Source organism: Shimia sp. NS0008-38b, assembly GCF_040370365.1.
GTDB lineage: Bacteria > Pseudomonadota > Alphaproteobacteria > Rhodobacterales > Rhodobacteraceae > Shimia.
In genome coordinates, this window is the sequence record NZ_BAABWQ010000003.1 from 910,969 (window position 1) to 953,225 (window position 42,257).

The 42,257-nt window shown below is 53.2% G+C and carries 38 protein-coding genes (1 of these 38 running past the window's edge); 8 read left to right on the plus strand and 30 right to left on the minus strand.

All coding sequences use genetic code 11. The features are described 5' to 3' along the window. Positions 1-1,120, minus strand: partial view of an aldehyde dehydrogenase family protein gene (locus tag ABWV47_RS16525; protein WP_353313782.1) — the 5' portion only. Its footprint begins 332 nt before the window's first position; only the first 1,120 of its 1,452 coding nucleotides appear in the window; it begins with the start codon at positions 1,118-1,120; its stop codon lies off the left edge, out of view. Positions 1,121-1,236: 116 nt separating this feature from the next. On the opposite strand from ABWV47_RS16525, the gene ABWV47_RS16530 reads away from it, so the two are divergent. Further along, entirely contained in the window at positions 1,237-2,106 is an 870-nt protein-coding gene (locus ABWV47_RS16530; RefSeq protein WP_353313784.1) for a LysR family transcriptional regulator, read from the plus strand. 183 nt (positions 2,107-2,289) lie between these two features. On the opposite strand, the gene ABWV47_RS16535 is transcribed toward ABWV47_RS16530, so the two are convergent. Further along, positions 2,290-4,797, minus strand: coding sequence for a CoA transferase (locus tag ABWV47_RS16535; protein ID WP_353313786.1), 2,508 nt, complete (start codon positions 4,795-4,797; stop codon positions 2,290-2,292). A 47-nt stretch (positions 4,798-4,844) separates the two neighbouring features. Then, positions 4,845-6,512, minus strand: a complete 1,668-nt coding sequence (locus ABWV47_RS16540; RefSeq protein ID WP_353313920.1) for a GMC family oxidoreductase — start codon at positions 6,510-6,512, stop codon at positions 4,845-4,847. Positions 6,513-6,750: 238 nt separating this feature from the next. On the opposite strand from ABWV47_RS16540, the gene ABWV47_RS16545 reads away from it, so the two are divergent. Then, the gene (locus tag ABWV47_RS16545; RefSeq protein ID WP_353313788.1) at positions 6,751-7,650 is read left to right on the plus strand and encodes a LysR family transcriptional regulator; all 900 of its coding nucleotides are present in this window, start codon (positions 6,751-6,753) and stop codon (positions 7,648-7,650) included. Positions 7,651-7,791: 141 nt separating this feature from the next. Here the strand turns inward: ABWV47_RS16545 and ABWV47_RS16550 are convergent, their stop codons facing one another. The 4 genes from ABWV47_RS16550 to ABWV47_RS16565 all read right to left on the minus strand — a co-directional run bounded on the left by ABWV47_RS16550 (position 7,792) and on the right by ABWV47_RS16565 (position 11,954). Next, positions 7,792-8,583, minus strand: coding sequence for an IclR family transcriptional regulator (locus tag ABWV47_RS16550; protein WP_353313790.1), 792 nt, complete (start codon positions 8,581-8,583; stop codon positions 7,792-7,794). An 11-nt stretch (positions 8,584-8,594) separates the two neighbouring features. Further along, positions 8,595-9,953, minus strand: a complete 1,359-nt coding sequence (locus ABWV47_RS16555) for a TRAP transporter large permease (protein ID WP_353313792.1) — start codon at positions 9,951-9,953, stop codon at positions 8,595-8,597. After that, the gene (locus ABWV47_RS16560; protein WP_353313794.1) at positions 9,953-10,621 is read right to left on the minus strand and encodes a TRAP transporter small permease; all 669 of its coding nucleotides are present in this window, start codon (positions 10,619-10,621) and stop codon (positions 9,953-9,955) included. The genes ABWV47_RS16555 and ABWV47_RS16560 overlap by 1 nt, the downstream gene beginning before the upstream one ends. Before the next feature lie 100 nt (positions 10,622-10,721). Further along, positions 10,722-11,954 carry a TRAP transporter substrate-binding protein gene (locus ABWV47_RS16565; RefSeq protein WP_353313796.1) on the minus strand — a complete coding sequence of 411 codons (1,233 nt, stop codon included), beginning with the start codon at positions 11,952-11,954 and terminating at the stop codon, positions 10,722-10,724. Positions 11,955-12,073: 119 nt separating this feature from the next. Between ABWV47_RS16565 and ABWV47_RS16570 the strand changes: the two genes are divergently transcribed. Then, positions 12,074-13,687: a GMC family oxidoreductase gene (locus ABWV47_RS16570; RefSeq protein ID WP_353313798.1), complete on the plus strand. Its 1,614-nt coding sequence runs from the start codon at positions 12,074-12,076 to the stop codon at positions 13,685-13,687. Positions 13,688-14,007: 320 nt separating this feature from the next. On the opposite strand, the gene ABWV47_RS16575 is transcribed toward ABWV47_RS16570, so the two are convergent. The 12 genes from ABWV47_RS16575 to ABWV47_RS16630 form a co-directional block, all read right to left on the minus strand. Continuing rightward, positions 14,008-14,733, minus strand: coding sequence for a Crp/Fnr family transcriptional regulator (locus ABWV47_RS16575; protein WP_353313800.1), 726 nt, complete (start codon positions 14,731-14,733; stop codon positions 14,008-14,010). After that, positions 14,730-15,302: a c-type cytochrome gene (locus ABWV47_RS16580; protein WP_353313802.1), complete on the minus strand. Its 573-nt coding sequence runs from the start codon at positions 15,300-15,302 to the stop codon at positions 14,730-14,732. Before ABWV47_RS16580 ends, ABWV47_RS16575 begins: the two co-directional genes overlap by 4 nt. Then, positions 15,292-15,741 (minus strand): copper chaperone PCu(A)C, encoded by a 450-nt coding sequence (locus ABWV47_RS16585; protein ID WP_353313804.1) that lies wholly within the window; start codon positions 15,739-15,741, stop codon positions 15,292-15,294. The genes ABWV47_RS16580 and ABWV47_RS16585 overlap by 11 nt, the downstream gene beginning before the upstream one ends. Next, positions 15,738-16,337, minus strand: a complete 600-nt coding sequence (locus tag ABWV47_RS16590) for an SCO family protein (RefSeq protein ID WP_353313806.1) — start codon at positions 16,335-16,337, stop codon at positions 15,738-15,740. Before ABWV47_RS16590 ends, ABWV47_RS16585 begins: the two co-directional genes overlap by 4 nt. Then, positions 16,334-17,179 (minus strand): ABC transporter ATP-binding protein, encoded by an 846-nt coding sequence (locus ABWV47_RS16595; RefSeq protein ID WP_353313808.1) that lies wholly within the window; start codon positions 17,177-17,179, stop codon positions 16,334-16,336. The genes ABWV47_RS16590 and ABWV47_RS16595 overlap by 4 nt, the downstream gene beginning before the upstream one ends. After that, positions 17,172-17,837, minus strand: a complete 666-nt coding sequence (locus ABWV47_RS16600) for a hypothetical protein (RefSeq protein ID WP_353313810.1) — start codon at positions 17,835-17,837, stop codon at positions 17,172-17,174. The genes ABWV47_RS16595 and ABWV47_RS16600 overlap by 8 nt, the downstream gene beginning before the upstream one ends. Beyond that, entirely contained in the window at positions 17,834-18,721 is an 888-nt protein-coding gene (locus tag ABWV47_RS16605) for an ABC transporter permease (RefSeq protein WP_353313812.1), read from the minus strand. The genes ABWV47_RS16600 and ABWV47_RS16605 overlap by 4 nt, the downstream gene beginning before the upstream one ends. A gap of 74 nt (positions 18,722-18,795) precedes the next feature. Further along, positions 18,796-20,172 carry an ABC transporter substrate-binding protein gene (locus ABWV47_RS16610; protein ID WP_353313814.1) on the minus strand — a complete coding sequence of 459 codons (1,377 nt, stop codon included), beginning with the start codon at positions 20,170-20,172 and terminating at the stop codon, positions 18,796-18,798. A 305-nt stretch (positions 20,173-20,477) separates the two neighbouring features. Further along, a complete protein-coding gene (locus ABWV47_RS16615) occupies positions 20,478-21,431 on the minus strand; it encodes a HEAT repeat domain-containing protein (RefSeq protein ID WP_353313816.1) in 954 nt (317 codons plus the stop codon). Between the two features lie 10 nt (positions 21,432-21,441). Then, positions 21,442-21,684, minus strand: coding sequence for a 4Fe-4S dicluster domain-containing protein (locus tag ABWV47_RS16620; protein WP_353313818.1), 243 nt, complete (start codon positions 21,682-21,684; stop codon positions 21,442-21,444). Between the two features lie 14 nt (positions 21,685-21,698). After that, entirely contained in the window at positions 21,699-23,441 is a 1,743-nt protein-coding gene (locus ABWV47_RS16625) for a fumarate reductase/succinate dehydrogenase flavoprotein subunit (protein WP_353313820.1), read from the minus strand. A gap of 60 nt (positions 23,442-23,501) precedes the next feature. After that, positions 23,502-23,792, minus strand: coding sequence for a gamma-butyrobetaine hydroxylase-like domain-containing protein (locus ABWV47_RS16630; protein ID WP_353313821.1), 291 nt, complete (start codon positions 23,790-23,792; stop codon positions 23,502-23,504). A 123-nt stretch (positions 23,793-23,915) separates the two neighbouring features. On the opposite strand from ABWV47_RS16630, the gene fdxA reads away from it, so the two are divergent. Further along, complete coding sequence (gene fdxA / locus ABWV47_RS16635) at positions 23,916-24,257, plus strand: ferredoxin FdxA (RefSeq protein ID WP_353313822.1); 342 nt, start codon at positions 23,916-23,918, stop codon at positions 24,255-24,257. 11 nt (positions 24,258-24,268) lie between these two features. Further along, positions 24,269-25,057 carry a ferredoxin--NADP reductase gene (locus ABWV47_RS16640; RefSeq protein ID WP_353313824.1) on the plus strand — a complete coding sequence of 263 codons (789 nt, stop codon included), beginning with the start codon at positions 24,269-24,271 and terminating at the stop codon, positions 25,055-25,057. Here ABWV47_RS16640 and ABWV47_RS16645 read toward each other — a convergent pair. Both ABWV47_RS16645 and ABWV47_RS16650 read right to left on the minus strand, forming a co-directional pair. Further along, on the minus strand, positions 25,047-25,742 hold the full coding sequence (locus ABWV47_RS16645; RefSeq protein ID WP_353313826.1) for a DsbA family protein: 696 nt from the start codon (positions 25,740-25,742) through the stop codon (positions 25,047-25,049). The genes ABWV47_RS16640 and ABWV47_RS16645 overlap by 11 nt on opposite strands. A 559-nt stretch (positions 25,743-26,301) precedes the next feature. Next, positions 26,302-27,996: an adenylate/guanylate cyclase domain-containing protein gene (locus ABWV47_RS16650; protein ID WP_353313828.1), complete on the minus strand. Its 1,695-nt coding sequence runs from the start codon at positions 27,994-27,996 to the stop codon at positions 26,302-26,304. 187 nt (positions 27,997-28,183) lie between these two features. Here ABWV47_RS16650 and ABWV47_RS16655 point away from each other — a divergent pair, with 187 nt between their 5' ends. Then, positions 28,184-29,083, plus strand: a complete 900-nt coding sequence (locus tag ABWV47_RS16655; protein WP_353313830.1) for a peptidoglycan-binding protein — start codon at positions 28,184-28,186, stop codon at positions 29,081-29,083. 577 nt (positions 29,084-29,660) lie between these two features. On the opposite strand, the gene ABWV47_RS16660 is transcribed toward ABWV47_RS16655, so the two are convergent. The 7 genes from ABWV47_RS16660 to ABWV47_RS16690 form a co-directional block, all read right to left on the minus strand. Beyond that, complete coding sequence (locus tag ABWV47_RS16660; protein WP_353313832.1) at positions 29,661-31,043, minus strand: FGGY-family carbohydrate kinase; 1,383 nt, start codon at positions 31,041-31,043, stop codon at positions 29,661-29,663. Beyond that, positions 31,040-31,354, minus strand: a complete 315-nt coding sequence (gene rhaM, locus ABWV47_RS16665; RefSeq protein ID WP_353313834.1) for an L-rhamnose mutarotase — start codon at positions 31,352-31,354, stop codon at positions 31,040-31,042. Before rhaM ends, ABWV47_RS16660 begins: the two co-directional genes overlap by 4 nt. Before the next feature lie 4 nt (positions 31,355-31,358). Beyond that, positions 31,359-32,360, minus strand: a complete 1,002-nt coding sequence (locus ABWV47_RS16670) for an ABC transporter permease (protein ID WP_353313836.1) — start codon at positions 32,358-32,360, stop codon at positions 31,359-31,361. Further along, positions 32,357-33,334 (minus strand): ABC transporter permease, encoded by a 978-nt coding sequence (locus tag ABWV47_RS16675; protein WP_353313838.1) that lies wholly within the window; start codon positions 33,332-33,334, stop codon positions 32,357-32,359. Before ABWV47_RS16675 ends, ABWV47_RS16670 begins: the two co-directional genes overlap by 4 nt. Further along, a complete protein-coding gene (locus ABWV47_RS16680; protein WP_353313840.1) occupies positions 33,331-34,875 on the minus strand; it encodes a sugar ABC transporter ATP-binding protein in 1,545 nt (514 codons plus the stop codon). The genes ABWV47_RS16675 and ABWV47_RS16680 overlap by 4 nt, the downstream gene beginning before the upstream one ends. A gap of 96 nt (positions 34,876-34,971) precedes the next feature. Then, positions 34,972-35,961, minus strand: coding sequence for a rhamnose ABC transporter substrate-binding protein (gene rhaS, locus ABWV47_RS16685; protein WP_353313842.1), 990 nt, complete (start codon positions 35,959-35,961; stop codon positions 34,972-34,974). A gap of 55 nt (positions 35,962-36,016) precedes the next feature. Further along, positions 36,017-36,817 carry a DeoR/GlpR family DNA-binding transcription regulator gene (locus tag ABWV47_RS16690; protein ID WP_353313844.1) on the minus strand — a complete coding sequence of 267 codons (801 nt, stop codon included), beginning with the start codon at positions 36,815-36,817 and terminating at the stop codon, positions 36,017-36,019. Positions 36,818-37,005: 188 nt separating this feature from the next. Here ABWV47_RS16690 and ABWV47_RS16695 point away from each other — a divergent pair, with 188 nt between their 5' ends. Together ABWV47_RS16695 and rhaI are read left to right on the plus strand one after the other, a co-directional pair. Next, positions 37,006-39,102: a bifunctional rhamnulose-1-phosphate aldolase/short-chain dehydrogenase gene (locus ABWV47_RS16695; RefSeq protein ID WP_353313846.1), complete on the plus strand. Its 2,097-nt coding sequence runs from the start codon at positions 37,006-37,008 to the stop codon at positions 39,100-39,102. 56 nt (positions 39,103-39,158) lie between these two features. Beyond that, positions 39,159-40,433 (plus strand): L-rhamnose catabolism isomerase, encoded by a 1,275-nt coding sequence (rhaI, locus tag ABWV47_RS16700; RefSeq protein WP_353313848.1) that lies wholly within the window; start codon positions 39,159-39,161, stop codon positions 40,431-40,433. Positions 40,434-41,005: 572 nt separating this feature from the next. On the opposite strand, the gene ABWV47_RS16705 is transcribed toward rhaI, so the two are convergent. Together ABWV47_RS16705 and ABWV47_RS16710 are read right to left on the minus strand one after the other, a co-directional pair. Then, on the minus strand, positions 41,006-41,455 hold the full coding sequence (locus ABWV47_RS16705) for a hypothetical protein (protein ID WP_353313850.1): 450 nt from the start codon (positions 41,453-41,455) through the stop codon (positions 41,006-41,008). Next, positions 41,415-41,744: an HU family DNA-binding protein gene (locus ABWV47_RS16710; protein ID WP_353313852.1), complete on the minus strand. Its 330-nt coding sequence runs from the start codon at positions 41,742-41,744 to the stop codon at positions 41,415-41,417. The genes ABWV47_RS16705 and ABWV47_RS16710 overlap by 41 nt, the downstream gene beginning before the upstream one ends. Positions 41,745-42,257: the final 513 nt, after the last annotated feature.

The window sequence follows — 42,257 nt, forward strand, 5'->3', positions numbered from 1 at the left end:
CATTTGTGGTGTTCAAAAAGACGCCTGGCGACATATAGAACCCATCGTGTTCAAGGTCCAATCGGGCCCCGCCACAGGCCAGCTCTGCGCCTTCGGACTGCCCCAACGCAACGTAGTCCAGGTTTTCCTGAAGCTGTTGGGCGCTCACAACTGGGCCCATTTGAGTGCCGTCGTGAAGCGCGTGACCTACTTTCATGGCCTGTACGCCGGCCACCAGTTTTTCCACAAATGCATCATGCACCGCGCCGTGAACGATCAAACGAGATGAGGCTGTGCATTTTTGACCGGTACCGCCAAAGGCACCACCCAGAGCGACGGACACGGCCAGATCAAGATCGCCGTCATCCAGAACAACAAGCGCATTCTTAGACCCCATTTCCATCTGAACCTTGGTCAGGTTCTGTATTGCCGCGGTAGCAATGCCCTTTCCGACAGGCACAGAGCCGGTGAAAGAAATGGCATTGACAGACGGGTGCTCCACAAGCTGTTGACCGATTGTACCACCGGCCCCCATCACCAAAGAAAAGAGCCCATCAGGAATGTCTTGGCGGGAGATGATTTCAGTCAGTGCGACGGCCGAAGCCGGTGTGATGTTCGCCGGTTTCCAAATCACTGCATTGCCGTAGCATAAGGCTGGAGCAATCTTCCACGACGCTGTGGCCGTTGGGAAGTTCCAAGGTGAGACTATGGCAACCACACCAACGGGCTCGCGTCGCACATCAATTTCGACCCCGGCGCGCACGCTATCCGCATTTTCACCCAACTGGCGCAGACATTCCGCAGCGTAGTAGGTGAAGAATTGCCCTGCGCGAAAAACCTCCCCGCGACCTTCGGCCAGCGGCTTGCCTTCTTCCCTGCTGAGAAGCCAACCAAGCTCTTCCGCACGCGCCATCAATTCAGTGCCGATGCTGTTGAGAACCGCCTGCTTGCGCTCCATGCCATACGACGCCCATGCAACCTGCGCCCTCTGAGCCTTATCGAGCGCTGCATCCAGTTGGCCCCGACTGGCCTGAGCATATAGGCCAATCAAATCACTTGTATCCGAGGGATTTCGATTTTCAATTTCCTGATCGCCGGAGACCCATTCCCCTGCGATGAAATTGCAATTGATATCCGACATGCTTTGTTCCCCACGCGCTGGCCAGATTGGCCTTAGATCGATGAGACATCGTGGACTCTCCCACCAACATCAGTCAAACTCAAACTTCTGAAGTAAATTACAGAAAAACTGAAGCTATGATCAAAATTGATATGCTGCGGTGCTTTAGCACTGTCGCGCAGTTGGGAAACTTATTGGAAGCTTCCGCACGGATGAGCCGCACCCCGTCTGCGCTCTCGATGTCTCTCAAACAACTAGAGGGTCATCTTGATGCACGTCTCTTTGAGACAGAGCGCAAAAATAAGCTGACCCCCTTAGGCCAAGAAGTCTTTCGTTTGGCTCAGGCACAAATACGTCAATTCGATGAGACGGTTGCCTCGATCGAACATGCCGCTAATGCCCCAAGCGGGCTGATAAAAATTGCATCCATACCATCAGCCACAGGGCTCGCACTGCCGCAGGCCATTTCCACATTGATGGAGCGGAACCCCCATCTCAAAGTCGAATTGAGAGACATGGATAGCACGATGGTCGCTGAAGCGTTGCTGCATGGAGAAGCGGACATCGGCATCGCGTCAGGCTGCCAGCCACTCAATGGAGTGGACCGTGTCACACTTTTTGAAGACAAATTTGGCTTGCTTTGCGGCAAGGAGCACCCCTTGGCAAAAGCCTCCAGCCCACCCACACTTGATGCGATCTTTGAATATGCATTTATGAGCAACGATTTGTGCGGCCAACTGGATTTGAACGAAATCAGCAAAGCATCAACGGGTGCATTTCTAACGGTTCACAACACGCACTCTCTCATTGCGATGGCACGGACAAATAATTGGGTGACAATCCTACCACAGAGCGTGGCACGCACTTTGCCAGAAGAGCTCGTTTTTCGCTCAATTGAAGGGGTCACTCAGCGACGCATTGTTTCGTTGCTTACCAGTCAACGTGCGCGCTTTCCGAAATTACTTGAAGCCTTTTCCAACCTGCTGGTCCAATCTGACTGGACGTAATAGCAGCCGTTTTCTATTAGATCGCGTCCCCCAATCGCCAAGTCAAAATTTAGGTTAGGTGGGGTCTGTTGCGATGTGTTTAGGGCTGGTGTCTTCCGAGCGCAGCACGCGTTGGCGCTTCCCAAACCGCCCACCTTTGATCAACCTTCCCCGCTCTGCTGCGATAGCAAGTGACCAAACGGGTTAACTGGGGAGATATTCTTCACTCCAGGACTCGCTGAGATTTCCAGATTTGATCATCGCCTCAATGGCAGTATCCGCGTAGCCCAAATCCTTCAGTATTGCGCGTGTTGAAGCGCCAAACTTCTCGGCGGGCGGCAAGGCAGTGATCTTGCCTCGAACGGATCGCACCGCATAGGGGTCGAGCTGAATAACCTCATGCCCGCTAGGATGGTCTGGATAGTTCGAAAACGAGTAACTGCCATTGTCGGTGCCCGGTTTGCCGTCAGCATCACGTAAATTCATAGCGCGCAAGGAGTCGAGATTCTCGCAAATCACCGCACCAATATCTGCTGCTTGCAACCGCGCAACCCATTCAGATGCGGGTTGGGACAGAAATGTATAAGCTAGGAAAGCGGCACGCTCCTCTTCGTGCAAATCCGGCAATTCCTCAAGTCCCTCTACGTTGCGAAACAGTGGCAGGTCCGCCTCGTATGCACTTAGAAGAATGTGACGCGAAGCAGTGCTATAAAAACGCGTCAGCGCGTCGTATCCGCTGGCCTCCGGACCAGAGGGTTCTTCAAAGAGCCCACGCCCTTTGAAGTCGAAGGCAAAGGGCACCTGTAGTAACCCGCTGTTGGAGGACAACGATGTCCGCCCTCTTCCAATACGACCAAAGCGATATTTCTGGTAAAGAGCCGCAGCCACTCCCAAAGCGCCGCCAAAACCACACATCACGTCAATTGTACCCACATGAGCATGCTCCTCAGGGCGGTCCATGGCCCCCCCGAAGCGCAACATGATGCCCGTTGTTGCCTGTACGAGGTCATCATAGCCGATGTAGTCGGTTCTGGTTCCGCGACGCACACCACTAAAACAATCGAGTTTGCAGAACAGGGCATCAGGATTGAGTTTACGCAAGCTGTCCGCATCAAGCCCCATTTTTTTGATTTGGCTATCAGGTGCATTCCAGACAATCACATCGACAGTTTTGACCAGATCTTCAAACACCTGCCGTCCATGGCGTGAGGTAATGTCTGCTAGGATCGAGCGTTTGCCGCGCATTTGAGACATGCCATAGATGACAGTATTCCAGCTGTCATACATCGGATCAGCTGGCTCAAGTTTGATGACCTCAGCTCCAAATCGTGCCAGATAACTCGCCGAATGCGGTCCCGCGATCACATTGCACAAATCCAGAACGCGCACACCAGACAACCAACCTTCCTGCGCAAGATCCTCGGAGGGTTCTGGGAGATCTGTCCGGATCTTTTTGAGGATTTTTAGTGCTTCTTCAAATTCAACCCAGCGACGCGGGTGGGGCTGTAATGCCTCTTCGCCGCTTTCTTCCATCCAAACCACAGGGCCCGGCTGGGTCATATCGCCGTAAATGGGATCCCAGACATCGATCATTAAGCCAGAGGTTTCCGCGTATTCGTCGTGAATCCACTCCTGCAACCATCGCTGCGGGGCACCAGGAATCATCCCACGGCCGAACATCTTTTTCCACTCATGCGAGGTGCGGGTCATAAAGACCTCTTTCATCCGCGCAGATATCCTATCAGCCCAGTCCTTTGGCATTGGATAGACACCAAGGGAAGCCTCATGTTCCCATTCTGACCAAGGTTTGTATGTGTTTTCCTCAGAGGTCAAACCATCCTCAACCAACTCGTCATAGATGCCGAGCACTTCAAGACAGCGACGTGCGTGGTTCTTGTGGCTGGGGCAAACCACATAGAACATGCGGCCATCCTTGCACATGTAGCTGCGGAAAAACGGATCCATCAATTCTTGGAGATCTTCGTAGCTGACATTCATCGGCAGACCTTCGACGCGGCGGCGTTCGATCTCAGTCTCGCGCTGGGTTAGGTAGCGTTCGGGCATGCCATCGACCTTGATCGAATTGTAGCACAGACCTTCCATCACAGCGGCGGCCAGCGGCACCTCGATCTGATCGCCTAGGCCTGTGACCTGTCTGGATTGCAGCGCCAGAACGGTGGCAGACGCCGCGATTTGCGAGGCATAGGCTGAGGCAAGAGGCAAAGGAGAAAAGGAGGGGTTCAACCCCATCAGCACCCGGTTAAGTCCCATATCGGTAAAGACACCAGAACTGGCGGCGACAATGCTTTCATAGGCTCGCAATTCGCGCCGCTCTGCATCGTTTGAGGCAAAACCAGGGACCGAAATGGTGATCAACTCTGGTCGATCTTCGCGCATGGCAGCAAAATCAAAGCCCAGCTTGGCGAACTTTCCGGGGCGAAAATTCTCAACGAGAATATCCGCTTCGGCACAGAGCGCACGCGCCTTTTCCATCCCGCTTTCGGATTTGAGGTCTATGTTCACGATGACCTTATTACGGTTGAGCGTGGCATTGGCGGGGCTGTCCCACATCGGTCCTTCGGGCGGATCAATATGCACCACAGTGGCGCCCAGATCGCCCAGCAACATAGCAACAGCCGGACCTGCGATATACTGACCAAAATCCACGACCTTTACGCCTGTCAGCGGCAACTTGGAAAACGAATTACGCATGGAACCTCCAGGAAGACTTCTTAGATTTATTGATTTGAGGTGGCGGGTTAGTGATCGGCGAGAATCCAGCTTGAGGCTTTTTCTGCAATCATGATCGTGGGCGAATTGGTGTTGCCGCTGGTGATCTCCGGCATGACCGAGGCATCCACCACCCGAAGGCCCTTAACGCCCTTCATGCGCAGATGCGGGTCAAGAACAGCCGTGTGATCGTCCTCGCGCCCCATTTTGACAGTGCCCACCGGATGAAAGATCGTGCTGGCGATATCGCCCGCCAGTCGCGCCAGTTTTTCGTCGCTTTGGTATTGCACACCGGGCTTATACTCTTCTGGCGCATAGGGCTGCATCGCCGGTTGCCCCATGATTTCGCGCACTTGACGCAGACTATCTGCCGCCACCTTACGGTCGTCAGCGGTGTCCAGATAGTTGGGCGAAATTAACGGCGCATCACGGAAGTTGTCCGATGCAATCCGAACATGACCCCGGCTGGTCGGGTTTAGGTTACAAACGCTGACTGTTATGGCCGGGAAATCATGCAAATCATCGCCAAAGGCCTCAAGGCTGAGCGGTTGCACATGGTACTCCAGATTGGCATGTGTCCGGCTTGGATCAGAGCGGGTAAAGGCGCCCAGCTGGCTTGGCGACATGCTCATCGGGCCAGAGCGTTTAAACAGGTATTCCAGCCCGATCTTGGCTTTGCCAACCATGGAATTGGCCAAGCTGTTCAGGGTGCTGGTGCCTTTGACCTTGAAAACAGCGCGGATCTGCAAATGGTCTTGTAGGTTTTCCCCCACATAGGGTTGATCCATCACGACATCGATGCCGTGCTCTTTCAGCAGGGCCGCCGGACCAATCCCGGACAGCTGCAGGATCTGTGGCGAGTTCAGCGCCCCGGCAGAGAGCACAACTTCGCGTTTTGCGCGCACCTCTACGGGTTGCCCCGCACGGCTGACCCTAGCGCCAACACAGCGCAAAGCTCCATCGCTGTCTTTCTCAAAAGCCAGTTTTTCGACTTGAGCTTCAGTCCAGATGCTCAGGTTCTTGCGCTGCTTGACCGGGCGCAAAAAGGCCTTTGAGGTGTTCCATCGCCAACCAGACCGCTGGTTCACGTCGAAATAGCCAACACCGGCGTTGTCACCGCTGTTGAAATCGTCGGTCTTCTGGATGCCGGTCTCAACTGCCGCATCGGCAAAACTGTCCAGAACATCCCAGTTCAGCCGCTGCTTTTCGATCCGCCATTCGCCGCCATGCCCATGCATATCAGAAAACCGACTGTTGTTGCCGGTGACCGGGTCAGCGCCATCGTCCATCTTGTAATGGTCTTCATGCGCCTTGAAATCCGCCAGAGAGTTTTCCCAGTTCCAGGCCGCCTCACCGGTCACTTTGGCCCAGTTGTCATAGTCGCGCGCCTGACCGCGCATGTAGATCATGCCATTGATTGAGGAACAGCCCCCGAGTGTCTTGCCGCGCGGATAAAGCAGGCTGCGCCCGTTCAGCCCTTTGTCTGGTTGTGTTTTGTACATCCAGTCGGCGCGTGGGTTGCCGATGCAGTATAGATAGCCAACGGGGATATGAATCCATGGGTAGCTGTCTGGCTTTCCAGCTTCCAGCAGGAGCACACGATTTGCTGGGTCTGCGCTTAGCCGATTGGCCATCAGGCACCCGGCCGAGCCTGCCCCGACCACAATATAGTCAAACCCTTTGAAACCATCCGCCATATTCACCACCCATCTTTCAGCCGTTTCACCGTTGATTGCGCGCCGAGAGGGTTGGTGAACTCTTGGCATTCAGGCGCCGTTGGCTGCGCCAAGAAACCAAGCTGTTCAGGTCACGTTGCCTCCCAGAACGCGGTTTCAGCGATCTCTGACGGACAAAGAGCAAGAAACCTAATGACAAATCCCACAATGCAATATTAAAAAAATTTATATGGATCGTTACTCGAACATAAACAGCATCTTGGCTTTTGTGACCGTTGCCCGCGAAGGCAGCGTTTCGCGTGCGGCTGAGGTGCTGAACCTGACCCAGCCAGCGATCAGTCACCAGATCAAGCGGCTGAGCACAGAAACAGGAATCACACTGTTCACGAGAACCGCCAGCGGGCTACAGATCAGCCACGATGGGGCTGCAGTCCTGTCAAAGGCCCAACAGGTCCTCGATGCTATGTCTGATTTTCAGCGCAGCGCTCGTCAGCGCTCGGGACAAGTCAGTGGAAAACTCACTATTGGTACCATTGTAGATCCTGAATTCATTCGTCTAGGACGGATGCTGGCCCGATTGAGGACCGAGCATCCCGGTATCGCAACGGAGCTGGTTCATGGGGTAAGTGGGGACATTCTTGCATGGCTCAAGCGAGGCCGCATCGATGCTGGTTTCTATCTATGTGGTCCAGACGACCTGCAACAGCTCGAAGCTGAAAGCGAAGACAAAATACACGCAATTCGACTTGCAGATTTCCGATACCACGTTGTTGGACCAGCCGGATGGCAAAAGCAGATCGAAGATGCAAGCTGGGCGCAGCTGGCGACTCTTCCCTGGATTGGTACACCTGAGACATCTGTCCACTATCGGTTACTCAGCAAAGTTTATGGAGATCAAAACAATCTTCTGAACGTGGTTGCCTTGGTCGATCAGGAAGCATCAATGTTAGAAATGGTCAGATCAGGAATTGGCCTGAGCCTCTGCCGAGAGTCGATCGCGCTCCATCAGAAACAAACTTTCGGTCTGGCCGTCTGCAATACAGTGTCGGTGCCTGCTTGTCTCTGTTTTGTTGCTTTGGAGCGTCGCAACGAGAATCCAATACTTACTGAGGTCTTTGCCCTTCTAGAGAGTTCATGGTCGCTGTCAGAACGACACTGAGGAATGGATCAAGACTGTTTTAATCTCTAGTGGAAGTGACGCATTTGAAATGCGTTCACCCTAGTAATTGTTGTCTAATCCGATGTTTTGTTTGCGTTGGCTCTAGGAGACTTTCGGCATGCCTCTACTTAAAGGGAATTTTTAAGTAGCAGATTCGCTGCGATACAATACTGCTAGTTTCTCTGCAGCTTCCTGAAGAGGAGCAAGAAAACCAATTATCTCTGTCAATTGATAACGCTGAACAGGTGCGTGTATCGAAAGTGTCGCCACAAGCCTTCCCTGTGGATCAAGTATCGGCACTGCGATTGCCGCCATACCTGTCATAAACTCTTCGTTGTCGGTGGAGTAACCACGTTCGCCAATCACTTTGAGTTCCGCCCGTAGGATATCAGGAGATGTGATGGATTTTTCCGTTTCCGGCTTCAATGCTTGGGCATCAAGAACACCGTTCAGAGTCGCGGAACGCAATGTAGAAAGATACATTTTACCACTAGCGGTGCAATGAAACGGTACTTGCGTCCCTCTAGGTAACTGAATGCGCAAAGGCCATTTGGTTTCGACACGATCAAGGTAAGTCATACCTTCTCGATCCGGAATGGCTAGATTGCAGGTTTCACCAACTTTCTCTGCGACCCCTTTGAGGATCGCGAGTCGGGCTGTGCGCACCCGTTCGGAGGACATTGTATTCACAGCAAGGGACCGGAGGCGATCCCCCGGGCCATATGATCTCCCATCCAGATCACGCTGTAAAAACCCTTCTGTTTCAGCGGTTTGCAGCAGACGGTGAACGGTCGGCTTGGGCAATCCCAATGTCTCGATCAGGTCTGCGGGCTTGACTGCGACTCCTAAACGCGCAACTTCCTCCAAAATCATCAGCAACCGTAAGTTGGTTGGGATCTGTGTTTCTTTCGAAGTCATCGCGTCGTTGGGCATTGCATCACTTGTTATCTGTTTGGCAAGAGCATCAATGCAAGATCTGGTACAAGCGACACCAGAATCCAGACTGAGATCAGGGCTACTAGGTATGGCACTGTATAGGGAAGAAGCCGGAAATAGGGAACACCGGTCACTCCTGATGCGACATATAGATTCAACCCGTAGGGCGGCGTGATAAATCCGATGGACGCGCCCACAAGAAAGATAACCGAGAAATGAATTGGATCTATACCGACTGAGGCAGCGATCGGCGCCAAGATTGGCGCCAAAATGATTGTTACAGGCAAGCTCTCCAACACCATTCCCGAGAAAAACACAATAACCATCGATGTGAACAACACAGCATAATAGCCCCCCATCGAAGTGACAAAATCACCGATGACTTGCTGCGCGCCAAGTAAAGACAGAATTTGCTGCATAACGACCGAAATCGCAATCAGAGGGGCAAGAATGCCTGTGATCTGTGCTGAACGCACAACGATCGACGGGATTTTCGGGATCGTGAATCCCTCTACCACGAACATCTCGACATAGCTTTTGTCGGAAATTGGTTTATCGTCACCCGCCCCCATAATCTTATTGATTGGATAGCTGACTAAACCGGCGATTACGCAAAACCCCACTGTCACACCAGCTGCTTCGGTAGGAGAGAACTTACCAGTATAGATGCCCCACAAGACCAACCCGATGGCGAAAAAGCCCAGCCATGCTCCAAATGCAGTTTTCAAGACGCGGTTCATTTGAAGTGGGATCAGGTGGCCCCAACCATTTATCCGACAGATGATCCAGCAAGCTATCTGCATACCAATCACCATCAAAGCGCCAGGCAAGATTCCCGCGACGAACAGATCTGAGATGGGTAGGTTTAGCAAAAAGCCATACACAATGAAGATGATGGACGGCGGAATAATAATGCCGACGGTGCCACCGGCTGCAGCCGTTGCCGCAGAAAAGCGCTCGTCGTAGCCGCCCTTTACCATTTCTGGATGCAGCATAGACCCGATCGTCGCCGTCGTTGCCGAATTTGACCCCGAGATCGCCGCAAACAATCCGCAGGCGCCCAGCGCGGCCATGGCAAGTCCGCCACGTAGCCAGCCCAGACAGGCGTATGCAAAGTCAGAAAGCCGTCTGGCGATGCCCGATTGGTTAATCAGGTCGCCGGTTAAAATGAACAGCGGCATCGCCAGCAAAGCGAACCCTTTGTTGAACACGTTCAACAGTTCCGCTCCCATGTTATCAAGGGTCAGGCCGAGCACAAACGAACACCCGATCACCCAATAAGCAATGACCAAAAACACCGGAACGCCCAGCATAAAAAACAATGTAACCCCGAGAGAAATCAATGTGACCCATGTTCCGTCAGTCATCACACATCCCCTCCGATGACAGCTTGCTTGATCAGCGGCTGTCTGCTGCGCCAGTTCGAAAAATCGTCTTTCAGGTTCTCAAAAATCCGACCTACCATTAGGAGGAAAGCCAGCGGGGCCGTGATCAGAAACCACCACTGCATGATGTCATCAGTGCCCAAAACAATCTGAAAGTTCGAGGCAGACAAAGCCGTCACACGCGTTGTTGTCACCAGAGCAATCACTGCGAAAGCGAACCACAGCACAGCATCAAGCACCAGGCAGGCCATTTGTCCGTTAGGCGGCATAGCTGTTCTGAATTCGGCAAAGCTCAGGTGTGTGCGCAGTCGCACGTTAAAAGCTGCGCCGAACCAGGCCATGACCATAAACAGCAAGGGCGGAATTGTCGTGGACCATGGTTGTTGGTTGGAAAAAACGAACCGGTCGATCACCCCCCAAAAAATGATGAACGCAATGGCAAGATAACTCCAGACCATGATCGTACGCTCAAGATGTCGATCCAAAAGCGGCACTTTTGAGTAAATCCACATAACCATCAGGCCACCGAAAGCCGCAACAAATGTTCCAACTGCCCATACAGCATCGGATTTTAGTGCATTCCGAATTTCGTAGCTGTCCTGCGACGCAAAGGCGCTCAAAATCGCACCCAAATCGGCCCAAAAACCCATCAATTCCTCCCCCCTTGAAGCCCTCCGGACGAGCCGGCTCGATGGGCAAAATAGTCCAGTTGGCGCGAAATCGCGCCAACCTTTTTCATTTATGGAGTGTTTATGATTTCCACCAACGACGAGGTTCAACATTCTCAGGTTTCATTTCTTTTGGAACCTGACGCGCAATGTCATAGATTTCCTGATAGGTATCGATGCCACCGGCCCAGCCGTTCAGACGGTCACGCCATTTCTCCCAAAGTTGTGGCTGAAATTCCGGCGAACACATCTCTTCGGCCATCTTAATTTGGTCATCAGCGAGGAATGCGTTTCGGACATTGTTTTGCGCAAAAATAGTATCCGGCATCTGCGGGTCAGAATGGCCCACGGTTTTGACCAGCGCCGCTTCATTCGCCGCCTGAACATGAGTTTGCGCCCAATACGAAGACTCCATCACAGCATCCTGCAAATACCCTTCGAGACCATCAAACACAGCAGCGCTCATGGAGGTATGCTCCGTGCCACAGAAGAATTTGAGGTCGACCGACTGACTCACGACGGGCGACATATTGGCATATGCCACAGCCGACGCCCAGGTTTCTGCTCCATCAATCAAGCCTTGTTTCAGACCATCAAGGGTTTCCTCCCAAGCAACAGGAACCGGATTCAGGTTTAGCGCCTGCATTGCAATCCGCCCGAGTTGTGTGCCCGTGACGCGGTTTTTTGTCCCGAACAATTGCTCAAGCTTAGTTACCGTCGGTTTGTCTTCCCAACCTAGACCAAGCTGAATGCCACGCAGCTCACAGTGACTGAAAAGAAATTTCAAACCATGACGTTTTTCGAGCGGCTCCCGGAGAATCCGCTGTGACTCAGGGCTGTAGAGGAAGTGATACTGAGAGGCCCGGCCTGGGAACATGTAGGCATAGTCCAACACATTCAAATAGGGCGCGCCACCAGCAGAGTTTTGGGTCGATGCGGCGTAGATATCAACGATCCCTTGCTGGGTTTTTTCCACGCAAGAAGTCTGTCCACAGATCTGATTGTTGCCAATGAACTCGATACGAATTTCGCCGTCGGTGCGGCTCTCCAAATCACGGGCAAATTCAAGCGCACCAGCGCGTTCAATCAACAGGTTTTGGGCGTTGAAGCCTGCTGCGCCAAACTTCAACGTATGCTTCGCGGGTTTGGCAAAGCGTTTTTCATAGGTCGACTCTGCTGCGCTGGCGAGGTTGGCCAACGACATTGCCCCCCCGAACCCTCCGGCTGCCAAAAGCGTCGAACTCATACCAAAGCGCCCTGCAACACGGAACAGGTCACGCCGCGAAATTTTTTTCAGATTATCACCTACGCTCATTTTCTCTCCTCCCTAGAGTTACTTTATTGAGACTTGTGGTCTCATTATTAGTGACTTATTGAAAGATGACGCAAGGGAATTTTGAAATCCGCCAGAATCGAAGCTCAAGGGAACTCCATATGTCGCAGAAAACAGCCGACTTTCTGATAGTAGGAGCAGGATCAGCTGGATGCGTTCTAGCTAACAGGTTGAGCGCAGATTCATCTAAAAAGGTGATTCTTCTCGAAGCCGGCGGTCGCGACGTGAACCCTTGGATTCATGTTCCGGTGGGCTATTTTAAAACACTCCACAACCCGCATACAGATTGGTGTTACAAGTCTGAACCGGATCCGGGTTTGAGTGGTCGATCCCTCGATTGGCCTCGTGGAAAGACGCTTGGCGGTTCGAGCTCTATCAATGGTTTGCTTTATGTGCGCGGTCAAAAGGAGGACTATGACCGTTGGGCACAACGCGGCAACCGCGGCTGGAGCTACGATGATGTCTTACCCTTGTTCAAACGGTCGGAGTCACACGAAAGCGGAGAGAACGAATACCACGGCAAAGACGGAAACCTTTCTGTTTCACTGATCCGCGCCAAGAGCAACATTTCTGAAGCTTTTATCGATGCGGCAGTCGAAATGGGGGTCCCAAAAACCAACGATTACAATGGGGAAAAACAAGAGGGCGCAGGCTATTTTCACCAAACCGCGCGCAACGGATTTCGGTGTTCAAGCGCCAAGGCTTTCCTGAACCCGGCCAAAAAGCGCCCCAATTTGGAGGTGCTGACACACGCACATACCGAGTGTTTGCTGTTTGAACCTACGGATCCCAAAAGGGTGATCGGTGTGCGTTACTTGCGCAAGGGTCAAGCGCATGAAGTGATGCTCAATCCCGGCGGCGAGGTCATACTGTCAGCGGGTGCGATCGGGTCGCCACAAATTCTGGAACTGTCAGGGATCGGCCGCGGGACGATTTTGCAGAACGCAGGTGTTGAAGTGCGGCACGAATTGCCCGGCGTCGGTGAAAATCTTCAGGATCATTTGCAGATCCGCCTTGTGTACGAAGTCAATGTGGCCACCATGAACGACGCCATCAACAAGTTCATGCCGCGTATGGGTATCGGGCTGAACTATATGATGTACCGCAAAGGGCCCATGAGTCTGGGTGCCAGTCAGGTCTGCATTTTCGCAAAATCCATGGAGGGGCTTGAGACACCAGATATACAGTTCCACTTCCAACCCCTGAGCGCGGACAAACCAGGGATCGAAATGCACCCGTTTTCAGGCATCACCTCCTCAGTCTGCCAATTGCGACCAGAAAGCCGTGGCCACATCCATATTTCGTCACCGAACGCGATAGACTATCCAAAGATCGTGCCCAACTACCTATCGGCAACGGCTGACCAGCTGTGTGCCGTACGTGCTATCAAATTTGCACGGGCTATGACGCGGACTAAAGCACTGAGACCCTATGTCGTGCGTGAACATGTACCCAACAACAATCCTCAGACAGACGAAGAGCTGCTCAAATGCGCGCGCGAAATCAGCCAGACAATCTATCACCCCACAAGCACCTGCCGCATGGGTAAGGACGACATGGCTGTGGTAGATGATCGACTTCGTGTGCATGGGATCTCAGGTCTGCGCGTGGCAGATGCATCGATCATGCCGGACATTGTTTCAGGCAATACCAACGCCCCAACCATCATGATTGGTGAGAAAGCCAGCGATATGATTTTAGAGGACCGGCGGTAAATCCCAGCCTTTACCTCTTAGCTCGCATACTATCGAAAGCGGATTGGTACCAATGACACGCAGGTCGCCTTCAATTACATCCAGTTTCGGGATGCCGGTCCCAACGCCGATGACACTCGCATCACGCAGTTCAAGCCGGAGCTATGGAAACCAGACCGGACGCGCCTGACGCAGTTGATGGATCGTGTGCGGACGAGATGGCGACAAAGAAATCTTCGCGGAATTTTGGACATAATACTATGATCCTAAAACGAAAAATGGATGGGATCGCCGCCGCTCCCTTTTGTGGCGTTGATGCAAGCGGCGAAGGATACAAATTGCTATTCTTCCAACTGTTCTAAGTCGCGAATGATGATCTCGGTTCGGGTGATCTCAACCACGCCCGCGGCTTTAAGCTTGTCCAAAGATTGCGTTACCCATTGGCGAGTGGCGCCGACAATCGCAGCGATTTGCTCGTAAGTCACGGTGCGGTCAACCACAATTGTGTCTCCCTCTGGTCGGCCGGTCGTATTTGCGAGAATGACCAGCAATTGGCTGAGCCGTTCGGAAACAGAGCGCGTCCCCAGCATTTGTATAAGTGCCGAATAGCTTTTGCCTTTTGCGACGAGTCCTTCGATGACACCAACCGCGACGTCGGGCACTTCGCGCACCAGTTTTAGCAAGCTTGTGCCGGACAAGAACAAGAGTTCACATGGCTCCAGAGCGTCGGCGGACCAAACATGTCGCCCGCGAGCAAAGACCTCCGGCCCGCCAACAAAGTGGCCCGAACTCCAATATGCTAAAGTGATTTCGCGACCAGAGGGGCCTGCATAGTAGGTGCGCACGCGGCCACTTTCGATGATCCATACACCGGTATGAGGCGCACCCTGGTGGAAAATCCCTTCCCCTTTCTCGAAACGAGATCGAGAGCCGAGGCTACGGACACGTTTGAGATCTTCCTGCGACAGATCTGTGAGAAATCCAGCCCCTTCGTTGAGCTCAGCGAAATACTCCGAAAGGAAAATTGCGCCGAACTGGCTAGGTTGGTCGTCTGAAGTGATCGTCATGGGCGCCTTTGGGCTGCGAGGTAGTTGGCAATGGCGTGTATTTCGTCATCGGTGTCTGGCATCAAGCTAGCATGCGGAAGACAGCCGTCATGGGTTTCACGGCGCCCGTCGCGGAAGTCTTGCATCTGTTTGATCAGATAGCCAGCGTGTTGTGACGCCAAATGCGGCACCCCTAGATAGGAGACCTCCGCGTCATGGCAAGCGTCACATCCGCGCGCTACGAAATGAGTTTGCCCAACAGCATTGCCATCTCCAGAGGGGGCAGGAGGATCTTGTTGGGAAAACCACGCGACTACAATTGGGATTTCTTCCGGTTTTAGCTCGGAGACGATGCTGGCCATTTGGCCGCCGTCGTTGTGGCGGCTGCCTTCGAGAAATGCCTCTATCTGGTGGCGAATGTAGATAGGATCTTGCCCGCCTAAATGAGGAAAACGGGCGATAGCTGACGTGCCAAACAGGCCGTGGCACAGAGCGCAGCGTTCGTAGGGGGGAAAGGCTTCCGCGTCAAAATCCGCATTGGCCGGTGTTGCCAGCAGCGCAAGTGCCAAGCCTAGTGCCTTAAGATCCATGGTTATGGAGCATATGGGCGTGCGCGCTGGCTTTCATTACTTTGGCCACAACAATTTGCGTGCCGCCATCGGCGAAGGTCAGCGTGATGTGCACGTGATCACCTTCGGCCTGCGGGATTTGTGGGTGCATCAACATGATGTGCAGCCCTCCGGGCGCAAAGGTAACCGCGCTGTCAGCAGAGATTTGCAGCATATGCACGGCAGACATGGTGGCCACGCCATTTTTCTCTTCGCTGATGTGGAGATGCGCCATGCCATAGCCTTCGGCGCTTACGCCGACGAGTTCTTTGGATGCGTCGCTTTGGTTTCTCAGCTCCATGTAGGCAGCGTGGGCCATGCTTGAGGGCGGGGCCAACGGGACGTAGGCATTCTCAACCTTCAGCGGATCGGCAAATGCGGCAACGGGCAAAAAGGCAAGTGCGGTCAGCAAGCGTTTCATTGCGAGAGTTCCTTTCGATAGGTGATCTGCAGGCGCGCTAGAAATTCTGCGGTCGCCCCCGGATCAAATGGCGGCTGAAGTTTAGCGCGTAAGGTGCCATCGGGTGCAATCACTGAGACGGCGGAACTGTGTTGCACTTCGTAGTACCCCGTGGTGTCTGGCGGCATCAGCCGATAAAAGCTGTCGGTGGCGTCCACCAGAGAATTGATCTGATCTCGCGCGCCCGTGAAGCTTTGAAAATCTGGGTGGAAAAACTTTGCATATTCGCTGACGTACTCTGCGTCCCGGTCAGGGTCGACCGAGATAAAGATCACCTGAGGTAGATTGTCGGGGCGCACGCGCATGCCCGTTTCGGACACGGCGGCCTCCAGATTGCCAAGTGTGAACGGACAGACATCGGGACAGGACAAAAAGCCAAACATCAAAATGGTCCACTGATCCATAAGATCGTCTTGAGTGAAGCTTTCCTCCAACTCGTTTGCAAACGCAAAAACCGGCAGATCAATTGGAGCATCCAGCATGACACCCTGAACTTGCGCCTTGGCGGGCGCTGCGAGTGCCACTGCAAAACAGAAAACCACGAGCAACCCTCTCATGCGTTCTGCTCCTGAAAGGCCTTGCGGCTTTCAAGTTTAATGGTGTCCAAGCAGAATTGCCGTGCTTCAACGTATTCCGGTGAACTTGCCATGTCGGTGCTACGTGGGCGCGGAAGCGTGATTTTCACGTCCTCGATGATGCGGCCCGGGGCGGCGCTCATGATCAACACGCGATCGGCAAGAAAAACAGCTTCGTCCACGTCGTGCGTCACAAAGACCACCGTGGTTCCGAACTTTCGCCAGATGTCGAGCAGACTTTCCTGCATCATCAACCGGGTTTGCGCATCAAGTGCACCAAAGGGTTCATCCATGAGCAGCACCGACGGGTAGTTAGCGAGAGCACGTGCAATACCGACGCGCTGCTGCATGCCACCAGAAAGCTCCGCAGGATAGCGGTTCCCAAACTTCTTAAGGCCAACCAACTCCAAAAAGGTGTTGGCGGTAGATCCTGCGGCCGTCCGGCTTTGCCCCGCCATTTTGGGGCCGAAGGCCACGTTTTCGTATACCGTTTTCCAGGGTAGAAGAGAGTACTGTTGGAAGACCATCCCACGATCCGGACTTGGGGCTTTGACTTCAATACCGTCTACCGTCACAACTCCAGTTGTCGGCTTCACATAGCCAGCTATGGCGTTCAAGAGGGTAGATTTACCACAGCCAGAGGGACCGAGGATGCACACGAATTCGCCAGCCTCCATGGTGATCGAAGTGGTATCCACTGCGCGGTGCGACTTCGCCCCTGAGCCAAAGGTGATAGACACGTCATCGACGACGATCTCAGCTTTCTTTTCGCCCCCGCTTCCGACGATCTCGTTCGGCCTTTTGAACTTCAAAACATCAAGCATGGAGAGGTTTTCCTTTTGGTGAGGCAAAAGCACGACTTTTGCGCCAAGCAAGAACAATAATCATTGTGAACAGCAGACCAAAACCGAGGCCTGAGAGCAGCGGCCCCATGGTTTCCAGCGCGAGAGAGGTCGAAACGCCGAGGCCGAGCATGGCCAACCCGACCACCCAAGAAGGTGTGGCGCAGCAGACGACCCAGCTCATGGTGGCGTTCGTGATGGCCACAAGCAGTGTGCCCAAGCCTGTTGTGGCATGCAGCGTGGCTGAGGTGCCTTGCGTGTGGGTATCCTGACGCATCAACACCAAACACCAAGAGGTCATGGCGCCCAGAAGACCGAGAACCAGCAGGCGTGAGGGTACAATGTTTAAGCTCCATTCAGAAATCCCGGTGCCATAGTCGTAGTTCATTTTCCCAATTTCGATCAGCCACTCTTCCCAGATGATACCGAGTGCATCGCGTAGGGAGGGCGTTGATTGGAGTATCCATTGCGCGTTTCCGATCCAGTCATAGAACGTCACGTAGTTCGGAAACGCCTGAAAGCGCACAATCAGGGCAAGCATCATGAACACCTGAAACAGCAGCGCAAAACCCACGCCGTGCAACAGCAGGGCCTTGTAGTGGCCTTTGAGGCTATGATTTAGAGTGCGCAGGATGATCATGTGCGAGCGCGCTCCTGCCACTTCAGCATAGGGCGCGTGATCAGCTTTATCGCCGCTGTTGAGCCGGTGCCTAAGAAACCGATGACCAACATGCCCACAACGATGTCCTGATAGTTGATCAGGCTATATGCATCCCACGTGAAGTAGCCGATGCCGTATTGGCCTGAGATGATTTCACCAGCTAGCAACGAGAACCAGCTGACGCCCATGCCAATCGCAAGCCCGGCGGCGATAGAAGGAAGCGCAGCTGGGATCACCACGTGGCGGAACACATCGATGCGACGTGCGCCCAATGATTGCACCGCCCGGACCAGCACTTCGGGGGTCTGCTCCACGCCATGAAGGGTATTCAACACAATTGGAAACAACGCCCCTAAGAAAGTTATGTAGATGATGGAGCTTTCCTCCGTCGGCCACATCAGAATTGCGAGCGGGATCCAAGCCACCGCTGGTATTGGACGGACAACTTCGATGTATGGCATGATGAAAGCACGCGCGATGCGCGACCGCCCCATAAAGAGCCCAATACAGATCCCGAGCACCGTGGCAATAGAATAGCTGATGAGGATACGGCGCATAGAAACGCCGATGTGTGTCCAGAATATTTCGGTCTGGATATGGCCAACAAAGGCAGTGAAAACACGCAGAGGCGACGGGACGTTTTCAAAATTGATGTAGAAGTCGAGATTGACCTCGGTCACAACGTACCAAAGCAGGACACCGGTGGTCATCGAAAGGGCAATGACGCCCAAACTTTTGAGTTTATCCACGGAGATGTAGTCCCAAAATGTGGTCTCCAGTGCCGTTTGCGCCGATGACTGGGCCGCTGCGGGCTCCGCCAACACATTTGGCGTTTCGGTTTCGGATGGGAGCGCTTGCGCCATGCTGGCCTCTCTGTCCTGTCGTCAGGTCAGGGGCGCCACAATACCAGCGCCCCTCAATTTTAGATGTGAAACGATCAGCTCTCTGAGATGAAATCCGCAACTGCTTCGTCGAAGGATAGAAGAGCACCTTCGTTTGAGGCGGCGTAGGCTTCCGCCTCGCCTTTGCGAAGGAATGTCGCGTATTCGTCACCTGCTTTCACCCAAAACGCCGTTTTACCGAAGAGCTTCAGGCCAGTCTCCACATCATAAACGTACGTCGCATTGACCAGCGCCGCAGTAGCTCGGATCTCGGCCATGGCATTCAGGAACTCTGGTAATGTCTCGTAGGAACTAACACCGTCCCGAGAATGCCAGATCTCCACAGGAAGCCCCTTGTTGGCCTCAATCGGATCTACCATCGCGCTCTTGTCGGCTTCATAGTCCACACCCAGATCAGCATAGGCGGCTTTGATGTAGTCCTCGGTGATCCATGCTTCAAAATCCAGCGGCGGGATGGCTTTCTCTTTCACCAAGACACCGTGGTTGAATTTCAGCGCATCGACCCATTCGGTTTTGATGGAAGGCTCCAACGTCAGATGCCCACCTTCAGAGAAATAGAGATAAAGCACCTCTTTCTCGACACCGGTCCAGCCCTCCATCTCAGACACGGCGCGCATTGGGTCCTCGCGGATCCATTCGCCCGCTTCCCAAACGGCTTTGATGAAAGCCTGCACCACTTCAGGATACTCAGTGGCAAAATCTTCACGCACCACAACACCGTGCAGATAAGGCACTCCAGTTTCCGAGCCATCATAGATTTTGCGACCAGTGCCGCGGAATTCCATAATCTCCGACCATGGGCAGAAATCAGAATGCGCGTCGATCTTGCCCGCTGCAATGTTGGCTGCACCAACTGCCGGACTTTGGTTTTTCAAAACGTAGTCATCCGCCGGTATGCCATTGTCTTGCATGGCCTTCAGCAACATGCCCCAAGCGGCCGAACCAACCGGGGTCGACACGTCTTTGCCTGCAAGATCTTCGATTGAGTAGACGTCGCTGTCCACCGGCACAACAATCGCGTTGCCAGATCCTTTCAGGTTGTACCCAGTTCCAGCCACATACAAAGTACGCAGGCTATCGGTTTCCTGGAACTTCGCACCATTCACAATCAGCGGGTAGTCTCCCATCACGCCAAAATTCAGCTTATTGGCCATCATCTGGTTCGTGATCGGACCGCCAGAACTGTAGTCAGCCCATGCGACGTCGTATTCGGCATCCGCATATTTGCCGTCAGTAGGCAAATACTTTTCCAACAGCCCGAGTTCCTTCACCACGATGCCTGCGGTGTAGGTGTCGGTGCACATGGATTGGTGGCCTACAGCGATTTTGATTTTCTCTGCTGAGGCGATCCCTGCCAGTGGCATTAGCACTGCAGCCAGCAGCACGGATTTATATGAGGTTGGCTTTGTCATTGCACTCTCCCTGTGAGATTGAGCTTTCGCTGCACATAGGATGCGCGCCAGAAGGGCAGACTCAAAATTAGTGAGGGGCATAAAACGCGAAAAATGGAGGTTATACTTACTTTGCCAAATTTTCAGGCGGAGAATTGCTGCGACTGCATCATTTTCTCCCGACAGATTCGCAAAGCCCCACGAATCGCCAAAAAATTATACTGAATAAAATCAAATACTTAAGTCAATTTATGAGGTGCGAAAAGCACCTTTCTGGAGGGTTCCAGAAGGGTGCTGAATTTTTCAATAATGTCGCCGGATTGGAACTATGCGGCGAGCTTTCCAAGCGCCCAGCGCACGTTCTTGCGCACATCGGGGTCGTTGTCGTTTGCGTATTTTTCGAGGAACTGCACCGTTTCCGGCACCGCCAATTCTCCCAGAACCGCCGCACATTCTTTGCGCAGGTTTGGCACCGGCAAATCCATCATTGGACCAATTTTCATTGCTGCTTCTGTGGCGCCAAGCTTACCCAATGAGCGCACCGCCTTCAGGCGGACCTGCCAATAACTGTCGTCCAGCGCGGTCAGCAGGTTGGGCACGCAGGAGGTCTCGCCAGATTTGGCCAGCGTTTCTGCAGCGGATTCACGCACGATCCACTCCGGATCATCCAACGCTTCGATCAGTGTTTTTTCTGCGTGTTCCGACTTGGAAAAACCCAGCGCGGCCACAGCAGCGCGGCGTACCTTTGGCTCTTCATCATTCGCCGCATCCCGGAGAGCTGGCAGAGATAACTCATCCTGAAGCCAACCGACCACACCGACAGCTTCAACCCGAACCGCCGCAGAAGAATGTTTGAGCGCTTCAATGGCAGGGCCAATGGCCTCGGGGCGTCTTAATTCTCTGATCCCTCCCAACAAAGCCGCAAGAACAGTTTCATTTTGTTCTCCGAGATGGGGTAGGATTGAGTCCCCTGAAGCAGGGTCTTTCAATTCAGTCAAGCTGACGGCGGCGGCGGCGACCACGTCAGGCTCTGGGTCGAACAAGGCCGTGACCAACGCCGCTGCGGTGTCTGGACCGTCAAAATCTGTCAGCGCGATGGCGGCTTGTTTGCGCACACCTGCGTCTTTGTCTGAAATCGCTCTGGCAATGTGAGGAATAGCCTCCGGATCCGCACTGTCAGCAAGATCCATGACCGCCATGATACGCCCACCCGGCGATGGGTCATCTAAGCCTTCAGCCAACTCAGAGATGTCGTCAAATTCTTCGAAAAATCCGCTCATTGATCAGGTCTCACTTCAGCAAATAGGGAAGGTTGACCGTAACCGCATCTGTGGGGCAATCGGCCTCACAGGGCATGCAGTACCAGCACTCGTCATATTTCATATAGGCGGTTTTGGTGCCGTCGTCTTTGACGGCGATCCGCAACACGTCGAGCGGACAGACATCCACACAGACGGTACAGCCTTTGTCGGCGATGCACAGATCGTCGTTGACAACAACGGGAACGGTTGTGGCGGTTTGTGCGAGGGGCATATGTGTTTTCCTTCTTACTCTGCCGCAACCGTGGAGCCGACACGCTGCTCGTAGTAGGCGTTCTTTTCGTCTTCGGCGATTTCCACCACGTAGGGCTGCACCTCTTTCTTGGCGTGGGACGGTTTGCCGTTGGCGCCCTTGGTCAAAATGGTGTGGCAGAACCAGTTTTCGTCGTCCCGTTCGTATTCCACTCGGTTGTGATAAAGCCCCCAACGGCTTTCCGTGCGGTAGATCGAAGCGGAGGCTGCCATGTCGGCGCAATCCAAAATGGAAGAGGCCTCAAGTGCGCGCATTAGCTCGTGTGCGTCACGCACATACATGCCTTGCTCCATGTCATCGCGCACTTCTTCAAAACGCTGTTGCGCCAATTCCATTTTGGCCGTGACTTTTGGAGGCTGCAGATAGTCATTCACCAAACGACGGGTTTTATACTCGATCTGGTTGGGTGGAATGCCATCGTCGCGTTTGGTCGGCGCGAGCACGCGGGTACGTTCTGCTTCCACCTCGCCCTCGTCAAAGGAGGCAAAATCCACGTCTGCGATGAAGTCCGCCGCATCCAATCCGGCAAAGGCGCCGTTGGTGAAAGCACCGAGCATATAGTTGTGAGGCACGTTGGCCATATCACCTGCCGCATAGAGCCCTGGAATGGTGGTGCGTGCGTGTTCATCCACAAAGACACCACTCGCAGAGTGACCGGAGCAAAAACCAATTTCAGAGATGTGCATCTCGATCATCTGCTTACGATAATCGGTGCCACGACCTGCGTGAAAATGTCCTCGCGTTGGACGCTCCACAATGTGCAGCACGCGCTCGATCTCAGCCACGGTTTCTTCGGCCAAGTGGTTGAGTTTCAAATATACTGGCCCCTTGCCGCCCTGCAGTTCGTCATAGAACTCCTGCATCATCTGGCCCGACCAATAATCGCATTCAATGAAGCGTTCGCCTTTAGCGTTCGCCGTGTATCCTCCCATTGGCCCAGCGACATAGGCACAGGCCGGACCGTTGTAATCCTTGATCAGCGGATTGATTTGATAGCATTCCAAATTCGCCAGCCCGGCGCCTGCGTGGTACGCCATAGAATACCCTTCACCGGAGTTCGACGGGTTTTCGTATGTGCCATACAAGTAGCCAGATGTCGGCAAGCCCAATCGGCCAGCAGCCCCCAAGCCCATGATCACGGCTTTGGCACGGACGGTCAGGAACTCCGCAGTCCGTGTATTCACACAGATGGCACCGGCAATGCGCCCTTCGCCAGTCAGTAAGCGGGTGGCCATGAAGCGGTTAACGATGTTGATGCGCGCCTTGCGCAGTTGGCGATATAGCGCCTTCTTTACTGTGTCACCGTTGGGCATCGGCAAAACATAGGTGCCGATGTGGTGCACTTTTTTGACGTCATATTCACCGTTCAAGTCTTTCTGAAAACGGATGCCAAACTCGTCGAGTTCTTGAATTATGCCATAACACTCTTCAGCATAGCGGTAGACAGCAGCCTGATCACAGATCCCATCATTCGCGATGGTGATTTCTTTGGTGTACTGCTCTGGTGTAGCGTAGCCGGGAATAACTGAATTGTTCAGCCCGTCCATGCCCATGGAAATGGCGCCAGACCGTTTCACATTTGCTTTGTCCAAAAGCACCACATTGGCTTTCGGGTTTTTGCGTTTGGCTTTCAGCGCGGCCATTGGTCCGGCGGTGCCCCCGCCAATCACCAATATGTCACAGTCGATCTGTGAAATGCCGTCTAAAATCTCATCCATTGCGGGCTCCTTGCTGGCTTTGGCACTAGCGTCTCGCCGCAGCGCGGCGTGATATGTCAATTAATTGTCAAGCTGGTCGGAAAGTTCACGCAGATAGACAAATGGGTAGATTGCATGGTCATGACCGTCTGAAAAATGAACATTCACGCCTGCAGGGCCGAACTGATGTAACGCGGTGATCGACAGGTCAGGCGCAACTTGGACGCAACCAAAGTCGATCTTTTGGCGAATCGTCCAAGCGTCGCGCGCCTGCTCTCGCAAGTATGCAGCAGGCAGGGTTGTGACGTCGCCGTCATGCCATGTGATGTCGAGCGCTTTGCAGTCGTCTGTAGCTGTGAGTTGGTCGATCATTTGGTATCTCCGCAAGTTCTGAAAGAACCATGCGGCACACACGCGAGGACCAAATAGCAATTAGTTTACGGACAGGCCTTCTGCAGCGCGGCAAAACAGCAGAAACGCGAAAGGGAACCCACAATGACCTATGTTGTCACCGACAATTGCATTGCTTGTAAGTACACCGACTGTGTGTCTGTGTGCCCGGTGGATTGTTTTTATGAAGGCGAGAACATGCTCGTCATTGATCCTGATGAATGCATTGACTGTGGCGTTTGTGAGCCGGAGTGCCCGGCAGATGCGATCCGCGCCGACACGGAGCCAAACATGGAGCCGTGGGTGGCTTTCAATGCAAAATATGCGGCGCTTTGGCCAGTCATCACCGAGGCGAAAGAGCCTCTCGCCGAAGCTGACACGCTCGACGGGCTGGCGGGTAAACTGGACACTCACTTCTCTGAAGCTCCGGCGTCTCAGGCTGTATAAGGACACATGCTATGAATGCTCCTGCAAAAATTCTTCCTGACTCGCAAACCATCACCTCCGTACACCATTGGACCGAAAGCCTATTCTCGTTTAGGGTCACCCGCCCACAATCACTGCGTTTCCGGTCTGGCGAGTTTGTTATGATTGGTCTGCCAAATGAGGACGGAAAACCGCTGTTGCGGGCCTATTCTATCGCGTCACCCAGCTGGGACGAAGAGCTTGAGTTCTACTCCATCAAAGTCCCGGACGGCCCTCTGACATCGAGGCTTCAGAAAATTGAGCCGGGCGACGAGATCATTTTGCGGCCCAAGCCTGTTGGGACTTTGGTCTTGGATGCGTTGCTTCCCGGAAAGCGGCTTTGGATGATCGCGACAGGCACCGGTATTGCGCCTTTCGCGTCTTTGCTGCGCGACCCGGAAACTTGGGAATCTTATGATGAGGTCATTGTCGCCCACACTTGCCGCACCAAAGAGGAACTATCATATGGCGCGGCGATTGTTGATGTGTTGCCTAACGATCCGCTCATTGGCGAGTTGGTTAGCGACAAACTGCGTTACTACCCGACAACGACACGTGCACACTCGGCCATTGAGGGCCGTATTAGCGATCACATTCGCGACGGCCGCGTATTTGAGGCGTTGGGCATTCCTGCGTGGCAGCCGGAAGCAGATCGGGTCATGATTTGCGGGAACCTCGCGCTCAACAAAGACATAAGGGCACTGTGCAAAGGCCATGGTCTGTTGGAAGGGGCAAATTCCGACCCAAAACATTTCGTTGTTGAGAAAGCCTTCATTGACTAAGCCAAATCCGCTTTAGATCTTCAATGTCCACAGTACCGAACGTCACGCTGTTCGGCGTTACAAAGGCAGGTGTCCCCGCAATGCCCAGCGCAATCGCAAGATCGCGATTATACGCAATGCGTTGGGAGATCTCTTCGCTTTCCATGACCCGCTCGACTGTGGAAAAGTCAAGTTCCTCGCCCTTCGCGATGGACGCAAATCGTGCGCTATTTAGCGGCCCCCTGAGGTTCCAAAGTTCCTTGTGCACGCGCGCATAAACGCTTTCACCTGCCACAGTTTTTACAGCCAAGACAAACCGCGCCGCGCGCTCCGATCCTGGAGTCAGGATAGGAAGATGGCGCATTTCGATCCGCACCTTTGGATGGGACTCAACCAAGGTTTCCAAATACGGATGCACGGCTTTGCAAGGCGCACATTTGTAGTCAAAGAACTCGATTACCCTGATCGGTGCGTCGCTGTGTCCAATCCCCAAAATGGGTGGCTCATCAAACAATTCTGGGTGGTTCGAGAGTTTAGCGCGCAGCGCTTGCTTCTGCTCTTTCGCTGCCAAGACTTCGAGCGCCTCGATAATGACTTCCGGGTTGTTTAGAATGTACTCGCGGATACGCGAATTCAAATCCCGCTCATGCGCGACGGACACTGAGGCGAGCAGCAATAACGGCAAGAGTGAAAGAAGAACGCGCATCGTTTCGTTTCCAAGGATGAAACATCCTATGCCCCCTAGAAACGAAGCGTCGCACATATTGCTTTGTTCACTCCCCAAACGCGCAACATGCTCAAAGACCTAACAGCATATAGCGCGTTCGCTCAATTCTCCTGCAAGTTTGAAAGATCACGTTGCCTACTTCAGCGCTGTCAATTGCGCATCCAGAATAGACAGTTTCCGATACTTTGACCACCTAAGCGACACCAAGTCGGTGTGTTTAGATAAAGGCTGAAAAACGCCCGTCCCGCACAGCCACCAAATTGCCCAAGAACACATTTCCGATAAAAATCAAAAATTTATGTCACTTTTTCGGAAGCTTTTTATCTTTGCCAACTGCCGGTCTGACGCCGGAGAACAATAAACGTCAGCCACCGCAAAGCACAGGAAACGAACTGCGCAAAGTTGAGCAGGTCACACCATATTTAGCGCGAGAAATTGAACGCATTCTCGTTTTGGCCTTCAAAGCGGAGACGCCCTGAACTCCCCAAAAACTAGTTATACTCATCCCGCTTTCGCCTAGACGTTCATTCCCTGCACCTCATTCCCTCATACCGGCCTTCCGTAGACCTGAAATGTAGTGGTTCTCCTCGCCCTCGATCGCAAAAACATTCCGCGCCAAAATTGAGGCAATACTATCATCTGGATGCAGTAGAAGAGCGGTCTCTAAAGACTCTATTGCCTCTCCCTGACGGCCCAAATGCGCGTGTGCGGCAGCCAGCACTCGGTAGAGAGTGGCATATCCAACATTGAGGTTTAGCCCTTCTTTGGCCAGCCGTACTGCGGCTTCATCGTCGCCAACCTGTAGCGTAGCCATTGCGAGCCCACCTCTGATTGACAGCGCCCAGGGACTTTTTCCTCCCAAAACAAGAGCTTTCTTAAAACAATCAATGGCCGCAGTGTTGTCGCCGATCCAAATATACGACCAGCCACTCAAAGCTAAAGTGACAAAATCAGATGACGATTGACGCAGCGCGTATTCAACTATCGCGCGCAGGTGAGCTGGCTCCCGATGCTGCGAATAAGTTGTTACGCCAAGGGCAAGGCGTAAAAGAGAATGGTTCTCCACCAATGGCGCAGCTGCCGAGCACCAAGCCGGTACAAATTGTGCGTATTTTTGTGCTACTTGCTCATAACCCATCACGGTTGCGGACAAATAAGAGACAAGGGCCAACGCAAACGGATGCGGCAAAGAGGGATCTTTTTGAATCGCCGCGCTCGAATACTCCAAAGCAGACGCAAATGCGTCCGGATCCAGTCGATCTATAGCGATTTGACCGCGCAATTCACATTGGTGCGCTGTCATGTCGTCGATCGACAACTTATCTAGCTGCCGACGTTCGCTATCAAATGTCGCCGTCATAATCTGACTCGTAAGGAGTTCAGCTGTTTCATCCTGCCAGTCAAATGCATTGCCCAAGTCACCATCAATCTTGGTGGACCAGAGTTCCAACCCGTCCGGGTCCGTGTATTTAATTTCAAGCCTGAGACGGTCGCCACTTGCCCGTATTCGCCCCGACAAGACATAGCATCGGCGGCCCGTTTCTCTTGCAGTCACCGAAAGCCAATGCGTCGCGCCAAGATAGGTCATCAAGTCACCGGTAAGCGCATCCGAAAGCTCACTGATTTCATCCCGCGGATCGGACGTTTCAATACAGCAAATAACAATCTGAGGCCGTTGTGATGCACCAGTATCGATCGTTTTTTGTCCTGGGAGCGAGCCTCGCGTCCACACACGAACTGGTCTCGAAATATTCTTTAGATCATGTTCGCCGGCATCATCAAATGAGGGCCGAAGAGTTCCATCTAGACTTCCAAATACAGCATCAGAAATCACAATACTGCCGGGCGCAGCAATTTTCTCCAACCGGGCCGCAATATTTACACCGTCGCCAAAAACATCTTCCTCCTCTTCAACAACGTCGCCAAGATGCAGGCCCAGGCGAAGTTGAATATTTGGAATTTTCTGGCTTAAATCTTGTGCGAGTAGATCCTGAATTTGAAGCGCACATGTGGCAGCATCCGCAGCTGCGCTAAACAGGACAATCCAGCCGTCCCCCATGCTTTTCACGACCCTACCACGCCGAGAAGCCACCGTAGGGCCGAATATTTCCGTTCTCAGCCGTCTAAGAGACGTTAGGGTTCCCTCGGTATCGTCACCAAGCAACTTAGAGTATCCAGCGACATCTGCCGCCAACACCGCAGCGAGACTTCGCCTCATGCGTGAGTTCCCCATACTGTATCATTCTGCTCGCCTAGACAATCTTGGCCAAGGCACGGTCAAATAACAAGTATTTCGTCATCTCGGAAACGATGGGAAGGGGCAAGAATGGAGATCCTTGGCATTAATTTCTGTCGTTGAAAGAGAGCCGGAAAGGGTTAACACTCTGAAATGAAGTCTCTTATGAAAGGTGACCGTAGTCATGCATTTGGATTGGAGCCATGTTCAAATTCAGTTGAAAGACCTGGGGTGTTACTCCGGAAAAGTTGACGGAATCCGAGGACCTCAGACCAAAACCGCGATCCGAACCTTTCAGAAACGCATGGGACTAGAAGACGATGGCGTCGTGGGTGAAAAAACACGGACCGCTTTGAACGCACACTGTTCAATTCTGGATTGTTCGGTTTCAACTGCTGCCGAGCTTGTGAAAGTTTCATATGCCGTCAAGAAGAAGGGGCTCAATGAAATCAATAAGTCCCTGAGAAAACAACATGGTCTTTGGATTGTAAGTCAGTGTCCTGTGCCAGGAGTTGAGGCCTACATGCTCAACAACAGGTGTTTGTTGGTTCCAGGAAGTAATTCATTTTGGGACTATGCGAAGTTTAATCTACGCCTGTTAAATTTCGGAATGCCGCGGCTTACTCTGAGATTGAGTAAGCGCGATCGGCAGGACGACAAGAATACTGTCCGGGCTGATTCTGGGATTGTCTGGCACCAGGGTTTCTTCACGCATGCGCACCATATCAACAAGTGGATTGGTTCGGACCCGGCCAATTGGCCACGACTGATTGTAGGACATTCTCTTGGCGCGGCCTCCGCTCAGATCCTGTCCACGATCTGGTCCACACCTTCAATCGGTTTTGCCGCGCCTCGAATTCGCAAGTCAGCCGTGCCGTCTAAGTATAGGAACCTGTCTTTATCTATTTGTAGAAACGACGACCTCGTGTGCCGTTTCCCTCGTGGCTTTAAACGGATGGGGGAGTCCAGAATTCTCATTCACAAATCTCCGGCAAAGGGACTAAACCACAAAATGTCCGCGTATATTGACGCAATGCAAAACAGAGTCTCCGGTTTGGATATTCCGAGACGATGGGATCCTTAACTGGATGGCACGGGGGATTGGATCTCTTATTCAAACCGTGGCGAAAACTGGTATCTGCTGTGTTACACGAATATTGCCCAATCTCGGGCGAAGCACGCATATTGCGGTTTTAAAACAGGAAGAAGTTGATCGGAGCAACCTGACCAAATCTTCTCCGAGCCAACCATGAGTTCCTCATCCACCCGCTTCTCAACCAGAGTAAACGTGCCCTCGAAACCTTCGAAGCAGACAGGTTGCTGATTTTACTGTGCAGGTCAGAGGTGTGATATTCGCGGATGTCAGAACTTCGGCGACCTTCAACTGTGTAAGATCATAACCGTGAAGCTTGCTGCCGATCTCCATGCTGAGGGGAGCAAGGTCACGATGGTTGTCGGCAATCTCGCATACCGCCCCGATCCCACCTTCCTCCTCGGAAGTCAGTTTCCTGTTGTTGCGGGAGCTTGATGTGCTTGAAGGGTACCACAAGAATACAGCAGCTTGAGAATTGCAGAGCTTCTCTGCAAGATCACGTAGACGTCTGCTTTGCAGAATTCCATCATTCGGTTTCAGTCCAGCCAGAAGTGCCTTGGGTTGTCGATCAGCTTTGTGACACCAAGTTGAGCCATCGCTCTGCGTAACTGGAAAAGCGCCGATTTCTTGGTTTTTGGATTGAAAAGCTGCTCCCAGATTTCGCCGGCTTGTCAATCAACATTGCGGCGCCAATACTGGTTCCAGTCTGTGACAGCGCGGCCTCGACGCGGCCTTCGCGGAGCGAATTGAGCATACCTAAGTAGTCTGAGTTTCTCGCAAATGGGCCTTCGACGATGATCTTTCTTCCACCGCCAGTCAGGTCAAGGCAACAATCAGTCATCAATGCAAGATAAAGAGAGAGCGCGTAGATGCGTTGACCATCCGTCTCAGGCGGGGCAGACCACTGCATCTTCTTTCCGGGGAATGGCCCGCTGCCCGCTACCACAGACGGCAGCAGCATAATCTGTTTTTTGTGCACCTGATCGCGATCCCGATCCGTGGGAATCACGTCTGAACCGTTGCGTATGATTTCGTATTCTCTCCCCCCCATAAACCGGGCGGAAGGCACTGGTTCACCTAGAGCATTTACATTGATCAGGGTGTCTCGTTGGGCATCCAGTTGCGGTGCCCGCTTGCCGCCCAAGGTCATGCAAACCACCCAAGTTCCCGTAGAGACAACGGAGATCGACTGGGAACCCTGATTGAGATACGGCACCAAAGATGCGTTGCTATCATGAATGCCACAAACAACCGGCGTATCAGGCGAGAGGCCGGTAGTTCGACTGACGGTTTTGTCCAAATTTCCCAGGTCATCAGAGGACTTCCGTGATGGGGCAAGTTTATCTGATATCCCCAACTGCGCGACCAGAGACGACGGCTTTCTGTCCCATGGGTTCCAAAGATCGGTGTGGCATCCAAGTGATGTTACATCGCAGGCGAGATTTCCAGTCAGCCTATACCCCCAATATTGCGGGTAAGTGATCACGTGTTTGGTGCGGTCCAAAAGCGTTGGATCGGTGACAAAGAGCCAATGCAACTGCGCCCCGACATTGAGGCCGCCCGGCAATCGAGGCGATCCGGTTTCCGAGAAATCCGGCCGTATCTGATCATAGACATCTGCCAAGCCATCAGGCCCGTCGTGCTCGTAGTCTAACATCGGACACGCCAGCGCACCGTCTTCGTCCAGCAGCACGATGGAGGCGCCGTGCGTTGTTACAGAAATGGCGTCAACACCGTGTTGGGCATGAAACGCGGCGAGGTTTTCAAGAAAGAACGCCCAATGTCCCTCCAAATCAAAATGCGGATAGGGCGGCCCGGCAAAGACTGTGTTGGGGCGCGTTACCACGGCCAATTCGGTCATAGTCGCGCCATCGACCAACGCGAGCTTGGCGTTGGTCTTACCAACATCGATCACAGCAATATGGCGAGGGTTTTCAGGCCGAGTGGTCATGGCATGTGAAACACTTGTTGGAGATCGACTGCAACAGGGCGGTTGTCCGGATAAGTGTTCATAAGATCGGCCATATGAGCCCACCAACGCTTCATGACCGGATGATCTGGCAAGGCGTCCATTGTGTGGTCCTTGCGTCGCCACAACACGCCAAACAGCTGATTTGTTTCTGCGTGAAAGTGAATGGAGTAGTCCTCTACGCCAGCCTCCTTAAGAAGCACAACAAGTTCCGGCCAGATATCATCATGGCGCTGACGGTATTCATCCAATTTACCGGGGTGAAGCGTCATACAGAAAGCATACTTTTCCATCAGCTCAGCCTCCTTTCTTGCGACATATGGCCCAGAGTCTTGGCAGTGCAATGACCCCGATGAGCAGGAGGCCAATGAAGATCGACATCACAATGCCTGGCACATTGAGCAGGCCAAGGCCAAATGTCACCAACCCCATGACAAAGGCGGCAATAACGACCCCAGGAATGGAGCCGGAGCCGCCAAGGATATTGACCCCGCCCAGAACAACCATGGTAACCACCTCAAGCTCCATGCCCGAGGCAATCGAAGGCCGCGTGGATCCCAGTCGCGAGGTTAGACAGATTGCCGCCAGGCCCGACATCAAGCCAGTCAGCAAAAACAAGGTCATCTTGACGCGGTCAACACGCACGCCAGAGAAAAGCGCGCCGGTCGCATTGTTGCCTGTTGCATACACCATTCGGCCAAAATTGGTTTTGTGTAGAACCACACCAAAGATCATCGCCAACAAGACGAATATGACAAATTCGACGGAAATCACCCAGAAAACATAGCCTTGTCCGAACCACGAAAAGGAGCTGGGATAGCCGCGAAATGCGCCGTCCCCTAGGACAATGTAGCTGATGCCCCGAAACAGGCTCATGGTACCGATGGTCACTACGATCGAGGGCAGCCCCAGTTTGGTCACCAGCGCCCCATTGAACGCGCCACAAAGCAAGCCCGTGGTTAGACCGACCAAGACCAACATTGGGGTGCCCGCGCCCAATTCCATGGCGACGCCCATGGCGGTTGAAGCCAAAGCGATTATGGCCGCTACCGACAGGTCAATTTCGCCAGAGATGATCAACAAAGCCATTGCGAAGGCAATCATCGCCTTCTCTGTGAAATTGAAGGTGGCATCCGACAGGTTCCACGCATTGAGGAAGTAGGGCGAGGCCAGCGAGTTCACGATAAATATCGCGATCCCGACAGTCAGCAAAAGACTTTCCCAGCTGACCAACTTGTCCTGCAATGGGGATCGCAACCGGTCAGGGATGTGGCGGGAGGCGTTTTCAGTGAGACTCATTGTGCGTGCTCCGCAGATTTCAGAATGACGCGCCCCTTGGAGCGTCCGGATTGGGCGTTAAACGCGACCGCAATGATGATCGCCGCGCCGGATATTGCGAGCTGCCAAAATGGCGAGATGTCGACAACAGGCAGCGCATTTTTGACCACACCAAGAAACAAGGCCCCCAGAAGCGTGCCGACAACCGTGCCCGCACCTCCGGCAATGGACACTCCGCCAATCACGCAGGCCGCAACCACATCAAGTTCAAAACCTCCCGCAATGTCGACGTAGGCCACCGAGTATCGCGCAACCCAAAGATAGCCCGTCAAGCCAGCAAGCGTTCCAGAGATCACAAAAGCCGCGAATTGAGTCTTGCCGACGTCGATGCCAGTATAAACTGCCGCGTGAGGATTGCCGCCAACTGCATATATGGACCGCCCCAACGTAGTGCGCGCCATAAGCACGAGCATAACACCGAACACCAGAACCGCGATCCAACCGAGCACAGGCATGCCAAGGATGTCAGCCCGAGGAAATCCGGTAAAATGCGGGCTCATTTCGTGCGCGTTGATCCATTTGCCTTCGGTCAGCAAGAAGATGATGCCGCGAAAAATGGTCATTGTGCCAAGCGTGACCACAATCGGAGGAATATTAAGTTTCCAGACCAAAATGCCATTGATCGCCCCCAGTATCGCTCCCATTGAGAGCGCGACCACCAGAATGACCGCTACTGGAAGATCGGGAGCCGCCACGTTGATCATTGCGCAAACCATGCCTGTTAAGGCCAAATTCGCTGCTACTGACAGGTCGATACAGCGGGTCAGGATCACCGCCATCTGGCCCATCGCCAGAATCATCAGCGGCGATGTGTCTGTGACTACTGCGACAAGGTTGCCGGGCGCGACAAAGGCGGGAAAACGCGTCGCCACAACAATGAGCAGACAGAGAATTGCGCCAAAGAGGATCGCCTCACGGGATTTAAGTGGACTCATACCGTGTCTCCTTGCACCCGAATGCCGACTGCGTGGCGTACCAATGTCTCAGGGCTAAGATCATCGCCTTGAAGTTCGACAGCCATTCGGCCTTCACGCATAATAATCACCCGATCCGACATGCCGAGAATTTCGGGGATTTCAGAGCTTACCATGATCACCGACAGTCCTAGGGCGGCCAGTTCGGACATAAAGTCATGCACCGCCGCTTTGGAGCCAATGTCGATACCTTTGGTAGGCTCATCGAGAATGATAACTCGCGGCTGTGTCGCGAGCCATTTGGCAATCACCACCTTCTGTTGGTTCCCACCGGAAAGCGCACCTACGTTTGTGTCCAACGACGCCGCCCGCAGATCCAGCCGTTCTGTATACTCACGTGCCAACGCAAACTCTTCGGCCAATTGGATAAACCCCTCGCGTGACGTTTTTTGCAGTGATGGCAAGGTGACGTTTTGAAAGATCGGCATGTCCAGAATGGCACCCTGCTTGCCGCGATCTTCGGGTACGTAGACAATACCGGCTTTAATGGCGTCGGCTGGCGAGCGGATCACACGCACCTTGCCGTCAATCCGCACCGCGCCTTTGGATGGCCGTGTGATCCCAATCAGCGATTGCATGAATTCGGACCTACCTGCACCTACAAGCCCGTAGAACCCAAGGATTTCTCCGCGTCGAAGCGTGAAATTTATGTCTTCAAACTCTGTTGGGTGGCTGTAGCCAACGACCTTCAGCAGCTCGTCACCGATCTCAGAACGGCGTTTGGGGAACAGTTGTTCTACGGCACGCCCGACCATCATTTGAACCAACTCAGCCTCTTTGACGCCGTTGATTTTGCCCGCACCCACGAATTGTCCATCACGAAACACAGTATAGCGATCAGCAATCCGGAAAATCTCGTCAAACTTGTGGGAGATGAACAAGATCGCCTTGCCTTGCGCCTTCAAAGTATCGACCAACTCATAGAGCTCTTCGATCTCGGTTTGGCTCAATGCGGCAGTTGGTTCGTCCATGATCACAACACGCGCCTCAACAGACAAGGCGCGGGCGATGGCGACCAAGTGGCGCGACGCAATCCCTAAGTCTTTGAGCTTCACGCTGGCATCAATTGGAGCACCGATCGAACTAAGAATTTCGGTGGTTTTGGCCTGCATAGCCTTGGTGTCGATCAGGCCAAACCGGTTTTTGGGCGCGTGCCCGATATAGACGTTTTCCGCGACGGTCAATTCGTCAAACAACACGGTTTCCTGGTGAATAGCCGTCACCCCGGCATCCGCAGCATCCTGCGGTGTTGCGAAATGCACAGGCTGGCTATCAAGCATAATGCTGCCGTCATCGGGCTGGTAAATACCAGTTAGCGTTTTCACAACCGTAGACTTTCCGGCCCCGTTTTCGCCAATCAATGCAGTCACTTCGCCCGCGTAGAGGTGTAATTCAACGCCATTCAGCGCTTTCACCCCTGGAAATGTCTTGGTGATATTGTCCAGAGACAGAACCGGTGAGATTGCCGGATCAGCACTCTGTTCGCTCGCCTGATTGGTCATTTGCGCAGCCCCGTCGCAAGGCCCATCAAGGACCCAAAGTTCATTTGGAAAAAGGGCGACGTAAATGGAACGCCGCCCCTTTTCTTGGGAGTGATCTTAGAAAATTTCTTTGAAATCATCGATGTTGCTGGAGTCATAGACAAACGGGTCGGCCATGGCCGCAGCATTTGTGTCGTCCAACGTGATCGTGCCCATGCGGCCGATCGAGATTTCCGCACCGGGCGCGGAAGTGGCCGCTTCGGTCGCCAACTGATGCGCCAGCATGGTTGCAGAGTAACCCAAATCGATTGGGTTCCAGATCGCGAAGGACTTGGACGCACCGCTTTCGATGGCACCAGCCATTTCAGATGGCAGGCCCAGACCTGTCACGTTGACCTGACCAATTTTTCCAGCATCCGCAACCGCTTGCGCAGCTGCTACGATGCCAACAGAAGTCGGTGCAATGATTGCATCAAGCTCGGGGTGGGACTGCATCAATCCGGTCGCTTCACGGTAAGACTTGTCCGCAAGGTCGTCACCGTACACGGTGGAGACAACTTCGATGCCGCCATAATTGCCCATCACCTTGTTCATTTCATCGATCCAGATGTTCTGGTTCGTAGAAGTGGTGGTTGCCGACAGCACAGCGACTTCGCCACCATCCGGAAGGTGATCTGCGGCAAGCTTGATGATCATGTTGCCGATCAACGCGTTAGACGATGGATTCAAATGTGCCTGACGACCATCTTCCGCAACGCCCGAGTCCCAAGACACCACCGTAATACCGCGTTGCATGGCCTTCTTGAGAGTAGGAACCAGCGCGTCGGTGTCATTGGCGGATACGGCAATGGCGTCCACTTTCTGTGCGATCAAAGAGTTGATGACCTCAATCTGACCTTCAGCAGTGGTGTCGGTCGGACCGGTGTAGATGATTTCCACACCGCCAATTTCCTTGGCAGCTTCTTCTGCGCCCTCTGCGGCGGCTTCAAAAAATCCGATGCCAAGTGCTTTAACAACCAACGCGATCCGCATGTCGTCTGCGGCCGCAGGTCCGGCGAACAAGCCCGCAGCCACAGCTACGGATGTCATGAGTTTGGTAAATTTCATTGGGTTTCCTCCCTGGTTCCCCTAAATTTACGGCTCGCCGTCCCCTCCAAGAGCACTACGACACCGCCTCCTCCTTCGAAGCGCCAACCGGCACCACGATCAGTTTGATGTCCGCTGACTCCACCATCGCAGCGGAGCGGTCACTGATCCCGTCGTCGGTGATCAGAACATCGATGTCTTTGAGCGGACACAGCACGAGGCTGGAGCGCTCTTCAAATTTTCCGGAATCGACCAACAGGACAACTTCGTCAGCCTGTCCAATCAGTTTTTGCTCGGCCTGAATGATCAGCGGATCTGCTTCCATCACTCCAAGTGGACCAACGCCTTGCGCCCCCATGAACATGCGACGCGCGTAAAAATTGCGAGTCACATCATTATCAAAAGGCGACAACACAATGTTTTGCTCGCGATAGATCACGCCGCCCGACATAAGAACCGTGTTCTTGGAATTCTTCAGAAGGTGCTCCGCAATCGGGAACGAATTGGTGAAAACCTGACATCGGCGTGTCGCAAGTGGGTGTACCATTTGAAAGGTTGTGGTGCCGCCATTGATAATGATCGGCTCCCCTTCGTCACAAAGTTCCACCGCCCTGCGTGCAATTGCTTGCTTTTGCGCGATATTGATTGCTTCATTGACTGCAAATGGCCGACCTGCAAGGCCGGGCAGTTGATTGGGGTGCAGTGCCTCGACGCCACCACGAACGCGGCGCAGTTTCTTGGCTTCGTGCAATGCGGAAATATCCCGGCGAATTGTCGCCTCGGACGCGCCGGTCATACTACATAGGTCCAAAACCGTCACCACCGGACGGTCCTGAACTGCGGACAGTATGATCCTGTTGCGTTCCTTTTCGTGCATCACTTTCCTCCCGTTGACGCTGACGATGCCGCAGACATCCAATCATTGTCAATCACTAATTGTCATTTATCTTCATTTCACGGTCCATAATGATCATTTGTGATTGTTTGTGATTGACATTCTGTCGCAACACACTCAATCTCTGACCAAATCTGATTGAACTATCTGTGGATCGGGAGGAGATCACAATGACAACCGAAGCAAACCGGCTTGTTTCTCTTTGGGACGAGGCAAAGGCGGCCAGCATGAGCGAGCCTGAGAAACTTCTGTATCGCTCTAATTTGCTTGGGTCTGACAAGCGCGTCACCAACTATGGCGGCGGCAACACCTCTGCCAAAGTTTTCCAAACCGATCCTCTTTCAGGCGATAACGCTGAGGTTCTATGGGTCAAAGGTTCAGGTGGAGACGTCGGCTCGATTAAGATGGATGGATTTTCAACACTCTACATGGACAAACTGCGTGCGTTGAAGAGCAAGTATCGCGGTGTTGAATTCGAAGACGAGATGGTCAGCTACCTCCCCCACTGCACGTTCAATCTGAACCCGCGAGCTGCCTCGATCGATACGCCACTGCATGCCTATGTCCCAAAGGCACATGTGGATCATATGCATCCCGATGCGATCATCGCCATTGCAGCTTCCAAAGACAGCAAAGCCATGACGCAAGAGATTTTTGGTGACGACATTGGATGGCTGCCTTGGAAAAAGCCGGGCTATGAGCTGGGCCTGTGGCTAGAAAAATTTTGCCTCGAAAACCCGGACGCCAAAGGAGTTGTTTTGGAATCTCACGGCCTATTCACATGGGATGACGATGCCAAAACATGTTATGAGCTGACGTTGGACATCATCAACAAGGCCATCGCCTACTTTGATGCCAAAACAGCCAACGTGCCGGCCTTTGGAGGAGCAATCCACGAAAGCCTTGCGGCCGTCGAGCGTCGCGACATTTCCGCCAAACTCATGCCTGCGATCCGTGGGTTTGTATCCGGTCAGCAGCCAATGGTTGGTAACTTTGTTGACTCCGAAACCGTTCTTGAATTTGTGAATGCCAAAGACATGCCCACACTCGCTGCCTTGGGTACGTCCTGTCCAGACCACTTCCTACGCACAAAAATTTGCCCATTGGTGGTCGACTTTGATCCGGCCCAAAACAACATCGACGCGGTCCTGCAAGGGCTAGAGGCACAGATCGCCAGCTACCGCGAGGGCTATGCAGCTTACTACGAGCGCTGCAAACGCGACGACAGTCCGGCTCTGCGCGATCCAAACGCCGTGGTCTATCTCATTCCTGGTGTCGGCATGATCACCTTTGCCAAAGACCGCGCCACAGCGCGAGTCTCGGGCGAATTCTACGTCAATGCGATTAACGTTATGCGCGGCGCCGCGGCGGTGTCTGATTACTGCGGCTTGCCCGAACAAGAAGCTTTCGACATTGAATACTGGTTGCTTGAAGAGGCAAAACTTCAGCGCATGCCAAAACCCAAGAGCCTTGCCGGTCAGATTGCGCTTGTCACGGGCGGCGCAGGCGGCATTGGTGCCGCAACAGCGGAACGCTATCTATCTGAAGGTGCTTGCGTGATGCTGGCAGATATCAACGAAGAAAGCTTGTCGGCAACTTACGATAATCTGACAAAACGATATGGCGTGGATGTTGTGCGCACTATCGTCATGAACGTTACAGATGAAGACGCTGTGGCTGCAGCTTATGCCTATACATCTGTTGAATTTGGAGGCCTGGACATTCTGGTCTCGAATGCCGGCATCGCATCTTCAGCACCGGTGGAGGACACAACCCTCGATTTATGGAACAAAAACATGGACATCCTGTCCACCGGTTACTTCCTCGTGTCGCGTGAGGCATTTAAGATCATGCGATTACAGAACATGGGTGGCTCTATCGTTTTTGTCGCCTCAAAAAATGGTCTTGCGGCATCACCCAATGCCTCGGCGTATTGCACCGCCAAAGCCAGCGAAATCCATTTGGCTCGCTGCTTGGCACTTGAAGGTGCCGAAGCCGGAATTCGGGTGAATGTTGTGAACCCTGACGCAGTGCTGCGCGGCTCTAAGATCTGGGAAGGCGAATGGCTTGACCAACGGGCAGACACATACGGTACGGATAAGGAAGGTCTTGAGGAGATGTACCGGAACCGCTCTATGCTGAAGCGGTCGGTCCTGCCCGAAGACATTGCCGAGGCAGCTTATTTCTTTGCGTCAGACAAATCGGCCAAGTCGACCGGCAATATCATCAACGTGGACGCCGGCAACGTGCAGGCCTTTACGCGTTAAAATATCTGTATGCGGTGCCTTGTGGAAGGCACGTGCAAACCCTTCGGGAGGATACCATGTTTGATTTGAATGTGATCGAGGCCGAGAACGCCAAACTTGAGCATGATCTGGCCAAAGACTTTGAAAGTCTTGGCGAAAGGCTGGATCGACGGGGCGTGGACATTCATGCACTGGTGACCAAAGCGCAGGGGTTTGGCGTTGCGGTTCCCTCCTGGGGCACAGGCACTGGTGGCACCCGTTTTGCCCGCTTTCCCGGCGGCGGAGAGCCGGCAAATATATTTGATAAACTGGACGATTGCGGCGTTATCCACGCTCTGACAAAAGCGGCACCTTCCGTCTCACTGCACATACCTTGGGACAAGGCCGATCCCGCCGATTTGCGCGCTAAGGCAGTTCAACACGACCTGTCCTTTGATGCGATGAATTCCAATACGTTTCAGGATCAGTCAGATCAATCACACTCCTACAAGTTTGGCTCCCTGTCACACACTGATGCGGCCACCCGGGCACAAGCGGTGGAACACAATCTGGAGTGCATCGAAATCGGCAATCAGATCGGCTCAAAAGCCCTGACGGTATGGATTGGCGACGGTGCAAACTTCCCGGGCCAGACCCATATGGGGCGTCAATTCGAGCGCTACCTTGGCTCCATGAAAGAGATCTACGCAGGGCTGCCGGATGACTGGCGGCTGTTCTCAGAGCACAAAATCTATGAGCCTGCCTTCTACTCAACCGTGGTTCAGGACTGGGGCACGTCTCTGTTGACCGCACAGGAACTTGGCGACAAGGCAATGTGCCTCGTAGATCTGGGCCACCATGCGCCCAACGTGAACATAGAGATGATCGTTTCGCGCTTGATCCACGCGGGAAAACTTGGTGGCTTTCACTTCAACGACAGCAAATATGGAGACGATGATCTCGACAGCGGAACAATTGATCCATACCGCCTCTTTCTTGTGTGGAACGAGTTGGTCGACGCCGAAGGCACGCCGGGTTTGGATTTGGCGCATATGATCGATCAGTCCCACAATGTGACCGACCCGATCGAAAGCCTGATGGTATCCGCAATAGAAATCCAACGCGCGTTTGTTCAGGCCAGCCTCGTCGATCGCGAAACCTTAGCTGAATATCAATCTGACAATGACGCTCTCATGGCGTCAGCAACTTTGAGAGCCGCGTTCCGCACCGATGTGGACCCGATTTTGGCCAAAGCACGTCAACTTGCCGGAGGTGCAATTTCGCCGGTGATGACCTTTCGGGCCTCCGGATATCGCAAAAGCGTGACTGCACGCCGACCCAAGGCGAACGGAGCGGGCGGCGGTATTGTCTGAAATAGGGGCGGTCATGGAACAAGGTGTCGTGATCGCTATTTCTGTGAGCCCCTCAGAGGCTCCGAGGATGGTCGACTTTGAAAAATGGCACTGCCGCCGAGCCTGCCTTAGGATGGCACAAGGGCGCGTTTTTGCACTCTAAGGGGCAAACCGCTCCTATGCCGACCAAGCAGCCATTGAAGGCAACCCTGTGCGCTCTCAATTTTGTCACTGATGGACTGGCGCAACCATTGGAGCGGCGCTGCGGCGGGTTCAGCCTGTGTTACGGCGTAAGGCTGTGAGGATTGGCTTTAGTCGGGAAGGGAAAGCTGGGGTCAGGGTGATTGAGATAAGCGCGTGAAGTAACGACTATGCTGAGGGCAAAAGAAACCCCGCAGGCAATTGCGGGGCTTCTTTGTGCGTAAGGGCAGTTATGTGGAGAAAGTCGACATAGCCTCAATAATCGCCATACTCCCTTAAGTGCGAAAGCGCTTGCTGAAGGTAATCATACTTAAGAGTGGACTTGAAAAAGGTAACATGTGATCTACCGCAGCTGGTTTCTATGCGCGAATTCCTCGGAGTAAATTGTAGAGTTACACAAGTAAAGTTCCGACACTAATTGTTATCAGAAGTGCCCCGATCAGGGCGCCGAGTTGTTTCAGGTAAAACGCGCTAGCCTGCATGGCCCTACAGAATTTCCCCAAAAAACTGTGCTGAAAATCATTTTCCTTGTTGTTTGCCGCGTTGGATGCCGCAAACCAGCCAAAAACGTACTGCGCATAATCCAACATGACCACCACACACCCTAGCAAAGTGGCTACAATGGTCCGACTTTGCCACTTTGGGTCAAGCTGCGAAAACAAATCGGCTTTATCTGAAACTAGTGCAAGGCCAAGGGCCGCGAGCGCAAAACCGATATACCTCGATAACTCGCTGATCTTTTCTGAGAAGAAGTTCTGGTTCTCTCTTTGATTTTGGCGTCTTTCTGCTGGTGTCATTGTTTCACCGCTTTTTGGGGCCGCGTGGTCCACCCCACCCGTCATCAGCCGATGCAACTCTTTCCTTGAGTGCTTTTGAAATAGTCATTTTTACGACTTTGTCAGCTTCCTTTCTAAGAGCTTCGCCCGTCGCAGGATTGCGCGCCATTCTTTCAGGTCGTTCTCGCACGTAGATCTTCCCGATGCCGGGAAGTGTTACGGCCCCGCCACCCGCAATTTCCTTGGAAATAACCTCAACTATTGCGTCGAGTGCTTCGCTAGCCGATTTTTCATCAGTTCTTAATTCTTCTGCCAGCGCAGCTATCAACTGTGTTTTCGTCAATGTATTTGCCAATTCACATCTCCGCTTTAGTGCAGACTTCTTTGATCAATAAATGACCGAGGCAGAGCCCAGAGTTCTTCAAACAACTAATCGTTGCGCTAACGTTGGCTGATGTTGGCTAAATTTTCAAGACTCTGCGTGCGATGCATGATGACTAGCTGAGGGCGCGCGCTATTGCTATGCACAGTGGCAGAACTCCAGGATCGGCGGATAGATCCTGTCGCAGCCGCGCCGCTGTCACAGTATTCCTTTTAAGATGAACCGCGAGGTCGCGAAACAACCATGCGCGGCACGAAGAGGAATGAACAAAAAAATTGAGCTATTGTTTGCCGCTCTCTACATTTTATCAGGCATAGAGTCCCAATTCATTGGCTGTCAGCACTGACAGTGCATGTTGCGCTTTCTCACAAGTTGGCAAGCGGGCAGTTGGTCGAGCTTTAGGGTCTCACAAACATGACTAGCCCCTCGGAACGCGATTTATGGCGCTGAGGGGTTGGGTTTGTTTTCTGTTGTTTGCGCTCCCAT

Excerpts from the sequence above, each read along its gene's own strand:
- ABWV47_RS16530 (WP_353313784.1), top strand. The coding sequence starts at position 1,237 with ATGATCAAAATTGATATGCTGCGGTGCTTTAGCACTGTCGCGCAGTTG.
- ABWV47_RS16535 (WP_353313786.1), bottom strand. The coding sequence starts at position 4,797 with ATGCGTAATTCGTTTTCCAAGTTGCCGCTGACAGGCGTAAAGGTCGTG.
- ABWV47_RS16540 (WP_353313920.1), bottom strand. The coding sequence starts at position 6,512 with ATGGCGGATGGTTTCAAAGGGTTTGACTATATTGTGGTCGGGGCAGGC.
- ABWV47_RS16550 (WP_353313790.1), bottom strand. The coding sequence starts at position 8,583 with ATGCCCAACGACGCGATGACTTCGAAAGAAACACAGATCCCAACCAAC.
- ABWV47_RS16555 (WP_353313792.1), bottom strand. The coding sequence starts at position 9,953 with ATGACTGACGGAACATGGGTCACATTGATTTCTCTCGGGGTTACATTG.
- ABWV47_RS16560 (WP_353313794.1), bottom strand. The coding sequence starts at position 10,621 with ATGGGTTTTTGGGCCGATTTGGGTGCGATTTTGAGCGCCTTTGCGTCG.
- ABWV47_RS16565 (WP_353313796.1), bottom strand. The coding sequence starts at position 11,954 with ATGAGCGTAGGTGATAATCTGAAAAAAATTTCGCGGCGTGACCTGTTC.
- ABWV47_RS16570 (WP_353313798.1), top strand. The coding sequence starts at position 12,074 with ATGTCGCAGAAAACAGCCGACTTTCTGATAGTAGGAGCAGGATCAGCT.
- ABWV47_RS16575 (WP_353313800.1), bottom strand. The coding sequence starts at position 14,733 with ATGACGATCACTTCAGACGACCAACCTAGCCAGTTCGGCGCAATTTTC.
- ABWV47_RS16580 (WP_353313802.1), bottom strand. The coding sequence starts at position 15,302 with ATGGATCTTAAGGCACTAGGCTTGGCACTTGCGCTGCTGGCAACACCG.
- ABWV47_RS16585 (WP_353313804.1), bottom strand. The coding sequence starts at position 15,741 with ATGAAACGCTTGCTGACCGCACTTGCCTTTTTGCCCGTTGCCGCATTT.
- ABWV47_RS16590 (WP_353313806.1), bottom strand. The coding sequence starts at position 16,337 with ATGAGAGGGTTGCTCGTGGTTTTCTGTTTTGCAGTGGCACTCGCAGCG.
- ABWV47_RS16595 (WP_353313808.1), bottom strand. The coding sequence starts at position 17,179 with ATGCTTGATGTTTTGAAGTTCAAAAGGCCGAACGAGATCGTCGGAAGC.
- ABWV47_RS16600 (WP_353313810.1), bottom strand. The coding sequence starts at position 17,837 with ATGATCATCCTGCGCACTCTAAATCATAGCCTCAAAGGCCACTACAAG.
- ABWV47_RS16605 (WP_353313812.1), bottom strand. The coding sequence starts at position 18,721 with ATGGCGCAAGCGCTCCCATCCGAAACCGAAACGCCAAATGTGTTGGCG.
- ABWV47_RS16610 (WP_353313814.1), bottom strand. The coding sequence starts at position 20,172 with ATGACAAAGCCAACCTCATATAAATCCGTGCTGCTGGCTGCAGTGCTA.
- ABWV47_RS16615 (WP_353313816.1), bottom strand. The coding sequence starts at position 21,431 with ATGAGCGGATTTTTCGAAGAATTTGACGACATCTCTGAGTTGGCTGAA.
- ABWV47_RS16620 (WP_353313818.1), bottom strand. The coding sequence starts at position 21,684 with ATGCCCCTCGCACAAACCGCCACAACCGTTCCCGTTGTTGTCAACGAC.
- ABWV47_RS16625 (WP_353313820.1), bottom strand. The coding sequence starts at position 23,441 with ATGGATGAGATTTTAGACGGCATTTCACAGATCGACTGTGACATATTG.
- ABWV47_RS16630 (WP_353313821.1), bottom strand. The coding sequence starts at position 23,792 with ATGATCGACCAACTCACAGCTACAGACGACTGCAAAGCGCTCGACATC.
- fdxA (WP_353313822.1), top strand. The coding sequence starts at position 23,916 with ATGACCTATGTTGTCACCGACAATTGCATTGCTTGTAAGTACACCGAC.
- ABWV47_RS16640 (WP_353313824.1), top strand. The coding sequence starts at position 24,269 with ATGAATGCTCCTGCAAAAATTCTTCCTGACTCGCAAACCATCACCTCC.
- ABWV47_RS16645 (WP_353313826.1), bottom strand. The coding sequence starts at position 25,742 with ATGCGCGTTCTTCTTTCACTCTTGCCGTTATTGCTGCTCGCCTCAGTG.
- ABWV47_RS16650 (WP_353313828.1), bottom strand. The coding sequence starts at position 27,996 with ATGGGGAACTCACGCATGAGGCGAAGTCTCGCTGCGGTGTTGGCGGCA.
- ABWV47_RS16655 (WP_353313830.1), top strand. The coding sequence starts at position 28,184 with ATGCATTTGGATTGGAGCCATGTTCAAATTCAGTTGAAAGACCTGGGG.
- ABWV47_RS16660 (WP_353313832.1), bottom strand. The coding sequence starts at position 31,043 with ATGACCACTCGGCCTGAAAACCCTCGCCATATTGCTGTGATCGATGTT.
- rhaM (WP_353313834.1), bottom strand. The coding sequence starts at position 31,354 with ATGGAAAAGTATGCTTTCTGTATGACGCTTCACCCCGGTAAATTGGAT.
- ABWV47_RS16670 (WP_353313836.1), bottom strand. The coding sequence starts at position 32,360 with ATGAGTCTCACTGAAAACGCCTCCCGCCACATCCCTGACCGGTTGCGA.
- ABWV47_RS16675 (WP_353313838.1), bottom strand. The coding sequence starts at position 33,334 with ATGAGTCCACTTAAATCCCGTGAGGCGATCCTCTTTGGCGCAATTCTC.
- ABWV47_RS16680 (WP_353313840.1), bottom strand. The coding sequence starts at position 34,875 with ATGACCAATCAGGCGAGCGAACAGAGTGCTGATCCGGCAATCTCACCG.
- rhaS (WP_353313842.1), bottom strand. The coding sequence starts at position 35,961 with ATGAAATTTACCAAACTCATGACATCCGTAGCTGTGGCTGCGGGCTTG.
- ABWV47_RS16690 (WP_353313844.1), bottom strand. The coding sequence starts at position 36,817 with ATGCACGAAAAGGAACGCAACAGGATCATACTGTCCGCAGTTCAGGAC.
- ABWV47_RS16695 (WP_353313846.1), top strand. The coding sequence starts at position 37,006 with ATGACAACCGAAGCAAACCGGCTTGTTTCTCTTTGGGACGAGGCAAAG.
- rhaI (WP_353313848.1), top strand. The coding sequence starts at position 39,159 with ATGTTTGATTTGAATGTGATCGAGGCCGAGAACGCCAAACTTGAGCAT.
- ABWV47_RS16705 (WP_353313850.1), bottom strand. The coding sequence starts at position 41,455 with ATGACGGGTGGGGTGGACCACGCGGCCCCAAAAAGCGGTGAAACAATG.